Consider the following 56,634-nt stretch of genomic DNA (forward strand, 5'->3'; position numbering starts at 1 on the left):
GAATGTTACCGCCCCAACGCCTTTGCCCGCGTTCTGGACGACCAAGGACGGGTGGTGCGCATTGTCAACAACTATGAATTCTTGAGCTTTAACTTCGGCCCTACTCTCCTCTCTTGGCTAGAGGAGCATGACATTGAAGTTTACCAACGCATTTTGGCCGGCGACCGTCTCAGCGCCGAGCGGCTGGAGGGTCATGGCAATGCCATCGCCCAAGTCTACAACCACGTCATCCTGCCCCTGGCCAACGAGCGAGACAAGTACACCCAGATCCGCTGGGGAATTGCCGATTTTCAACACCGCTTTGGGCGCCATCCCCAGGGGATGTGGCTGGCCGAAACCGCCATTGATGCAGCAACGGTCACGGCCTTGGTCGAATGTGGGATCCGCTTCGTCATTTTGGCCCCCAGCCAAGCGCAGCGCATTCGCCCCTTGGGACAAACGGAGTGGATCGACGTTAGCCAAGGCCAGATCGATCCCCGTCGGCCCTACCGCTGCTTTACCCCCGATCGGGAGGGGTACTTGGATATTTTCTTTTTCGATGGCCCCATTTCCCGTGACTTGGGCTTTGGGGATATCGTCTACAGCACCCACTCTCTGGCGGAGCGGATCCGTTCCGCTCTGCGCCCGGACAAAGAGGGGGAAGCCTATCTGATCAACTGTGCCACCGATGGCGAGACTTTTGGCCACCACAAGCGGGGTGTAGAACGCACGCTGGCCTATGCCTTTTGCGAGGAATTTCCCCGCCGGGGCTGGCAGGTGGGCAACTACAGCCATTTTCTCAGCCAACATCCCCCCACTTGGGAGGTGCAACTGAAACCGGTCACCGCCTGGAGCTGTGCCCACGGGGTAGGACGGTGGTCGCGAGACTGTGGCTGCGGAGCGGTGGGAGGGTGGCACCAACGCTGGCGGCAACCGCTGCGGGAGGCCCTCAACTGGCTGCGGGATCAGCTGGCCGAGATCTACGAGACGGAGGCCAGAGCCTACCTGCGGGATCCCTGGCTGGCGCGGGATCGTTACATCGAGGTGATTTTGGATCGGGAGCGCTGTGATGCCTTTTTGCAGGAGCACCAAAGCCACCGCCTCACCGCCGAAGATCGGGTGCAGGTCTTGCGTCTGTTGGAGATGCAGCGCTACAGCCAGTTGATGTTCACCAGTTGTGGCTGGTTTTTCGAGGAGCTATCCCGTCCTGAAGGGGTGCAGATCCTGCGCTACGCGGCACGGGCTATCCAGTTGGCAGCAGCAGTGGCGGATGTCAACCTAGAAGAGGAGTTTTTGCAGCGCCTGAGCAAGGCCCCCAGCAACCTCGACCTCTACAGAGACGGCAAGGGGGTCTATTGCGCCTTGGTGCGCCCCAGCTTGATCAGCCCGCAACGGCTGGTGGCTCAGCACGCCATGTTTTCCCTGTTTAACGGGATCCCCCGTTCCCAAGGATATGTGCTGGATCAAGTGGATCAAGAGCGCCTGACGATAGGCGGGTCGACACTGGCTATCGGGCGGGTGAAGCTCACTTTTCCCACCACCCGCGAAGAGCACGATCTAATCTACGCCGTGCTCCACCTCGGCGGCTGGGACTTTCAATGTGGCGTCAAGCCGTTTGCTGGGCGGCGCATCTACGAGCAGATAAAAGCGCGGCTGCTGGCCGGATCCCACAGTCGGATCCAGATGATCCTGATCCTGCAAGATCTGTTTGGGCCGGAAACCTTCGACCTGAACGCCCTGAACGACGAAGACCGGCAGCAGATGATGCGCTGGCTCACTCAAGATACCCTAGACCGCCTGGCCCAGCTCTACCGCCAAACCTACCTGGACAATTACGGGGTCTTGATGGCCTTTCGGGCCGACGGCCTGCCGATCCCGGAAGAGTTGTTGGCTGCCGCTCAGATCACCCTCAACCAACGCCTGTTGACCAGTTTGCGGGCGATGGAAATGGAAGAGGGCAAGCGGGATCACCTGCTGGAATTGCGGGCAATTGTGCGCGAGGCCGAGCAGTTGGGGTGTCAGTTGCGGCGGGAAGAGGCAGCCCGGGTTCTGGATCGGCTCCTACAGCGGGGGATGTGGCACCTTGCCCACGCTTTTGAGCCGGAGACCTTCGGCGAACAGCTCTACAACCTGGAAGAATGGCTGCAATTGGCTGCAGACCTGCGCCTGCCCATCAACTTGGATCGCCTGCAAGAGCTCTATCTGACAGCGCTGGAGCGTCAAATTGGCCCGCGTTGCCCAGCTTGGCCCCAAGAAGACTGCCGAGACATTTCTGCCGAAAACCTGCACCGCCTCTTACAGATTGGGCAGCGAATTCGGGTCAACGTCAATGCCTGGCTGCGTCACTTACAACTCCAAGATTAGGGTCATTTCAATTCAAAATAGGACACTGCACCTACACCCAAAACGTTGGTCGCGTCGTCGCATCTTCGCGTCAGCATTGCGGAGCAATAATGCACAGGCTTGTAGGGCTTTTCTCAGCAGCCCAGGCGTCTCACCCTGACCCGAAAAACTACCAGTTGACAGCTAAGTGAACTTCAAGCCTATCGGGATGACAGGATTCGAACCTGCGACCCCTTCGTCCCGAACGAAGTGCGCTACCAAGCTGCGCTACATCCCGACTGACAGGCCCCTTTAACCGCCCGCCGAGGCTCAACAAGTATAGCACGCCGGCTACGAACAATGATGACAAGGGATCCCCGGCAGAGAAGGGGATCCGATCTGCGCTAAGCTGCAAAAAATCCCCCCTCTCGTCAGCCCAAGTATGAGTCAGTCTAAGGGTTTCCGCAAATCCAAGCCTGAGAAAAAACCGGCCAGCTCCAACACTGCCAAGCGCAAGGAAGCCGCCCAACGGTACGACGAGCTGAAAGCCAAGGGGATGCCGGAGTTCAACATCTTTGCCCGCCGTCGCCAGCCCGCGCCTGGCCAGCCCAACCCTTGGCTGCCGGTGGGATCCCTGGCAGTGGGGCGTTCCAGCGCCATTCACCAGGCCATTTTCCAAAACGAGGAAGAACTCAAAAAAGCAGCCGTCAGGCTGTTTCCCCGTCTCGGCAAGGTGAAAGATGACCTGGAGTTTGGGTTTCGCCTTAAGGACAAGGACTTCCAAGACGAGCCGATCCAGGTGGCGATCCGTCCCCAGCCTTCACCCCTTCAAGTCTGGATGGCCAAAATCCGAGGTTGGTTGGGCCTCTCCGGCAAAGGAACCTCTAAAAAAGGCTAGACTGCCGCAAAGGCTCTGGGCAGCCAGCTCAAAATCAGAGGGTTGACCACCTCTGGGCGCTCGTCGTGGGGGCAATGGCCTGTATTGGGAATGGGCAAGAACTGGTAGTCGATCCCTTGCACGTGGTTTTGAAAGCCGCGGCCCCGTTGAATGGGTGTCCAGGGATCCCCTTCTCCCCAGAGCACCAACAGCGGACAGCGCACCTGAGGCAATAGGGCTTCAGGAGTTGGGCCAGGGGGAGCGGTGAGAATCGAGGCAAACACCTGCTGAGCGCCCACATCACAGGAAGGGGCATAGAGAATCTCCACCAGCTCATCCGTAATGGCGGCGGGGTTGCGGTACACCTGCTCCAGAGTTGCGCGAATACGCTGCCGCTGCCGCACCCGATCGAACAAAAACGGCCCCGTCACCGGAGAAGCCGCCAGAGCGGTGAAAACACTCATGAAAAGGCGGAAAATCGGGCTGAGCTCATGGGAGCGATGGTTCAACCCCCCGGCGCAGTTGAGCAACACTGCTCCTGCCGTTAACTGGGGATGCCGGGCGGCCATGATCAAGCTGAGCAAGGCACCAATGGAATTGCCGATAAACACAGCAGGCTGCTGAATGTGCTGCTGCCAAAAATCCACCAGCAACTCCGCCCACAGATCCAAGGTGTAGGGGAGAGCAGGCTTGGCCGAGCCGCCAAACCCCAGCAAATCCAGGGCATAGACCCGGTATCCTGCCGCAGCCAGCACGGGGATGTTGTGCCGCCAATGGCCGATGGAAGCCCCGAATCCATGCACCAAAACCAGGGGGGATCCGGATCCCTGCACCACATAGCGAATGGCATGTCCGCGCCAGCTCCAGACTTGGGGAGCAAAAAGAGCAATGGCATCAACCGCAGAACCGGCAGAAGAAGCAGTCAGCACAGCCTGAAAACAGACCCAGTTAAAGATGTAGGCAGAAACTCAGAGCCATCCCTGTTCATCATAGCTTCGGAATGCCTTTGTCTCCCGTCTCTACTGCCCTGCCTGCTGCTGCAGTTGCGGGTTCAGGTGCCGCCGAGGTGGGGTTGGGCCGGTCAACATGGGACGAAAGCATGCTGGACTTCTTGGGATCCCCGCCCTTGGCTGGATGGCATAGCACCCGGGGATCAGCTTTCGACCTCATTTCGACCTCATTATTTTGTAGATTTTGTAGCTCGGCTGGGTTGAGCAGAAAGAGCGCTGGGAAGCGCAACCCGTCCAAGGAGGTCGGAGCCGGAAGCCAGTTGGACAGGTTAAGGTGAAGAGACTGTTAAGATTCTTATGGTTTTGCTGTTGCCAAGGCAACACCGCACCAACTAACATCTCGCTACACTGCGACCGCTCATGATTCATCCTCTGCTGCAACGGCTGCACCAATCCACCCTGACCCCGCTGCGGGATATCCACTGGACGCCGGAATTGTTCGGAATCCTCTTGGTGTACTTTGTGCAGGGGGCGGTGGGGCTGGCACGGCTGGCCACCAGCTTTTACCTGAAGGATAGCTTGGGCCTCAGCCCGTCTCAGGTGGCGGCGTTGATGGGCGTTGCCATGAGCCCCTGGATCCTCAAGCCCCTCTACGGCCTGCTGTCGGATACCGTACCGGTGGCGGGCTATCGGCGTCGTCCCTACCTCTTGTTGTCAGGGCTTCTGGGGTGTGGGGCTTGGCTGGGGATGGCCCTGTGGGCACCGACGGCTGGTCTGGCCACCCTGTGGATGGTTTTGGGATCCCTGGCGGTGGCGGTAGGGGATGTAATCGTAGATTCGCTGGTGGTGGAGCGGGTACACGGCAGTGACTGGGCGGGGACGGGCACGCTGCAATCTTTAACTTGGGGAGCAACGGCCTTGGGATCCCTGCTCACCGCCTATTTGGGAGGAGCGCTCTTAGCCCATTATCCGCCGCAGGTGGTGTTTGGGCTGACGGCCTTTTTGCCGTTGTTCATCGCTCTGGCAGCTTGGGTTATTGCCGATCAACCGGTGGTGTTGTCTCAGGGCTGGGATCCCTTGCAACAACAGGTGGGGCAGGTGTGGCGGGCGCTGCGGCAACCCAGCATTTTGCTGCCGGTGCTGTTTGTGTTCGTTTGGCAGGCCACTCCCAGCGCCGATGCGGCTCTTTTTTACTTTGTCACCAACGATCTCGGCTTTGGGCCGGAATTTTTGGGTCAGGTGCGCTTGGTTACCAGCATCGCCAGTTTGCTGGGGGTAGGGATCTTCCAGGTGTATCTGCGGCGGATCCCACTGCGGCCCCTGTTCGGCTGGATGACGGTGATCTCGGCGGCGTTGGGCCTGACCAGCCTTATCTTGGTCTATCACCTCAACCGGGATTGGGGTATCGACGATCATTGGTTTAGCTTGGGGGACAGCCTGGTGCTGACGGTGGCAGGACAAATTGCCTTTATGCCGGTGTTGGTCTTGGCCGCCCGCCTCTGCCCCCCTGGGATCGAGGCCACCCTCTTTGCTCTGCTGATGTCGGCCTTTAATTTGGCGGGGTTTCTCTCCCAAGAGCTGGGATCCCTGCTGATGCATGGGCTGGGGGTAACGGAGACCGATTTCAGCCGGCTGGGGCTGCTGCTGATCCTGACCAACCTTTCCACCCTCTTGCCCCTGCCGTTTTTGGGCTGGCTGCCGGAAGAGAGCATGACCCTTGGCGGAGCAGAACTGGAGGCGGAAGCCCATGCCTCTCTGGAATCCTTTTTGCGGGATGTGCAGGCAGAAGAAGCGGAGACAGCCTTGGCGATGGAAGGGGTCTCTCTGGCCGAAACCGACCCAACCTAAAGAGACTCTGTCTGGCCTCGGGAAAGGCATACAGCCTCGGTGTCCAGCCGCTAAGATGGAGGGATGAGCTGGGTAGCCCCCACAACTCACTCGGATCTTTCACTTCAGGAGGGGACCGTGCTTCATCGTAGGATCTATCAACTCAGCCGCGAAGGCAAGGATGTGTGGATCTATCTGCGGGATCAGGGACGCTGGCTGGAACGGGCCAAGATCCTCGATATCGAAGGGGACACCATCCTAGTTCGCTACGAGACAGAAGATGAGGAGGAGATCTGCTCCTGGGAGGAGATGATTCGCCTGGAAAGCATTGGAGCTGTTGCTCAGCGCCTTTCCACCATTCCCAAGGGGATGCTCAGCACGTCAGATTTGCTCACCTCAGAAGACTGCCCTCCGGCTGAATTGCTGCATCCGCCACTGTTGCCTACCGAAGGAGAAGATCATCCCAGCAGCGAGCGCCTCGTGGAGGATTACTACCTGGATCGGGAGGCTCCTGCCGAGCTGCCGGTGCGCTCCAGTGGGGAAGATCTCAAACGGGCGGATCGTGCCCGGCACGATGCTGAAGGCACGGATTGAGTTCTCCGTTTGCCAGAGCGGCGCAGAAGAGCGCTTGACATCCTCAGCTAGAAATCGCAGGAGCCCCGCACTGTACCCGTAGGGTCAGTGCCGGGAGGAATGCGGAAGTCACAATAGAACCATGACCCAAGTCCTGACCGTCTCCTGCAAGCTCAAGGTGTCCCAGTCGCAGGCCGCCAAATTGGACGCGACTTTGGAGGCTTTTGGCCAAGCCTTGAACTGGGTCAACCAGAACACGCCGGAGAAAGTCGCCAACGCCGTTAAGCTCCAGTCTCTGTGCTACCGCGAAATCCGTGCCCGGTTCGGCTTGTCCAGTAACTTGGCTCAACAGATATGCAGACGGCTGGCCGGCGCCCGTAAAGTTGCCCGACAGAAAAACCGTCCGGTCAAAGCGTTCAAGAGAGGCTTTGCGACCTACGATGCCCGTATCTTTTCGTTTCGCGAGAAAGACTGGACGGTGTCGCTGACCACGGTGGAGGGTCGGGAGCACTTTGAGCTGGCGATTGGCCGCTACCAGAGAGAACGGCTGGCGGGCTCCAATCCCAAATCCGCCACTCTGGTCAAGCGTAAAGACGGCTCCTACTCCATTCAAATCTGTGTGGAAACGGAACCGTGCCCACCGCAAGGCACGGATAGAGTGCTGGGCGTGGATTTGGGAAGGACGGATATTGCTCATACATCAGACGGGGACAATTGGAATGGACAGCAGTTGAACAAAGTCCGAGACCACTACTCCCGGTTGAGGGCGGCACTCCAACGCAAAGCCAGTAAGGGCACACGCAGTTCGCGGCGCAGATGCCGTCAACTGCTGCAACGGCTGTCTGGCAAGGAGAGACGCTTTCAGTCGCGTCAGCGTTGCGTAGCAAAAACGTGGGTCAATCATCGCATCTCCAAAGCTATTGTCTCCAGGGCAAAAGCTACCAACAGCGCTATCGCTCTGGAAGACCTGACAGGGATCCGGGAAAGAGTCAATCAACAACCCCGCAGCAAAACCGAAAGGCGCAGGGCCAACAGTTGGGCGTTCTACCAGCTACGCCAGTTTCTGGAATACAAGGCGAGAGTTGCAGGGGTTTCTCTGGTTCTTGTGCCGCCTGCCTACACGTCGCAGACCTGTCACCGGTGTTTGCACATCCATCCCGACCCTGCGCAATCCTATCGCAGTGGCAAGTCGTTCAAGTGTGGGCACTGTGGATGGGAAGGAGATGCGGACTTGAATGGTGCAAACGTAATTGCGCTCTTGGGGGCTGCCGTAAACCAGCCTAGAGGTTAAGCCTACGGCTCGCTTCGCGAACGGGCTTGTTTTGTTCTCTGGTAGAGCAGAGCAGGCTCAGGGCTACTGAAAGCCCGCTCCGTACCGCTTAGCGGTCGGAGCCGGGTAGTTTACTTGTGCAGGGTCGGATGGTCAGTGGGCCGTAGAACTCCTCTTGGCACAGCTCCACCTGAGAGCGGGCAGCCATTAGCAGCAATGACCAGAAGACTTGAATGGGGTGAATGGTCCCGCTGCTGCCGTTTTGATAGCTTTTTTGGCAAAAGTGTTGCTGGAGATCGACAAAGCTGATCTGGGTCAGACCCTGCTGCCAAAGCTGAGCCAGCAGAGATTCTAGCTCGGCGGTGGTTTCCAAAAGGTTTTCCGGGTGGGCTAGCTGAGTGATGGCCGACAGCGCTTGCTGGCGAGAAATCCGTTGGGCCAGCGGCTTTGGGGCAGCTTCGGGCTGGTGTTCCAGCAGGGTTTCCAGCTCTTGCAGGTGGGCGATGAGTTCTTTGAGGGTGATGGGCCGGGTACGTTGAAGACGGGGTGCTGCCCTGGGTTGCAACACGCGATCCAAGTGCGCCAAAGACCAGCTTGGCCAGGGATCCACTTCTACCTCCACCGGGCTGGGCTCACTTTCTTCTGCTTCTGGTTCTGCCAAAGCCATCGCCTTAAGATAGACCAACATGGCAGCGTGGAGCAGGGCTTGTCCCGACTCAGACAGGTCATGGCTGCTGCTGGTGGGAGCCATACGGGCCAGAAAGCGATCGATAACCTCGATGACCTGCACATCCCAGGGATCGATCTCGCCTCGTTCTGCCAAATCAATGAGCAGAGCAATTGCCTCTTCGGTCGGTGAGTAGGCCATAGCACCCCACAGCTCCCTGACCCTTACTGTAGCCCTCAGGCCGGATCCCGGCTATCTCTAGCCATCTCCCATGCCGATCCGAATCCTCTGGCTCAATCGCTGACGTGGTAATATAGAGATCCTGCTCTAGTCGATAGCTGCTAGAGTGGTATCTACGGGCGGTTAGCACAGTGGTAGCGCACTTCCTTCACACGGAAGGGGTCACAAGTTCGAATCTTGTACCGCCCATACCCGCAAACCTGCTCCTGCAGCGAGCTTCAACAGTCCAAGTCCTTCTCCTGGAGGAGAGATACAGGCGGCTAGAAACGACTTTTTCCGCCCCGGGGTCTCCCTGAAGCGCGCCTTAGGGAGAGGGCTAATGGCTGTTGAGAACAACTCCGCTTGAGCTTCCAGCGTCTTTGCTGCCAGGCCAGTGGAGAAAGGGAAGAATGGTAGCCTAATAAAGGGTAGGGTTGAGGCCATGCAAGAATTTCGTCCCGCTAACGCGATCAGAAACCTTCGCTTCATACTCCTGGGCTTGTGGATCTTGAGCCTGCTCGTTCTCCTCATCCAAAACTGGGGATCCCCGGCAAGGGTTGTGGTGGGTGGGCAATCGGGATCCCCGCTTCCTCTATCGTTGGTGCTATTGGCCTCTTATGGGGCAGGGATGGGGCTGGGATTTTTGTATGTAGGCTCCTGGCGATTGCACGACCGGGTGTTCCAGCGACAGGCAATCCGTAAGTTAACTCAGTTGAGCGACCGAGTTCGCTTTTTGGAAGCCCAGCTGATTCCCCCCGACCACTATTTGCCCCAAGATCTGCCGGAGTACGAGCCGGATCCCCAAGCAGGCCGCTATTCCTATTCCAATATCCCGCCGGAACGCATTCGCGATCCCGCTCCTGAGGACGACGATGCGGCAGCAGCTCCCAACTGGCGGATTGTCCAGCGGCCCTACGCCGACGAGGAGGAGGAAGGATGGGATTCCTAAACTGGTGGAAATCGTCTGCCGCTCCTGCGTCTGAGCCCGACCCCCGCCCTGAACCGCGGGGACAGAACAACTATCTGCTCATCGTCCTAGACAGTTGCCGCTTCGACAGCCTGCTGGCGGCCAACCCCAAGCACTTGCTGAAGTTGGGCCCTCTGGAAAAGCGCTGGAGCTACGCTTCCTGGACGGCCCCTGCCCATTACAACCTGCTCATGGGCCTGCTGCCCCACACCAGCCCCATCCACGTTTTTGCGTCCGAGCACTACAAGCAAGATTATCTGCGCTACAACGAGCGGCTCGGCACCCGGCAACCCATTGAGTTCAAGCATCTGCTGCCTCATCTCTATTTGCCGACGCTGCTGAAGCATCAACTGGGCTACACCACCCACGCCATGGTCTCCATGCCGGTGCTCAACCCCAGCACGCTGCTGAATCGGGATTTCGATTCCTACCGCCTCATGCCCCAGCACAACGATATGGCGGCCATGGTGGAACAGTTGCGCTTCGAGCCGGATCGCCCCAGCTTTTACCTGTTAAACGTGGGCGAAACTCACTATCCCTACGCGCTGCCCGATGAGGATCCCAGCTTGTGGCCCCGCATCTCGGGGGTGAATGGGGTGTTGAAGCGGCTGGATGAAGGAGAAGAGGACGGGATCCCCTTTTTCGATTCGGCCCAGTTGGAAGAGCTACGGCAGCGACAGATCCAGGCGGTGCGCTACCTGGATGGGATCTTTGAACAGCTGTTCGACCTGGTTCCCAAAAACACCTACATCACGGTTACAGCCGATCACGGCGAACTGTTTGGGGAGGGAGGCTACTTCGGCCACGGCCCTATCCACCACGAAAAAGTGCTGGAGGTGCCTTTTATCGAGGGCAAGATTCGCTAGGATGAGGCCCTCACCCCCAGCCCCTCTCCCTGAGGACAAGGGTGGCCATCGATAGCCCAGCAACTGGGCTTACCAGGATTAAGCCTCTGTTTGCCTGCCGGTTAACGCGATCGCCTGAATCGCATGGGCAGAGCCTCTTCCCTTTTGGAGCAGCTAGATCTGCTGGGTCTCCGGCTTGGGCAGGGTAGGATCCCGGCGGGGTTCGCCGTTGGCGCTACTCGGACGGAGCCCTTGCGGGGATCCTTTTACACCGGAACCCAACCCATCTTCGGCGGCCAGGTCGGCAGAGCGGGCGATCTCGTAAAGGCTTTTCACCACACTGCTGAGGGGAATGGCGACGATCACGCCCAGGATGCCCCCCAGTTGCGCCCCCACCAACAGGGCAATCAAGATCCACACTGGATTTAGCCCGATCAGCTCTCCCATCAGGCGGGGGGCGATGACCCGATCCTTCACCTGCTGCACGATCAGGGAAACCAGCACCACTTTAAGGCTGAGCCAAATGTCCTGAAAGGCCAGCAACACCGCCGCCGCCCCAATGCCAATCACCCCCCCCACCAGGGGGATGACCTCCAGCAGGCCGATCAGCAGGCCAAACAGGAGCCCGAAAGGTACCCGCAAAAACCCAAAAACCGGCACCAGCATCAGGGCCATGATGAACCCCAACACCAACTGGCTGATGAGGAAGTTCTGAAAGCTGAGGGCTAGGGCTTCGCCAATGCGCGGCCCCCAAGGTTTGGGGAAGAGGCTGAGCAACCCCTGCCAGAACTGGCCCCCGTAGAGCAGCATGTAGAGGGCCAACACCAGCACCAGCACCAAGTCGATCACCTGGTTGAACGTACCCAGAAGGAGATCCAGGGATTGGCCGGCAATTTTCTCGGCGCTGGCCTGCAGGCGGTTGAGAAGGGTATTGACCAGCTCCGTCTGGCCAAGGTTGATGTTGCGCTCGGCGGCCCAAAGGCTAATCTGGTCGAGCCAATTTTGTAAGGTGTCCACCCACTCTGGGATCCGCGCCCCCAGCTGCACCACTTGCTTGGCCAAGACCGGCACCACGGCGATCCCCACCAAGACCAGCAGCACCACCGAGAGAGCAAAGACCAGGGTGACCGCCAAACCTCGACTGACCCGATAGCGCCGCAGCACCTGCACCGGGTAGTTGAGCAAAAAGGCCAGCACCGCCGCTGTCAGGATGGTGGTGAGCAAATGCCCAAACAGCCGACCCACCTGTATGGCCAGCCAGCCGCTGATGACGATCAAGATCCAGGTGAGCAGCAACCGCTGCAAGGGTGAGAAGCGATTCATGCCGGAGCCATCCCCAAGGGATCCCAAAGCGCTTAAAAACCCAGGATGCTATACCCACTATCCACGTAGATCACCTGGCCGGTAATGCCGCTGGCCAGGTCGCTGGCCAGAAAAGCCGCCACATTGCCCACCTCTATTTGAGTGACATTGCGCCGTAGGGGAGCTTTCTCCTCCACAGCATGCAGCATGGCATGAAAATCGGAAATGGCCGATGAGGCCAAGGTGCGGATTGGGCCGGCAGAAATGGCGTTCACCCGGATCCCGGCAGGGCCCAGCTCGGCAGCCAGGTAGCGGACACAGGTTTCCAGGCCCGCTTTGGTGACGGCAGCCATGTTGTAGTTGGGCACCACTCGCACTCCTCCCAAGTAGGTCAAGGTGAGGACACTGCTGCCGGATCTCAGTAGGGGCTTGGCAGCCCGGCAGAGGGCAATCAGGGAGTAGGTGCTCACATCCATGGCCAGGGCAAACCCCTCCCGCGAGATATCGCTGAAGTTGCCGCTCAGCTCCTCTTTTTTGACATAGGCCAGGCAGTGAACCAGAATATCGACCTGACCCCATTTTTCGGTTACCCCCTGAAACAGATCGCTGATCTGCTGATCGCTTTGCACGTCGCAGGGGAGGAGAAAATCTGGCTGCAAGGGATCCGTGAGTTGCTGAACTTTGGTTTTGAAGCGATCCCGCTCGTCCGGCAGATAGGTAACCCCTAGGCTGGCCCCCGCTTTGTGCAGTTGCTGAGCAATGCCCCAGGCAATGGAGCGCTCGTTGGCAATGCCGGTTACCAAGGCTTTCTTTCCCGTCAGCTGTAGCATGGCAAAAAAAGTAGGGGTGTATTCCTTTCTATCCTCCCACAGGTGGGAGCTGGGGCTGGGAGAAGGGATCCCAGGCACTCCTGAACTCCCGTTAAAAAGGCCCGGCTTCCACAATGAAAGTCCTTTTGGTTGAAAAGGAATATTGTCTGCTGGATCTCCGCAGCCCTGTTACCCGTGCCGAAATCATCGAGCACCCGTGGTCGTTGGAAGATACCTCCCTCAACCGGGCTGATAGGTGGAAGCCACGTGCAGTTCCTTGAGCTGCTTCGCCTCAACGCTGGAAGGAGCGCCGGTGAGCAAACATCGCGCCTGCTGGGTTTTGGGAAAGGCGATGACATCCCGGATGGAATCTTCCCCGGCCAGCAACATCACCAGCCGATCCAGGCCGTAGGCAATGCCGCCGTGGGGCGGGGTGCCATACTCAAAGGCTTCCAACAAAAAGCCAAACTTGTCCCGCGCCTGTTCGGGGGTGAGGCCAATCGCTTGAAAAACCTGCTCCTGAATTTCCCGCTGGTAAATCCGCAGGGATCCCCCTCCTACTTCCACGCCGTTCCACACCAGGTCATAAGCCTGGGCCCGCGCCGTTTTCAGGTCGGCCAAGTCGTCGGGGTGGGGGGCGGTAAAGGGGTGGTGCAGGGCTTCCAGGCGATTTTCTTCGGTGTTGAACTCAAACATGGGAAAGTCGGTGATCCAGAGGAGATTCAAGGCGTTCTCTGGGATCAAACCCAGCTCCTGGCCCAGGTGCAGCCGCAGCCGTCCCAAAGATTCGTTCACCACCGCCGCCGGCCCTGCTCCAAACAGCAACAGATCCCCTGGCTTGGCCTGGGTGAGATCCAGCAACCGCTTCTCCTGGTCGGGGCTCAAGCTCTCTTTCAGGGCGCCGATGGTATCGAGGCTGTCGGGCCGCACCCGGATAAAGGCCAAGCCGCCCGCCCCATACTGGGTGACCAGCTTGAACAGATCCCCGCCTGGTTTGATGCGGGTGTTGGAGATCTTTTCATCGCCGCCGGGCACTGGCAGGATTTTGATCAAACCGCCCTCAGCCAGCACTTTGGCGAAGACTTTGAATCGGGATCCCTGAAACACCTCCGAAACATCCACCAACTCCATCCCAAAGCGGGTGTCAGGCTTGTCGGAGCCGTAGCGGGCCATGGCCTCGGCATAGGTCAGGCGCGGGAAGGGACGGGGCAGGTGGATCCCTTTGACAGTTTTGAAGATATGGCAGATCAGTCGCTCGTTGAGCTCCAGGATCCCTTCTTGATCCATGAAGCTCATCTCCATGTCCAACTGGGTGAACTCCGGCTGCCGATCCGCCCGCAGATCCTCATCCCGAAAGCAGCGGGCGATCTGGTAGTAGCGATCCACGCCAGCCACCATCAGCAGCTGCTTAAAGAGCTGGGGCGACTGCGGCAGGGCAAACCACTCGCCGGGGTTGACGCGGCTGGGCACCAGGTAGTCTCTGGCCCCTTCTGGGGTGGAGCGGGTGAGAATGGGAGTCTCCACCTCGACAAAGCCCTCCTCGTCTTCTAGGAAACGGCGGATGGCCTGGATGACCCGGTGGCGCAGTTGCAGGTTACGGGACATGCGCTCCCGCCGCAAATCCAGGTAGCGATAGCGCAGGCGGATCTCTTCTCGCACTTCCTCTGCTTCTTCTCCCGAGACGCTGAAGGGGAGCTGCTTGCCGACTGGACTGAGCACTTCCAACTGTTCGGCGTAGATCTCGACCTCGCCGGTGGCCAGGCGAGGGTTGAAGGAGTCGGGGGGCCGTTGCTGGACAGTTCCCGTTACCCGCACCACATATTCGTTGCGCACTTCCCCCGCCAGTGGATATGACTGCGGAGTTTTCTGCGGATCCGCCACCAGTTGCACAATGCCAGAGCGATCCCGCAAATCCAGAAAGATCACCCCCCCGTGGTCGCGGCGGCGGTCGATCCAGCCGTAGAGGGTGACGGTCTGGCCAATGTGGGCCGGGCGGACTTCGCCACAGTAGAGGGTGCGGGCCGGGCGATGGATGGCAGCAGGCATGGAAGAGGTGAGAGAACAAGGGTCTGAGCCCCTATCATACAAAACTCAGACCTCCTGCCTCGACTCAGCTTCTCAAGAGCATTCAGGGGATCCGCCCAGGGCTACCACAATCGTGCAGGTGTTGTGGCGCATCATGGCGATGTAGGTTTCAGCACCGCTGCCTGCTTCCCCCAAAGAATCGGAGTACAGCTCCTGTTCCGCTACCTTGACTCCCGCTTCAGCGGCCACCGTTTGGATCAGGGCCGGGTTGAGGGTGGTCTCGGCAAAGACAGCCGGCACCTGTAGAGCGCGGATCTCGGCCACCAACCGGGCCACAGTCTGGGCGCTGGGCTGTTCTTCGGTGCTGATCCCCAGAAGGGATCCCCCCATTTTTAGACCGTAGGCTTGGGTGTAGTAGGCAAAGGCATCGTGGGTGGTCACCAGAACCCGGTTGGGAGCGGGAATAGTTTGAATGTGCCGGTCAATCCAGGCGTGCAGTTCTGCCAGCTCCGCTTGATAGGCGGCAGCGTTGGCCCGAAAAAAAGTCGCCTCGCCAGGGGCCAATTCTGCTAGCTCTTGGGCAATGCGCTCCACCATGAGGATGACGTTTTCCACATTGCCCCACACGTGGGGGTCGGGAGTGGGGATCCCATCCTCCTCATTGGTGACGATGGGATCGAGGATCTCGGCCAAGGCAACCCGCCGCGCCTGTTGGGCTGTGGCCTCGATGAGGCGCATCAACCCCGGCTCCAGGTTGTAGCCGTTGTAAAACACCAAGTCTGCCCGCTCTAGGGCCATCCCATCCGCCGGTGCCGGCTCGTAGATGTGGGGATCCATCCCCGGCTGCAGCAGGCTGGTGAGCTGGATGCGATCTTGGCCCACCTGCTCTACCCAATCGGCGATCAACGTAGTGGTAGCCACAACGCGGGGACGCGCCCATCCCGAACCGGCCAAGGCCAGAAAACTGCCGTTCCCGTCAGCGAGACAGAGTCCTATTGCCAAGCCGAAGGCTGCTACCCAACGGCGCCGCCCCCAAAGGAAGACAAGACTTTTGATCATCGTTTCATGGTTTAGATGTCCCTTTAGGGTACACTGGACTTACCGAAAATGAAAACAAAATGAAAAAGCAACTTCCTCCTCTCCCTCTTGGTCCGGCCAGGGGATCCCTGGTGGTGCGGGATCTGACGGTGCGTTACGGCAGCCTGCAGGTGCTGCAAGGGATCCAAGCTGAAATCGCGCCGGGCCGCCTCACGGGCATCCTTGGGCCCAACGGAGCCGGCAAAAGTACGTTTCTCAGAGCGCTGCTGGGGTTGGTGCCGCTGGAACGGGGGGAAGTGCGCTACGGTGGGCAAGCGCTGTGGGGAGAGCAAGTGGCCTATGTACCCCAGCGCTCGGCCATCGACTGGTCGTTTCCCGCCACGGTGTGGGATGTGGTGTTGATGGGGCAGGTGAGAGCTGCTGGCTGGTTTCGCCGCATCGGGAAAAAGGGGCAGCAGCGGGCTGCTCAAGCCCTGGAGCGGGTGGGGATGGGGGCCTACCGGGATCGCCCCATTGGAAAGCTGTCGGGGGGACAACAGCAGCGGGTGTTCCTGGCGCGGGCCTTGGCGCAAGAAGCGGAGATCTACGCCCTTGACGAACCCTTTGCCGGGATCGACCAGCCCAGCGAAGCTATTTTGTTCCAGGTGTTGCGGGAGCTGGCAGATGCCGGCCACATCGTGATGGTGGTGCACCACGATTTGGGGCAGGCCCGGGCCTACTTCGACGAAGTGCTCCTCCTCAACCGTGTCTTAATTGCCCAGGGATCCCCGCGGGAGGTGTTGCAGCCAGCGGTGTTGCAGCGGGCCTATGGCCGAGCCCTGCTGCTGGACTCAGCTGCCTAGGGAGAGTTTGAGGTCAACAACGTTATGGAATGGCTCTGGCACAGCCTGGCGGATCCCTTGAGTTTTGCCTTCATGCAACGGGCTCTGCTGGTGGCGGTGGCCGTCGGCATTCTCTGTGCCGTGGTGGGCAGCTATCTGCTGGTGCAAAGCTTGGCCCTCCTGGGGGATGCCATCAGCCATTCGCTGCTGCCGGGCCTGGCCATTGCCTACATGCTGGGCCTCAACCTGTTTGTGGGAGCCTTTGTGGCCGGTCTCCTCAGCGCCCTGTTGATCCAATGGATCCGCTCCGCCAGCCCCCTCAAGCCGGATGCAGCCATGGGGATCGTCTTTTCGGCCTTTTTTGCCTTGGGGATCCTGTTGATCACTTTGATCCAACGGCGGGCTCGCATCGATCTCAACCACTTCCTCTTCGGCAACCTCCTGGGGGTGAATGCTGTCGATGTGCTGACAGTGGTGGGCATCACCCTTTTGGTGTTGGGGTTAGTGGCCCTCTTCTTCAAGGAATTGACCTTTTACAGCTTCGATCCCTTGGGGGCCAAAGCAGCCGGCCTGCCCACCGAGCGGCTGGGGTGGGGGCTGATGGTGCTCACTTCCCTGACGTTGGTGGCCAGCATGAAGGCAGTGGGCGTGCTCTTAGTGTTGGCCATGCTGATCACGCCAGCGGCAACCGCCTATCTGGTGGTGCCTCGATTGCACCAGGTGATGCTGTTGGGATCCCTATTTGGGGTGAGCGCCAGCCTGCTGGGGATGTACGCCAGCTACTACCTCAATGTGGCCTCCGGCCCGGCCATCGTCCTGGTGGCCTCCGCCTGGTTTAGCCTGGCCTTTCTGGGCAGAGTGTTCTCAGGAACGCGCTAGAAACCAGGGATCGCAGGTCGGGATCCCTGGTTCGAACCTCATCTGAGAGGGGGTAGAAAGCGGTAGGTAGTCAACTCAGAAGCGGGAAGAGCGGCCATCCCGACTGCCGCCTGCACCGGCCTGCCGAGGCAACGCCTTGTTGACCCTCAAATCCCGGCCCATCCAAGTAGCGCCATCCAGCTCGTCGATGGCTTTTTGCTCATCAGCTTCGTTTTCCAGCTCCACAAAGGCAAAGCCCCGTTTACGGCCAGTCTCCCGATCCACTGGCAGCTTAATTTGCTTAACGGTGCCGTATTCGGCAAACACAAGCCGCAGGTCTTCTTCGCTGGCCTTGAAGGACAAGTTACCCACAAAAATGGTCATGGTGTAGCAAACTCCGAACCTTACCCTTTAGCGTTCAGTTCGGAGGCTCACCTGGTTAAACCATTCGCTCAATCCGAACCTCATGCCAACCACATCTTAAGTCTTCCCAATGGCATTTGCAAAGCTATCCTTGCAGCTTTTTGTCCGAGAATTGGGAGAACTTTTGTAGCAAGATGGAAACTCAGTATCCTAACCTTCATGGGCGATTGCTTTGGCCCAACGGTTGGCGTTTGGGAGTGCCGGGAGAGCGGGGATAAGGAGGCGGCGTGGGGGCCACTTTCTCCAGCAATAGGCAGTGGCGCACCCCACGGCTGCGGGGTGTGGTGAAGGCTTCTACATGGATCAGTTTTCCGCCCAGGAGCTCAAGGGCCTGCTCCAAAGTTTGGGCTTCTGCCTCGGTCCAATGGCCGCGATAGAGGATGGCGCGTCCCCCCACCTTGAGCAGAGGCAGGCAATACTCGGCGCAGGTCTCCGCCGAGGCCAGGGCCCTGGCCAGAGCAATATCATAGCTGCCCCGTTCCTGCGGGTCTTGCCCCCAAATTTCGGCCCGCTGAGCCACTGCCCGCGCTTGGGTGAGGGAGAGCCTTTGCAAGGTGTCCTGTACAAAGGCAATCTTGCGTTGGGTGCTGTCCAGCAGGGTAAAGCGGGTTTGGGGCAGGGCAATTTGGGCCGGGATCCCTGGAAACCCTGCCCCGGTGCCGATGTCGATCCCCCGCCAGGGCTGAGCTTGGATTGCCTCCCAGGATCCCAGCAGGCGTAGGCCCCGCAGCGAATCCCACAGGTGTTTCTCCCAAAAGTCGATGGGATCGGTGATGCGGGTCAGGTTCTGGGTTCGGTTTCCGGCCATCACCAGCGGATAGAGCTGTTGCAGTTGTTGCTGCTGCTGTTCAGAAGGCTGCCAACCCAGCTCCGCCAGCCAGCTTTCCCACAGCGTCTTGAGCTGTGGGGGCTCAGAGGAAGAAGCGTCAGCCTTCTTCATCCCAGGGATCCCAGTTTCAATCCAGCGGGGATGGCTCTGTCGGCCCAGCCTTTCAGCTCTTGGGTCAAGCCCTGCAAAGAACGGTCGGTGCCCAGCAGCTCTTGGTTTAAGCAAACCAACTCCTGCAAATCCAGCTCCTGACAGCTGGCCCAATCTTCCGCCAGCAAGTTAATCGGCTGCGGCTGAGCCTGAAGCAACTGATGAGAGGCCAACTCCAGCTCTACATTCAAAAGCACCTGCTCCAACCGCTCTACCCGCTCCTGCATTTGCGCCAGCAGGGCTGCCAACTGCTGACAGCAATGGTGAACCCGCTGAGCATAGATCTTGAGCGGCAGGGTCAGCGGCAGCAACGACTCAGACAACAGTTGAATCAGGTGCTGGGCCTCCAGTTCTTCCAGTTGCAGGTCTTGCCAAATGGCGTGGTAAAGATGGAGCGAAAGACGACAGGTTTCCAGGCGCTGGTAGCAGGGCTGTAATACAGAACCGCGCAGCTCCTGCAGATAGTCGGCCCACAGTTGCCCAGCCTCTACTACCCAACCTGTCTGGAAAAAACTCCACCCCTGGGCCAACAGCCAACTGATCAACAGGCCCGCCAACAATTGGTTTTTTTGTCGCAACAGGAAAGGCGAAAGGTGCTCTCCCCAAACGGCTAACCCCAGCCAGATCAGGGCAGCCAAAGTCAAATGGGGCAAGCTGATCATCTCGGCCAACAGCTGGGCAGACCAGCGCTGGCGCAGCATCCAGATCACCCCGGCGCCCAAGCTGTACAGCCCTCCCCCCAACAGCGGGATCACCACCAGCCACAGGGGTTGTCCCCTCCACAGGTGCGATAGTGACCCCTCTTCGCCCAGCGCATCCCAACTGAGCAAGTACAAAGCCAGCAGAGCCAAAACCACGACCCAGCCCTGCTGTCGCTTGAGACGGCGGGCTAGAAGACGACGGCGGCGGCGCAGATAGGTTTGAAAGGACTCGGCAACAATCGACATAAAAAAATGGCACTGCGGATCCCTACCAATACCCCCACCGGCCTGGAGCGCTCCTTCACGATCATAAGTCTTAACTTTGCTAGGTCATCTGGCTTCTGTATTGCGTTGTTGGCGGGAGTCATGCCCAGCCGGTGGCCAGCTTTTTCAGGGGCTCATCAGGCGGTTTTTCGGCGAGACTCCTCCGAGAAGCGCTGTTTTCTCGGCAAGCCTGACAGAGGCTTTTTAGAGCAGGCAGCCGCGTGCAAGCTCTCCACCCCTGTTACCATGGAAGAGCCCTTAATGTTTCTTTCGTATCCATCGTATCCATAGCCAAGCTAGTCTCTTGGACCGGCTTTTTTATTGTGCACTGTGCCAGGTTTTGTGATCCCTTCTGCATCTCCTCCCAGTTCCGGCCTTTCCCCCCTCGAAGTGCAGCGCCAGATGATCGTCATTCTCGATTTTGGATCCCAGTACTCTGAGCTCATTGCCCGCCGCATTCGCGAAACCCACGTCTATTCGGAAATCCTTTCCTATCGCACCACTGCTGAGCAACTGCGGCAACTGCAACCGCAGGGCATCATCCTCTCCGGGGGCCCCAACTCGGTGTATGAGCCAGGCGCTCCGGTGTGTGACCCCGAGATTTGGAACCTGGGGATCCCGGTTCTGGGGGTGTGCTACGGCATGCAACTCATGGTGCAGCAGTTGGGGGGCAAGGTGGAAGCAGCCCAGAAGGGGGAATATGGCCGTGCCGCTCTGCACATTTTGGATCCCACCGACCTGCTCACCAACCTGCCGGAAAACAGCATCATGTGGATGAGCCACGGGGATTCGGTTACCGAACTGCCGCCGGGCTTTCACACCTTGGCCTCTACCGACAACACCCCCTGTGCCGCCATTGCCGATCCAAGGCGTCGTCTCTACGGGGTGCAATTTCATCCGGAGGTGGCCCACTCAGAGGCTGGCGCCTTTCTCATCCGCAACTTTGTCTATCACATCTGCGGTTGCGAGCCCACCTGGACAACGGCAGCTTTTCTGGAGGAAGCCATTCGAGAGGTACGTGCCCGTGTGGGCAATAAGAAGGTGCTGTTGGCCCTCTCGGGGGGGGTAGACAGCTCTACTTTGGCTTTTCTGCTGCACAAGGCCATCGGCGACCAGCTCACCTGCGTGTTCATCGACCAAGGGTTTATGCGCAAGGAAGAGCCCCAGCGGCTGCTGCGCCTTTTCCAAGAGCAATTTCACATTCCCGTCCACTACGTGGATGGCCAGGAGCGGTTTCTCCGGCAGTTGCAGGGGGTTACCGATCCCGAAGAAAAACGCAAACGAATTGGGGCAGAGTTTATTCGCGTGTTTGAGGAAGAATCCCAGCGGCTGGGTCCTTTTGAGTACTTAGCCCAAGGCACTCTCTACCCAGACGTGATCGAGTCTGCCAATACCCATGTGGATCCGGTTACTGGAGAACGCATTGCCGTCAAGATCAAAAGCCATCACAATGTCGGCGGCCTGCCCGAAAATCTGCGCTTTAAGCTGGTAGAGCCTTTGCGCAAGCTCTTCAAAGACGAGGTGCGGCAACTGGCCCGCTCTTTGGGTCTGCCGGAAGAGATTGTGGGCCGCCATCCTTTTCCGGGGCCGGGGCTGGCCATCCGCATTGTAGGCGAGGTTACCAAAGAACGGCTGGAAACCCTGCGAGAAGCGGACATGATCGTGCGGCAGGAGATCAACCGCTCCGGCTACTATCCCAAACTTTGGCAAGCCTTTGCCGTGCTGCTGCCAGAGGTGCGGTCGGTGGGGGTGATGGGGGATAAGCGCACCTATGCCTGCCCGGTGGTGGTGCGGCTGGTTACCAGCGAAGACGGTATGACCGCCGATTGGGCGCGAGTTCCCTACGACCTCTTGGCCACCATTTCCAACCGCATCGTCAACGAGGTGCCCGGCATCAACCGCGTGGTTTACGACATCACCTCCAAGCCCCCTGGCACCATCGAGTGGGAGTAGGCGGGATCCCTTGCGTCTGGCCTCGATTCCCGGCTGGATCGATGGCTACCTATGGCCAGCTTCCGGCAGGGAATAGGAAGGGCTTGAGCTGAAGGGCTGAGCGGCTTGGACTTCCATTCGGGCCAAAGTCGTAGCGGCATCCGCCAGTTGCAGAGCAAGGTTGGCACGGCTAATCGGATCCCGGGCATTCCAGAGATCCTGTCCCAAACAGAACACCCGATAGCGAAAGGCTTTGATCGAGCGCGATGGGATGACCTTGACAGTCATAGCTACAACCTCTTCTCCACAGAGACGTGAATAGTCAGCAGAACCCGCTCGGGCTCAAGGTAAACAAATGTTACCAAAACAACCTCGTCCTCAGAGGTAATGCTTACCGGGCAGGTGGCTTTCGGGGGTTCCACCCGTTCATGCCGTACCCCCACAGTGTATTCTCCAATTGGCAGGTCATCAAATCCAGCGTCCGCATAGATCAACTCAATGGTTTCTTCTGCAATCAACTGCCCCTCTCGCTCCAGGAAACTGAGAAAAGGGATCCCATCGATGGAGGTGAGCGCGTTGTTGGCCTGGTTGCGGATCATCACGAAGATGTCGGACATGGAGGGTGCGCCATCACCTCAGGGGTTTATGATCGAGGGTGCTGGAATGTAGCCCGACTTTCTTTAGCCTGGACTGCCGCCAAGTCCTGATTCAGCGACCAAACCCTCGACCCCGCGTGGCCGGACGGGCAATACAGGCCTGGAGTTTTTCCCGCAACCGGGCTGTATCGAGCCGCTGACCGATGAGCACCAACTGGTTTTTGGGCTGGCGAGGCCACTCATCGCTGCTGAGGGTATAGCGCCGACCGCTGAGGTGAAAGATATGTCGCTCTGGGCTTTCCTCGAACCACAACACCCCTTTGGCACGAAAGACTGCATCGGGCAACTCGTTGAGAAAATTTTGGAAAGCATCCAAAGAGAAGGGCTGATCGCTCTCAAAGGCTAGGGAGTTAAAGCCGTCAGCCTCGATGTGGCTGTGATGGGAGTGGTGGTGGTCATGATCGTGCTCATGGTCATGGTGGTCGTGACTGTCGTGATCATGGGCTTCTTCTTGGGGCAAGGAACTGGCCTGAAACAAATCGGTATCCAAGATTAGCTCCAGGGGAACTGCGCTGTTGACGGTGCGCAAAATGCGGGCATCTTCTTTGATCTCGCGGATGCGTTTTTCCAGACGCTCGATCTCGGCTTCCTCGACCAAATCGATTTTGTTGAGGAGAATCACATCTCCATAGGCAATTTGGCTATAGGCCACGTCGCTGTTGAACAGATCGGGGGCAAAGTTGGTGGCATCTACCAGGGTGATAATCGAGTCTAGCCGCGTCAGATCTCGCAATTCTGGCCCCAAAAAGGTGAGGGCCACCGGCAAGGGATCGGCCAATCCCGTAGTCTCCACCACCAGGTAGTCGATCTTGTCGGAACGTTCCATCAACCGCAACACGCTTTCGGCGATGTCGTCCCGGATGGTGCAGCAGATGCAGCCGTTGTTCAGCTCCACCAAGTCTTCTTCGCTGGAGACGATCAGCTCCGCATCGATGCTGATCTCGCCGAACTCGTTGACCAGCACCGCTGTGCGCATCCCTTTCTGGTTGTTGAGGATGTGGTTGAGAAGGGTGGTTTTCCCACTGCCCAAAAAACCTGTGATGATGGTGACAGGTAAGCCTCGCTTAGGCACTTCGATGGTTGCGGTCATAGAGTGGCAGCGATCCGATATAGAGGGAACTCTTCCACTTTATCCTCTTGTCCTCATTGCCCTAGCTGTCTGAAGCCGATTAAACCCTTCAGATGCGATCAGTAGAGCCTTTGCGCCTCGGCATTGGCGGCAGCCTTGGCTGTCTGAACTGGATGGTCTCTCTCTTTCCGGCTTAATCCTCCAGGGTCAGATCGCTTCCTCTAATCCCCTGGCCCTGAAAGTAGGGTTATTTCGATTCAAACTGGGACAATGCACCCAACACCTAAAACGTTGAACGCAGGGGGCCAGAGAGCTGTTCTCAGTGGCCCACGGGTCTCACCCTAACCTGAAGTGACTATCGATAACATCCCTAGGTAGACTATAGTGCTGACCCACCCCAGCTTGGCCTGTCGGGATGCCTACCTGTTCTGGGTTACTTCCACCTGGTTGCCCGGCTCTAGGCTGACGCGGAACTGTTGTGCGCCTGTTGGCAAGGGATCCGGTGTCAGATCGGGCAGGTTGGCAAAGGGGGTTTCGGCTCGGCGCTCCCGGGCCAGCGCATCCTCCGGCTCGGCGGCCAGGGGGGATCCCGTCCTATCCACCGTTACCCGGTAGACCAAGCTCTCTGGCCAATCGGGGGGAGACTGCCACTGCTCTGCCAAAATGTCTCGCAGACGGGAAAGGGGATCCGCCCCTGCTGCCTCTCTTCCCGCTGTTGGGTCAGATTCTTGGAGGGATGTGGCCAAAGGCTGCGATTGACCCGTCAAGGCAGGGATGGTGAGCTGCTCTTGCGGGGAAGGGGAAGCTGTGGGATCCCTAGGGGGGCGACTGGCCCAGATCCCAACACCGGCCACAACTGCGATCCCTCCCACCAGCAGGGCCGCGATCCCAGTGGGCTGTCGATACCAAGCCCGCGTCACCGGAGTTCCCAGATTGGCCAGTTGGGGAATGTCATCCGCCACCTGGGAGAGGTTCTCCAGCAGGTCGTACAACTGCGTCATCGACAAATCCACCTGCGCGATGCGATCTTCCCCTTGGCGCACCGTGAGACGATGAAAAATAAAATCAAGCGGACGGATGGCAACGGTACCGCTGAAGGTTCCCTTGGGTTCCCCACTCAAGTGGGATCCCACGTAGCGGTCGATTACGGTGATCAAATCGTTGAGCCAAACGTTATCGCCGTGTAAAGTTTTGACTGTCTCCCCCTGGCGGATTTCCAACTGACACTCGAAGCTGCGCTGGATGGCTTGCAGCGGCGGCGTTGCAGAGGAGTCTGAAGAATTGGAATCGGCAGGGGCTTCTCCCCGTACAGTCAGCGTAGAAGTGGGTTGTTGATAGGTGTGGCTAATCAGGGTGAGGCTGGGCATGGCAACTGCGGGCGAACAACACGGGTAGAGGGCTACAGAGGCGATAATTGACAAAACTGCCTCAAGAAGAGGGTGAGGTATCGGGGCCGGAGCTGTGGGCTACCCCCTCTTCTTCCAGATCGCTGCCGGCAGGCAAATCCATCTCAGGACGGCTGAGCAAGGCTTTCCACAGGCGCTGAGCGCCTTTCGGGCTACTGTAGAACATCAGCTCAATCAAGATGCGCAGGGCCAGCTCGGTGAGGCTATTCTCATCGCGCACGTCCCCATCCACCATGCGGCTGCGGTAGTGAGAGAGGAATTCATCCAAGTAATCTCCCACCAGCGGCTGACGGAAGGGGCTGAGCTCTTGATCGACAGCGGCTTCCAGTTGCTCCAAGGTGCTGCGGATACGGGCTTGTTGCTGAGCAGCCAGATAGGCAATCACCATCACCAGGGCGCGGGCCTCTTCGATATCGACCTTTTTGCGCCCACCGCTGCTGCGGCGCAAGGGGTTAGCATTGCGCAGTCGCCAGAGGGTCACCCGGTCGCCAATCTGCTCTTCCAAGTTGAGGGCTTTGGCTGCGGCCAGAACCGCTTCGGAACTTTCTCCGCTCAGGGACTCCAACCCCAGCAGTAGCAAGTCCAACTGGGCTTTGATGGTACCGGTGGCTGTGTTCAGGCCAACGGGCCGACTGTCTAACTGAATGTGCTTGTGTTCCACCGTCACGCTGTCAATGGGAGCTTTGGGTTTCGACGAAACTCTATGATCTCCTGTCCAAGCCAAACCTGCAACCTACCTCCCTGCGCTCTAGTCTAAAAGACTTTGGGCATGCTAGACTGCTCGCCAGCCTGCCGAGAGTTGAGCTCTCAGGGTTCTTCCCCAAAACGGGGTAACTCTGGATGCATCTTAGACCAATAAGAATGGGTTTTCTGGGCCGGTTTCTGTTTCGGCAACACCCCTACTCCTAGCTGAACTTGGGCTTTTGGACTCAGGGGGATGGCTACTTATAATGGGGAAAGCAGCTGCTGCTTTGGCCTTTAAGAGCTAAGTGACTACCCACCTTCATTGAGTTTCCCTTTTGTTGACACCAGCGACTCTAGGTGCAGCTTGATTCATCATGGCCTCTTCTGCTCGCTGCAGTACTCAGCCTGTCCCTGTTCACTGGGTCTTGATCTTCAGGGATCGATTGGGGCAGAGGGGGGTTGTTCTGGATAGTATCTATTACTCAGTGGGACGGTCTAAAGACAATCATATTCGCCTTTACGATCCCTGCGTCTCTCGGAAACACGCTTCCCTCATCCGCATCCCAGGTTCAGGGCCAACTGCACAGGGATCCCTGCAGTACAGCTACATGGTATTCGATGGCAGGCCGGGATCCAGGCCCAGCACCAATGGCCTATTCGTCAACGGAAAACGGGTTTTGTCCCATCGCCTTCAGCTCCTAGATAAGATAAGGTTTGGGCCGAACGTAACAGCAATTGTGGAGACAACGGATCGACTCAGCCCGGAAACCCTAGCCAAGTTATTGCAGCCTCTGGATGCTGCTAGCTCTACATCCCCATCCACCTTTGATTTTAATAAAGACACGGAGCCGAACCCGGAAAACCTGGCTCAGCCAGAGGAAGAGGATTTCACTGTTGCCTAAGCCAACCCAACCAGTCTTCTGAATCCTCCTGTGCCCCCCATCCCACCTGCTCTGAGCGGCTACTGGCAAAATGCCTTTGACCTAGAAGCCCATCTGGGATCCTTCCTGGGCCTTGGGGCTGCCGATCTGCGGGAGAAACTGCGGGCAGGGCAGCAGCAATTGGCGGAGTTGGGGCGGCGAGACTTTGGCTGGGATCGGGCAGATGCGTTTTATCGGGATCAGGTGAGATCCGCCTATCTGCTGGATTTGGCGGCTTGGCACCTGAGCAGCACCGACTACATCGGCGATACCTTACGCCTGGTGGCGGATCATGCCCGCGGGTTGGTGTTGGATTTTGGCGGCGGCATCGGCACCCATGCTATCGGGGCGGCCCTCTGCGCAGCGGTGGATCAGGTGATCTTCTGGGATATCAACCCCATCCATCGGCAGTTTGTGCAATGGCGGGCGGAAAAGCTGGGCTTAACCGAGCGCATCCACTGTCCAGAAAACTTCCCAGAAGAGATCTTTTTTGACACGGTCATCTGCTTCGATGTGGTGGAACATCTGGCGGATCCGGCAGCGCAGTTGCGGCAGTTTTACGACTGGCTCAAGCCGTCAGGTAAGCTTTTGATCAACTGGTACTTTTTCAAGGGGTTTAACGGCGAGTTTCCTTTTCACCTGGACGACCCGCAAAAGGTAGAGCAATTCTTTCAGGTGCTGCAAAGCTGTTTTTTGGAGGTGTTTCACCCCTATTTCATTACCGCCCGCTGTTACCGCAAGTGGGATAAAAGCTGAGATTGGAGAAAACCAAGGTGCTGCGCTATTTGCGGATATTGTGGCTGTTTTGGAGCACCTCAATCGCGGCAGAAATGGAGTACCGTGCCAATTTTTTCTTTGCCAGCCTCAGCAGTCTGGGTGGCTTGGGATCCGCTCTGTTTGGGCTGTCGTTGTTTTACCAGCAGGGGCACCGGCTGGGCGGTTGGAGTTGGCCGGAAGCCCTCATCGTGTTGGGGGTGTTCACCATTCTGCAGGGGGTGTCGGCCAGTCTCTTTAACGTCAACCTCAATCGCATTGTGCAGCAGGTGCAGGAAGGCACCTTGGATTTTGTTTTGCTAAAGCCAATAAGCAGCCAGTTTTGGCTGTCGGCCAGGGTGTTTTCCCCCTGGGGCCTGGTGGATATCGGCTTTGGCCTGTTGCTGATTCTCTACGCCGGGATCCAGCTCCATTTGCCTGCTTGGGCCTATGCTCTGGGGCTGCTGCCTCTGCTGCTGGGGCTGATCATCCTCTACAGCCTCTGGTTTATGTTGGGAGCCACCAGCATTTGGTTTGTCAAAATCTACAACGTCACCGAGGTGCTGCGGGGCCTAGTAGAGGCAGGACGATTTCCGATAGTGGCCTATCCGGTGGCCTACCGCGTGTTTTTCACCTTCGTCGTGCCGGTGGCTTTCCTGACCACCATCCCGGCGGAGACCCTGCTGGGGCGAGCCCAATGGCCGTGGCTGCTGGGATCCGCTCTGCTGGCGGCGGGGCTGTTGTGGGGATCCCATCTCTTCTGGCGCTTTGCCCTGCGCTTTTACACCAGCGCTTCCAGTTAAAGTCTGGGCCAAAAAGCTTGGATCCCAGGCATCCGAGTTTCCAGGAGTTGAGTAATTTCTACAGACGCGCCCCACGCGCTGACATCGCGGAGAACAACTGCCTTCAGTACAAGGCAGAGGGAATCGCAGAGTTCTCTGGGTTGAGGGCAAAAAAGTTTTCACTGCAGCGCTTTGCAGCCACAGGCTCTGTGGTTTAGGGGGGCTTGTCTGTCAGTGGTTTTGATGGTTTGTCGATCTTTTGAGGAGCCTGTTCAATGCACAAACACACAAGCTTTGTAGCAGCATCTGTGATAGCCGGCAGTTTTGCTCTCTTGGGCTGTGGCAGCAGCACTTCGTCTTCGATGATGCCTTCCCAAGCGGATTTGGTGGCTTTGAGCAGCGGCAACCGCCTCACTTTCATCCGCTCTGCCGATGCCTTTGTGCAGGGATCCCTGACGGTAACAGGAGTGAACGGCAGCCTTATTGGTATCGATGTGCGTCCTGCCAACCGACTGCTCTATGGAGTCACCGACACCAGCATCCTTTACACCATCAACTTGCAGACCGGTGCCGCTACCGTAGCCAGTACCCTGTCAGCGCCCTTTACGGCGGGCATGCTTTCTGGCATGGACTTCAACCGTTCCGCAACTCATGGTCGTTTATTTCACCGCCCAGGATGAACTAAACAACCGGTTGCTTCCTGCTTCTACGACCCTTACCTAGCTGAGCTTTTGACCCAACCCCGGCAGAGGAATCTCCACAGGCGCGACTTCCCCCAGAACTTGAGGTAGAGCTAGCAAAGCTAACTAGATCGGTGGTAACAAAAACCGTAGCTGCCGTCAACTTGCCGTGAACCTAGAACCGCTCAAATAAACGATGATAAAAACAGCAGCTGCTGTTAACCCCCCAACGATGGGGTTCAGGTGCCCATTGGCCCTCTGGGGGTGAACTTCGGCCCTATGGGTGGGTTTGACATCCGTACTGCTGATGGAGTGGATACCGGCTTTGCCATCGGCGGCTCCACCTTGTATCGAATTGACCTAAACACCGGTCGGGCCACATCCCTGGGCACCCTGCCGGGTGGGCCGTTCTTTGGCTTGGCCGCCCTCTAGGAAAGCCGATTCCCATTTGCCTATCTAAATCAAGGTTAATCAACATTAATCAATGTTTTGGATTCATTGATTTGGAACCAATTGTTGGAATCGTTTTGAGATCGTTGCTGCTGTTGATCCTTGACCCGGCCCGATCCCAGCTCAGGATTGGGTCTTCTATCTCCCCTTAGCTCGGGGTTGACCTCCGCCTATGCAGACGATAAATTATGAGAGCCGCTGCCCTGCTTGGATTACTCTGGGCGATGCTTGTGCCTCTGCAGTTTCTCTCTCTCTTCCATCCCGTTTCCTCTTCCCGCTCATGAAGATCGAGGGCGACAAAGCTGAGGGATCCCTGCAGGAAAAAACCGATGCAGAGGTGTTTGCGGCTCTAAAAGCAGGCCGGTCACAAGCTCTGGCCATTCTCTACGACCGACATGCCGGCTTGGTGTACGGAATTGCCTGCAAAATGCTGGGCAGTACTGCCGAAGCCGAAGATCTCACCCAGGATATTTTTTTGAACTTGGCTCGTTCCTCCTTTGATCCCAGACGGGGATCCCTGCGCACCTACCTGAGCATCTTGGCTCGCTCTCGCTGTTTGGATCGGCTGCGCTCTTGGCGGAATCGACAGCGCTCCCTGGAACAGGGCAGAGTGGAATTGCAGGGTAGTCCTGCTGCGGATCCCACCTTGGAGCAGTTGGCCCAAGCGGAACGGGTGGCCGAGGTGCAAACGGCCTTGGCCGAGTTGTCCGAAAGTCAACGGCAAGTCTTAAAGATGGCCTATTACGAAGGCATGAGCCAAACGGAAATTGCCAAGCAACTGGATCTGCCTTTGGGAACGGTCAAAGCCAGAGCCCGGCGGGGTTTGCTGCGGCTGCGCGAGTTGTTGGGAGGCCCCTCATGAAAGCCGAATCTGTGTCTCCCGAAGAACTGCAACTGTGGCTGGCAGGCTATGTGCTGGGGGATCTCTCCCCGGAAGAGGCCGACCGGCTGGAGGCATTGCTCAAGCTGCGCCCGGAGCTGCACCGAGAACTGCAGGCTTTGCAACGGGCGTTGGAGACAGCCTACGGCGTGGAGGAAAAGCAACCTCCCCCCGCCCTGCGGGCTTCTCTGTTGCAGGCACATGCGGAGCAGGCAGCCCAACCAATGCGCACCCCCGCCTGGATTGCCAAGGGATCCCGTCTCTGGCAACGGGGCTTGGGGGCGGTGGCCGCAGGCTTGATCGTCGCTTTGGGGCTGGGGAACCTCTACCTGTGGCGCAGGCTGCAGCTAGCCCAGACGCAAGGGATCCCTGGCGAGGTGTTGACCTATGAATTGCAGCCGACTGCGGAGAACCTGGCCGGCTCGGTCAAGCTTGAGGTGGATCCCCAGCGCCTGCAAGGGCGATTGGTGGCCCAAGGGTTGCCGCCTTTGCCGGAAGGCCGGGTCTATGCCCTGTGGGTGGTGCTGGAACCGGAGGCGCCCTTTACCACCGATAGGGCGGGGGCCGTTCTCGTGGCAGCTTTTCCGGTGGATGAAACAGGAAATCGCCAACAGGAGCTGCGCCTACCGCCGGTGTTTGAATCTACAGAATGGGTGCGGGCTGTGGCCATTACCGAAGAGGATGGCAATCGTCCCCAAGAGCACCAGGGATCCCCTTTGTGGATTTCCGGCTAGGGATGGATTGGCGTGGTCTGATGGCGTAAATAGGCGATTATTATGCAGATTGATATCCACCCAGTCTTGTGACCCAGACAGAAAACCTTAAGATAAAAGTCGCCACCCCAGCGAAGAACTTGGAGGCCACCCCATGGGCGAAGCGAAGCGCCGTAAAACCCGCATCAGCCAAGATCCCGACCAAGAGCTGGTGTTTCCCAACCTCAAGGATATTCCCCTCACCAAAGGGCAAGCTCGCGCCATCTACAATTGGACAACCCGTGGCGCTTGGGCAGGCATCATTCTCCTGGCCATCATTTGGGTGGTGATCCGATTTGTAGGGCCTGCCTTCGGCTGGTGGCATCTGGTCGGCTAGCCGGCCGGATCCCCTTTAGCATCCTTTGGAGTTTCCGTCTATGCGCTCTTATCTGGCAGCCGCCATTCAAATGACCAGCATTCCCGATCTGGCCAGCAACTTGCAGCAGGCGGAAGAGTGGATCGACTTTGCAGTGCGCCAGGGATGCGAGCTGGTGACGCTACCAGAAAACTTTGCCTTCATGGGGCCGGAAGCCGAGAAAGCCCGCCTTGCTCCTGAGATTGCGGAGCGGGCGGAGGAGTTTTTGGCCAAGATGGCCCAGCGTTACCAAGTATTTATTTTGGGAGGAGGGTATCCTGTGCCGGACGGGCAGGGCAAAGTTTACAATACCGCTGCCCTCTACAGCCCTGACGGCAAAGAGCTGGCCCGCTATCGCAAAATCCACCTGTTCGATGTCAATCTGCCCGACGGCAATACCTACCGCGAGTCGAACACGGTGGTCAGCGGAGATGAGGTGGTCACCTGCGAGCAAGAGCAACTGGGGAACCTCGGTTTGTCGGTCTGCTACGACGTACGCTTTCCAGAGCTGTACCGATCCCTGGTGGATCGCGGCGCCCAGATTTTGCTCATCCCTGCCGCCTTCACGGCCTACACGGGTCGGGATCACTGGCAGGTTTTGCTGCAATGCCGGGCCATTGAGAACACCTGTTACGTGATAGCCCCCGCCCAGGTGGGCACCCACTACGAGCGGCGACAGTGTCACGGCCATGCCATGATCGTGGACCCCTGGGGGACTATCTTGGCGGATGCGGGTGGCGAAAAACCGGGGGTGGCCATTGCTGAAATTAACCCAGAGCGTTTCCAGTTGGTCAGGCGGCAGATGCCTTCCCTACAACACCGTCGGCTGGCCTGCACCGTCACCCGCTAGGGATCCGCTGTGCCTTGGCCCCCCCTGATTCTCTACAGCAAACCCGGCTGCCACCTCTGCGAGAGCTTGGTGGAGAAGTTGCGGCAGATCCCCGAAATCCGTGATCTGGAAGTCCGCGACATCACCTCCAACCCGAGTTGGTGGGAGCAATACCAACTGGAAGTTCCCGTGCTCACCCTGGCAGGGGATCCCGAGCGACCTTTGCCACGTCCTTCCCCTCGGCTGACGGTGAGCCAGTTGCGGGCTTGGCTTGAGAAACAGCTCCGTTGAATTTCTCCTGCTGCTGCCGGAGCTTTCTCTGCCATGCCTATGGAGAGAGCAGCGATTCGCTGCGGGCGGTGTAGCCGGCTTGACGCAGGGCTTCAACGGCGGCTTGGGCATTGTTAACCCAAAATTGGGATCCCATTCTCACCCAAAGGGTATGGGGATGGGCGGTGATGGCAGCCACGACAGGAATGCGATTTTCTTCTTTAATTTCCGAGCGTTGGCGAGCGATTAGCGTCTGTAAACGGTATCGATCCTCCAGTGTCCCAGCAGAGTCGAGAGGGATCTCCACCGTTACCCAACTAACAGATTCAATCGGTTGTAAATCTTCCACAATCAGTTGCACCTGTTCATCCCGCTGATCCACTTTGGCCCAAACCAATAGCCGTTGATCCACCTCCAGGCAACCGCGCAAACGTTCATAGGTTTTGGGGAAGATCACCGCTTCACAACTGCCGGTGAGATCTTCCAGTTGCAAAATGGCCATGCGATCCCCTTTCTTGGTTGTGACATTTTTAATGGCAGTCACCAGGGCGAGAACGCCCACAGAGGCATCGGCTGCACAGCCGCCCAGGTCAGCTAGGTTGACGGGGGCCAGTAGCCGCGCTTGTTCCTGAATGCGCCGCAGCGGATGATCCGAGACATAAAACCCCAACAGTTCCCGTTCCAGCCTCAACTTTTCCTGGGGTGGAAAATCCTCGGTAACCGGCCCACGCGGAGCCTCCACAAATCCATTGCCGGCGCTGCCACTGCTCCCCAGTAGATCGAACAAGCTGGCTTGGCCAATGGCTTTGGACTTGGCTCGCTGCGCTGCCCAACTGAGGATGGGATCCAAATCGGCAATTAGTTGTTTACGATTTCCAGAAATACAATCAAAAGCGCCCGCACAAATCAGGGCCTCCAGGGCACGACGGTTAACAATGCGCAGATCCACCCGCTGGCAAAAATCCGCCAGAGAGGTGAAGGGGCCATCAGCTTGACGGGCAGCCAAAATGTTTTGAATGGCCCCCTCACCTACATTCTTCACTGCCCCCAGACCAAACAAAATGCTGGATCCCTGGGGAGTAAAGTCCATTCCAGAACGGTTGATATCCGGCGGCTGAATTTGGATCCCAATTGACAAGCAATAGGTAATGTAGCGCTGTACCTTGTCCTGATCTCCCCCCACAGAAGAGAGCAAGGCTGCCATATATTCCGTTGGGTAATTGGCCTTGAGGTAAGCTGTTTGAAAAGTAATCAACCCATAGGCAGTAGAATGCGATTTATTGAAGCAATACTCGGCAAAAGCAACCATTTGATCAAACAATTCTGTGGCAACTTCTTGGCTTACACCCCGCTTGGCTGCCCCCTGCACAAATTGCTCGCGGTGTTTCTCCATCTCGGAGACTTTCTTTTTCCCCATCGCTCGCCGCAGCAGATCGGCTTGGCCTAAGGTGTATCCGGCCATGTCTTGGGCAATGCGCATGATCTGTTCCTGGTAGAGGATGGCTCCGTAGGTATCCTGAAGAATGGGCTTGAGGAGTTCGTGGGCATAGGTTACCGGTTTGCGACCGTGCTTGCGATCGATAAAGTCGGGGATCATTCCCGTATCCAATGGGCCTGGCCGGTACAAGGCCAATACTGAAGAAATATCTTCCAGGTTGGAAGGTTTGAGCTCCCGCACCACCTGCTTCATGCCAGAAGATTCCAGTTGGAAGATCCCTTCCAGCTCTCCCTTTTCCAAAAGCTGGTAGGTTTTCTTGTCGTCTAGGGGTAGGTTATCCAGATCTATATTGACGCCATTGTGTTCTCGGATCAGTTCCACTGCCCGCTGAATCATCGTCAGGTTGCGCAGACCCAAAAAGTCCATCTTCAGCAAGCCCAAAGACTCGATATCTTCCATCGAGTACTGGGTGATAATTTGGCCTTCATTGTTGTACTGCAGAGGCACGATCTCATCCAAGGGATCCTTAGCAATCACCACACCGGCAGCGTGAACCCCGAAGGTTTTGTTGGTGCCCTCCAACAAACGTGCCAGCTCGATCCAGCGGTGGGTGTTTGGGTCTTTCTCGTATTTTTCTTTGAACTCTGGAGCGGGAGTATTCTCGCCAATCATCTCTTCCAATTTTGCGGGCTTGCCTCGGGATACCGGGATCAATTTCGCCATTTTGTCGGCTTCTGAGTAGGGAATGTCTAAGACTCGACCGACATCTTTGAGAATGGCTTTAGAGGTCATGCGGTTAAAGGTGATGATCTGGGCGACTCGCTCTTGGCCGTATTTGCGGGTCACATAGTCGATCAGCTCTCCCCGCCGCTCGATGCAAAAATCCGTATCGATATCCGGCATCGATTGACGTTCTGGATTGAGAAATCGCTCAAACAGTAGGCCGTATTTAACCGGGTCAATGTTGGTAATTTGTAGGGCATAGGCCACCAGGGATCCTGCTGCCGAGCCTCGCCCCGGCCCCACCGGGATCCCCTGCTCGCGGGCATAGCGAACGTAGTCCCAGACCACCAGGAAATAGCTGGAGAAGCCCTTTTGTTGGATGATGTTCAGCTCAAAGCGCAGGCGCTCCTGGTAGTTTTGGGGGATCTGATCCGGCTGAGCAACACCGCAGCGCTTCGCCAGCCCCTGCCAGGCCAATTCTGTGAGATAGCTATCGGCAGAATGGCCCGGTGGAACCGGGTAGTCGGGCATGCGCATTTCCCCAAATAGGTCATAGCCCTCGATCTTTTCCAGCACCTTCAGGGTGTTGGCGATGGCCTCGTCAATCACCTCCTGTTCCAAATGGTCACGGCAGAGACGGCGCATCTCTTCTGGGCTTTTCAGGTATTCGGTTCCAGTGTAGCGAAGGCGATTTTTTTCAGTAAGGGATTTGCCTGTTTGAATGCAGAGCAGCGCATCGTGGGCCTCTACATCCCAGCAGGAAATAAAATGGCTATCGTTGGTGAGGATGATCGGGATCCCCAATTCGCGGGCGATGCGCACCAACTGCACATTGACAAAGCGATCTTCTTGATAACCGTGATCCTGAATCTCGATGTAATAATCATCCCCAAACTGCTCTTGGTACCAAGCGGCAACTTCACGGGCAATTTCTGGCCGCCGCTGCAAAATAGCTTGAGGCACTTCTCCTGCCAGGCAGCCGCTGGTGACGATCAGCCCTTCTTTGTATTGCACCAAATACTCTTTGTTGATGCAGGGGCGAGAGAAAATCCCTTTCCCTTGAATGCCATGTAGATGGGAAATGGTGGTTAGCTTCACTAAGTTTTTGTAGCCCTGGGTATTTTTGGCCAGAACCACTTGGTGATACTTGGGGTACTTGCGGCTTTTGTCGCGGATATCGCCGTTGATTACATACATTTCATTGCCGATGATTGGAGTGATCCCTTTGCTTTTACACAGTTTCACCAGCTCTAACGCCCCATACATGACACCGTGATCCGTCAGGGCCAGCCCCGGCAAACCCATAGCCACCACCTGCTCGATCAGACGCGGCAATTGGCTGGCACCATCCAAGAGGCTGTATTCGCTGTGGAGATGCAAAGGAACAAAAGACATGGCAACGCTATGGATAGTGGGATCCCTTTAACCTTAACTCAGCGTGTCCATTTCTCGACTGCCTGCAGATGCCGCTACAGTAAAGTCAGCTGATGTTTTTTCCCTTTTCTTGAATCTATGGATGCTCCCATTCGCCTCACCCAGTACTCCCACGGCGGTGGCTGCGGCTGTAAAATTGCCCCGGCCCTGCTGCAACAAATTCTTAAGGATGTGCCCCTGCTCTCCCCAAATCCGGCTTTGTTGGTGGGAGCTGAAACCAGCGATGATGCGGCTGTCTATCAACTAAACGACCACCAAGCCCTAATTTTGACCACCGATTTCTTCATGCCGATTGTGGATGAGCCGGTGGATTTTGGTCGGATCGCGGCGACCAATGCCCTTTCCGATGTCTACGCGATGGGGGGCACTCCCATTCTGGCTTTGGCAGTTTTGGGCATGCCGGTCAATACCCTGCCGATGCAGGCCATCCAAGGGATCATGGCCGGAGGGATCCAGGTTTGCCAAGAAGCCGGGATCCCTTTGGCAGGGGGGCACTCCATCGATTCGCCGGAGCCCATCTTCGGCTTGGTGGCAGCAGGTTTGGCCCATCCACACCACATTCGCCGCAATGCCACGGCCCAAGCCGGGGACGATCTGATCCTGACCAAGCCGCTGGGGATCGGGGTGATGACCACCGCTCTGAAAAAGGGTCAGCTCAGTGCGGCAGGCTACGCGGAAGTTTTGCAGGTGATGACCCAGCTGAATCGCATCGGCTCGCAACTGGCTCGGCGACCGCAAGTTCACGCCATGACGGATGTAACAGGGTTTGGCCTGGTGGGACACTTGCTGGAAGTCTGTCGCGGCTCGGGGGTGGGGGCCAGTTTGGATCTGGCTTCCATTCCGTTTTTGGCAGAAGCGCTCTCGCTGGCAGAGGCGGGGATCTTTCCAGGGGCGGCTCGTCGCAATTGGCAGGGCTATGAGGGGGTACAGGCAGAATCCCTGCCCGAGTGGCAGCAACTGCTGCTGGCAGATCCCCAAACCAGCGGGGGCTTGCTGGTGGCGGTGGATCCCGGCTACACCTCAGACCTCTTGCAAGAGCTGCACAGTGCCGGCTACCCCTACGCCCGTCGCATTGGCCGATGCCAAGCTGGAGACACCAGAATCCATGTTACCGGCAAGATCAGCCTCAGCCCAGCGGCAGCCTGAAGAAGACCCTCTGGCAATACTCACCATGCAAAGTCTCATGCAAAGTCTCGATAGAGGGCTCAGTATGAAGATTGCGTCAAGCAACTCTGAGAAAGTTAAAGATACCATGTAAGGCAAGGGAAGGTTAGGATATCCTGAGATCTATGAGCGAGCTTCCCCCCAGCCGTAGTCTGGTTCAGCGAGTTGAGCCTGGCCAGCTGATTCGAACCCTCAGCAGTGGGCAATTGCTGATGGTGGATCCCCAGCGGCACAACGCCCTGATCATCTGCAAGACGTTTCATGCTGAGTTTGCCGGGCCAGGCGCTGCGGTGGGGGGGCCCTTGGATGTGGAGTCCGGCGGCGTTGTCCCGATTGGGGATGTGGTTTTGCTGCATCCGCAAGACCACCAAGAGCGGCAAAGTGCCTATGCCAAGCGGCTGCACTGGATGCGTTGGCTACAGCAAATCACCGACAATCCTTTGCCGGCCCAGCGGGCGCGGATTTTGCTCTTCAGCCTAGAGGAGTTCTTCTCTGCGGATTTGGTTAGCCAATTGCCCGATGACATTTTGGCACGGCTGGTGGGGGTGCTGCCCCAGACGATTGCTGCGGTGCGGATGGAGATGACGGCCCTCTACAGCCCCAGCTATTCCTTGGCAGGCTGAGCTTGTCTTGGACTGGGGAAGGGACTCGTCCTGCCAGCATGAATCGGTGACACCTTGCAGCCCTCTCTGCAACTGGAACAAGACACGATCAGCTACACTGCTGGCATTTGGTTCAACTGGACTCGACTGGAATCTCTGCCTTATGCAGTGGTGGAAACGGCTTCGCCGCAATCGATGGGCCCAAGCAGGAGCCTACATTCTTCTTGTTTTCTACGCCTGCGCCATTTTTGCCGAGTTCGTTGCCCCCTACAGCCCACTGGAATCTCAACCGGGGGGATCCCTTCTGCCGCCCACCGCCATTCACTTTTGGGATGAATCGGGCGCTTGGATTGGGCCCCACGTTTATCCAACCCGCCAGGGGCCAGTGGATCTGGAAACGGGAGAACGCCCGCTCTTGGTGGATACCAGCCGTCCAGCCGGGATCCGCTTGTTTGTGGCCGGTACTCCCTACCGTTGGTTGGGGTTGATCCCCTCCAATCGGCATCTGTTCGGCACCGTCCCGCTGCGGCCTGTTGCAGAAGCAGGACAAGTGGGATCGCAAATCAGCGAAGAGCCACCTGTGGCACGGCTGCACCTGCTGGGCACCGATGATCAAGGTCGGGACTATTTCAGTCGCTTGGTCTATGGCGGGCGCGTCAGCCTGTTTATCGGCTTGGTGGGCATTGGCATCTCTTTCCCCATTGGCCTGCTGGTGGGGGCCATATCCGGCTACCTTGGGGGCTGGGTGGATACGCTCCTGATGCGCTTGGCAGAGGTGTTGATGTCGATTCCGACGCTGTATCTGCTGGTGTCGCTGGCAGCGGTGTTGCAGGTGAATCCGCTGACCGGGGTGCCCTTCAGCAATGCCGAGCGCTTCTTGGTGATTGTGGTGATCCTCTCTTTTGTGGGTTGGGCGGGCCTAGCCAGGGTGATTCGTGGGCAGGTGCTGTCCTTGCGAGAGCGGGACTTTGTGCAGGCAGCGCGGGTAGCCGGGGCGGGATCCCTGTACCTGCTGGTGCGCCATATTTTGCCCCAGACAGCCACTTATGTGGTGATCTCGGCAACCTTGGCGGTGCCCGGCTACATTGCGGCAGAGTCGGTGCTGAGCCTCATCGGGTTGGGGATCCAACAGCCGGATGCCTCTTGGGGCAACATGCTCTCGCTGGCCACCAACGCTTCGGTGATCATCCTACAGCCCTGGCTGGTGCTGGCCCCCACTTTGATGGTGGTGCTGACCTCTCTATCCTTTAACCTGCTGGGGGATGGTTTGCGGGACGCCCTCGATCCTCGGGAAGGGTGAGCTGCTTCCCCATTGCGCCGAGTGAGGGGAATGGAGTGGCCTGCAAATCACCGCTTTCCGTCGGGATAGAGCCGGTTTAGACCCTTGCGAGCCTTAGCATGGACATCCAGGGTGGCATCCATTTTCAGGATCTGCCGGTAAACTTGCTCGGCACGAGCCACTTCCCCTTCCCGTTCCAACTTTTCTCCTAGCTTGAGCAAGTTTTGGGCTGAGAGATCTGCCCAAGGATTCTGTTCGGCTGTTGGCTCCTGCAGTTGCCGCAGCTCTTCTAGGCGCTCTTGCACCATCGGTCGTAACAGCCAAGAGTCATCCAGATCCAAAACCTCTCGGTAGTAGCGCTGGGCCTCTTTAAAGTTCTTTTGCTCGTCGTAGGCTTCCGCCAGTTGTAGCGCCAGTTCCGCTGTGGGCTGATCCTTAAACTGGCGATGCAGTTGGTTCAGTCGCCGCACAAAGGGGGATCCCTGCTGCGGGTTTTTCAAATCCGGGGCGTGCTGAACCGGCAGATAGTCGTCCCTCTCCGCCGATGGTTGAGGGGAAGGGGCAGGCTCTGCAGCTTGAGGTCGAAGGGGCGCTTGGCGGCTGATGCTTTTGGGATCGATGGGGGTGGGCTTGTAAACCCAAATTGGCTGATCCGGAGGAGATGCGGGTGGGGTTGGGCGTGGGATCGGCTGCGGCAAGGGAATGGTCTTGCGATCCGGCGGTTCAGGAGATGGCTGCTTCAGCTCCTCAAGGGTGCTGGGAGGTTTGGGGGCCTGAAATTGAATCGCTTTGGGAGTCTCCCTGCCCTCTTGGGCCAATTCTCGGTACAGAGCGGCCAATTGAAGGTAACCCGCCTCCTCGTAGGCAGTGGCCAGCCAACGGGCATTCTCTGGGCTGGGATCCGCACGATAAGCTCGCCGGAGCAACTGCAAAGCAGTGCCGTAGTTGCGCTCTCGAATGGCTGCCCGTCCCAAACTCGCTGAGCTGACCCCGATGGTATCGCTGGCCATAGTCCCCCATCTGTCTTGGCGCCGACAATAGAGCTAAGAGTCAAGGCTGAGCTGCTGATAATTCAGGTTTTCCAAGCCAGCCACGTGGGTTGACGCTTGCTTAATATAACTGGATTCCTTGGCCATAGCATACCCTCACCAGCCGGGATGTTATCTGCTCGGACAGCTCCCTCTTGTTGAGATCTCTCGCTTTATATCAATTCAATGTCGATATTGAGGGTGGGATTGGATTGAGATCTGGATGCCAAGTTAACTTTCGGGCTAGCTTGTAGTCAGAGCTTCAGCAGCAACAGGTTCTGACGCCAACATGATCCAAGACTTTCGAGAGCGGTACCCCATGGGCAGCTTGCTCACCGATCTGTTGCGGGTGGAAGAAGGGATCTACATCGTCAGAGCCCAGGTGGTGGTGAACAACACGGTTTTGGGCAGTGGCATGGCTGGCTCGAACACCGTCGAAGAGGCGGAAGATGCTGCCTTGAAGCGCGCCCTCCACCACGCAGGATTTGGTCGCCCCACTTCCTCTTTGAGTTTGGGCATGGATTCTGCTGCCGCCAGGGTGCCTTATCTGCCAACTCCTGAGTTGGCCAACGGACACGCTCAGTCTTCCCCTGCTTCTCCAGCCCCCGAGTCGATAGGGATCCCTGCAAAGCCAAGTTCCCCAGAGCTGCCCGGTCTAAGTGAGCCGGCGGCCTATGGGGATGACCTATCGGACATCATTGCCCAAACGGATGTGGAGATGCAGCGCATTGGCTGGGGCCGCAAGGAAGGACAAGAGTTTTTGGAACGTCGCTTTCAGAAGAAATCTCGCCACCAACTAAGCGACGCCGAGCTGCGGGAGTTTTTGCGTTATCTCAAACAGCAGCCCTCCCGCCTCAGCAGCGAACCCCGCTTTTGAAGTCTTCTCGGCCTTGCCGCCAAGATCTCGGGATCTGGAGATCTGGCAACTCCTATCTTCCAACTAGGGTTGTTCCGAGCCCGTTCAAGTAGCCTCTGACCCTTGCCCCCGGCCCCTCTGGAAGGGGGAGTTGGGAATCAAGCCAGCCAACTGTTTTACTGCTAGTTGGCTGCTACTTGGAATAAGCCCGTTCTACCGTCGGTGTCTTGCTGCTGCTGAAGCTAGGGCGCACCTACAATCACGCTGGTGTCTTCCATTTGCTTCACGACCGTTTCTCCCCCTTCCGAGAGCACAACCCGTCGCTCTGGCACCGATACTCCGGCCACCTTGGCGGTTTGGTAGTTTTGCCCGGCCTGCACCACAGCGGGAATGACACCTGGGCCAGAAACCAGAGCAAAGGACTCGCCGCCAATCTGTATCATCCCGGAAACCTGTACACTGCGGGCAAACGCAGCTGGGTCAGGGGTAGGCGTTGGGATCGGGGTAGCCACGGCTACAGGGGCGCCATTGCCGCTGCCAGGAGGGGGCAAAACCGGAGGTGGAGGCAGGGGCGGCAGGACAATCTGCGGTTCAGGAGCACGCACGTTTTGAGGCACAAAGGGATCCACACGGCCAGCCCCACTCAAGGCCCGCTGGGTTTCCTGCTCTCGATCCACTGGCGGGATCAGGCTAGAGGCAGCTTGGGTAGCCTGCAGAAGGGAGGGCACCGGCGGCGGGGGTTGATCGGGGGCGGTCTGGCCAAAGCCGGCAGGCAAGTTCACCGTTTGTTGCCGGGCGAGAGCTTGCATCTGGCTGGCTCCGCGGGCCAAGGTGGCGCTCATATCCTGTTCCCAAGTCCCTGCAGCATTCAGCCGCATGATCACAGGGCTGGTTCCCCCCCGAGACTCCACCCAAATTTCCGCTTCTGTGTCGCTCAATTGCCGCGAGCTGAGGATCCGGGATCCCGGAGGCAAGAGGGGCCGAAGCGCCAGTTCGGCCTCAGGAACAGCCTGTTCGTTGGCCAGAGCCGGGAACCAACGGGGGGCCAAAAACGCAACGCCCCCTGCCAACAGCAGGCCGGCTACAAGAAAGCAGGACAATGGGCGAGCAGGCAGCGATTTCAGCATAGAGACCACCGGGAGAGAGCCTCGTATCCTCTCCACCAAAATATCCAAAATCTTCGTGATGGGGCCAAGTCAACCTGCTTTTCTCGACAACAGTGCTAGGATTTGTCGATCGAAACAGTGGCACCATGTCCCCAGAGATCCCGACCGGGCCAGACAAAGACGGCCTCTGTCCAAGCGCAGCCTCGTTTGCCATACTGAAGAAAGATTGTAAATATTTGTTAACGCCATGACTGTCTCTGCTTTGGATCCCGCCAACCCCGCCCGTTTACAGGAGATCGCTCAACGCTTGCGCAGCCCGCGTTCTGCGGACCGGATGGTGGCCTTGGCCCAGTTGCGAGATGTGCCGGCAGAGCAGGCGGTGCCGCTGATTTTGCAGGTCATCGACGATGAGAACCTGCAGGTGCGCTCTTTTGCCGTCTTCGCCCTGGGGATCAAGCAAACGGACGCCTGTCTGCCCAAGTTGCTGGAAATCCTCACCCAAGACCCGGACTACGGCATTCGCGCCGACGCGGCAGGTGCCCTGGGCTATTTGGAAGATCCGCGGGCTTTTGAGGCCCTGGTGCGCGCCTTTTACGAAGATGTGGAGTGGCTGGTGCGCTTCAGCGCGGCGGTGGCCTTGGGGAACTTGAAGGATCCGCGGGCTTACGAGGTGCTTCTGCGAGCCTTGGATGGGCCGGAGGTGTTGCTGCAGCAAGCGGCCATTGCGGCTTTGGGGGAATTGGGGGATCTGCGGGCGTTGGATCGGATTCTGGAGTTTGCCCAATCGGAAGATTGGCTGGTGCGGCAGCGGCTGGCCCAGGCCTTGGGCAATTTGCCCTCTCCCAAGAGCGTTTCTGCCCTCAACTACTTGGCCAGGGATCCCCACGATAGCGTTGTGGCGGCTGCTTTGGATTCGCTGCGGCGCTTGCGGCAAAGGGGCATCTCAGAAACCACCCCTGAGAAGGGATCCGGGCCAGCCAATTCTGAGGAAGGCTAAAGTAAAGATCCCGGCTCAGCTTGTTCCGGGTTCCCCAATCCCCAGAGAGAGGCCTCCTCTGTTTCCGGCTGAGCCTTTCTTTTCCTAGGATCCCTTGTCTCAATGGTTATCAGCCCCCACTCATCGGTTTCACCTGTTGCATCCCCGTCGCGGCCCCGCATTGTGGCGGCCCTTTCTGGGGGTGTGGATAGCTCTACGGTGGCGGCCCTTTTGCAGGAACAGGGCTACGCCGTGGAGGGGGTCACCCTCTGGCTCATGAGGGGGAAGGGGCAGTGCTGTACCGAAGGCTTGGTGGATGCGGCAGCTGTTTGTGAGCAGCTGGGGATCCCGCACCATGTGGTGGATAGCCGCGAGCTGTTCCAGGCCAACATTGTCGATTACCTGGTAGCCGGCTACGCGGAGGGCATTACTCCCCTGCCCTGCTCCCAATGCAACAAGCTGGTGAAATTCGGCCCGTTGCTGGCCTATGCCCGCGAAAAGCTGGGCATCTCCCAGATGGCCACTGGCCACTACGCACGGGTGCGCTTTAACGCCGGGCTAGGACGTTACCAACTCCTGCGGGCGGTAGATCGGCAGAAGGATCAGTCCTATTTTCTCTACGACCTCAGCCAAGAGCACCTAGCCCATAGCCTCTTCCCCTTGGGCGAGTACACCAAGGCCCAAACCCGTCAGTTGGCTGCCCGCTACGGGCTGGTTACAGCCGACAAGCCCGAAAGCCAGGATCTCTGCTTGATTGAAACCTATGGCTCGATGCGGAGCTTTTTGGATCAGTACCTTGGGCAAAGGCCAGGGGAAATCGTCGATACCCAGGGGCGAGTGCTGGGATCCCATGAGGGCATCCACCACTACACGGTGGGCCAGCGCAAGGGGTTGGGGATTGCCTCTTCCCGTCCGCTTTACGTGGTGCGCATCGATGCGGCCATGAACCGCGTTGTCGTGGGGGAACGGGAGGAGGCTACCCAGGCTGAAGCGTGGGTAAGCCAAGTCAACTGGGTCTCTATCCCGGCGCCGACGGCATCCTTGGCTGTTGAGGTTCAGGTGCGCTACCGTACCCCCCCAGTGCCCGCCATGGTGATCCCGGAATCGCCAGAGCGGGTAAAGCTGCAGTTTGCCGAGCCGCAGTTTGGGGTCACTCCTGGCCAAGCCGCCGTCTGGTACCACGGGGATCTCCTGCTGGGGGGAGGGATCCTGGAGCGCCCTTCTCCCTAGGCCAACTGCAACTTCCCTCTCGCCAGGGGGGAAGGATTGGGGGTGAGGGCAAGCCAAACTACGCTGCTTGCGCTTGCAGCTGCTGCAGGGATCGGAACAGGAGCACTGTATAGATATCGAGGATAGGCGCAACTGCCGTGGCGGCAGCATTCCCAACCACAGCCGCACCTAGGGTATCTCCCAGGATCCCCCCAACAAAAAACGAAATCAGGATCGCGATGCCGAAGATCAAGGCCACAGCCAGAAATGCCCAAAACACCCCCCACCAACGGCCCCTGACGAGGTTCCAACTGTAGCCCAACCCTTCTGTGGCCCCTTTGTCTTCCAGGGCAATCGCGTAGAGCGTGAAAGCCAGCCTTATCCCCCAGTAGATGCCGGGAAGTACAAGCAGCAGCATCCCCAGCGAGACAATCAGCACCAGCAGGATGCTGCCGAATACCAGAGGCACTGCCCTAGAGACAGCCCGAGCCAGGCTGTTGCCCAGCGGGGGAGTTCGCTGCTTCAAGTGCTGATCCACCAACCAGAAGGCTGCCCCGGCCAGGATGGGCGCACCAATCAGGCCATAGGCCAAGTTGAGGATCCCCCCGGCAAGCGGGATCAGCTCCGCGACGATGGGAATGATAAAGCCAGGAGAGGCCAGGATCAGCAGCGGCCCATAGATGGGGCCCGCCATCTCGAATGACCGCTGCAGGAGCGGGATGGGGCTGAGGGTAGCGTTTTGCATGACAGAGGGATCCTCGTGGGCGACCAAGTTCACCCCCTTCATACCACGGGATCCCAGCTTTGTTGCTGGGAATAGGCTTAAGAAAGTCTGTATTGCCTTGTACAGATTTACGCCGATTTTTGGAGAATCCACGCCGCTGCCTGTTCGCCGCTGCGCAGGGATCCCTCGAGGCTGCTCTGGTGGGTGTATTCCCCGGCCCAAAGGAGGCCCGGCAGGCCGCTAAAGGTGGGAACCAGATGCTGCTGAAAGCCGGGGGGTTGTACAAACTGGGCAAAAGGGATCCGGTACACCCGCAGCAGGCGCAGTTGCTCCAAGGGGGCTTTATCGCTACGCGACGCTGCCGCGACGGGGAAGTAAGTTTGCAGCTCGGCCCGGCAGGCTTGGGCCAGTTCCTCGTCACCTAAGGGGGGATCCCCTAGCACCACCACCGAATACAGGTGTTGGCCAGGAGGAGCCAGCGCCGGGCTGATGCGGGTAAGTTGGACCCAATGGTTGATCCAGCCCTGGCCGGTGGCGTTGAGGTACAAGTAGGCGCCGCGGCTGAGGGAAAAGGGGGCGCAGAAGTAGAGACAGGTCACCGCTCGCCCCTGGGTGGGAATGGGGGTGGGGGCTTGAGGGCACAGCTCCGCCTGCCAGGCCCGTGCCTGAGGGGCATCAGTAGCACAAACTACCCACTCGGCAGGGATCTCTTCACCCTTGGCGGTGCGGATCCCGCGCACTTTCCCATCTTCTGCCAGAATGCGCTCCACCTGGGTTTGGTAGCGGATCTGTTCGGGGGACAGGTGACCGGCCAGTTGTCGGGCCAGCTCTCCCATGCCCAAGGCCGGGGTGACGATGGAGCCCTCAGCCATCATCTTGAAATAAAAGGCAAAGAGGCGGGCGCTACTGCCCAGATCCGGATCTAGAAGGATCCCGCGGAAAAAGGGGTAGAAAAAGTGCTGGCAGATCTGTTGGGAAAAGCCGTACTGCTCCAGAAACTCCCGCAGCGAGCAATCGGATCCCCCTAGCCCTTCTTGAAAAACCTGCTCCGGGCTGCGGCGCGCCAGCTCGGATCGCAATTGCAGCACCTTGAGCTTGTCCCCAAAGCTGGCCAAGGGGTTGAGCAAAGAGGGGAGAAGGCTGGACAGATCCCGTAGGGGATCCCCCAACAGCCAGCAGCGACCGGGTTGAGCCAAAATAGCGCCGGGCCGGTAGGGACGGGGATCGAGCTTGCCCAGATCCAAATGCTGTCGCACTTTGGGATAGGCGGTGAACAGCACCTGAAAACCGCGATCCAGGCGAAAGCCATCCACCTTGTCGGTACGCACCCGCCCCCCAGGGCCGTCGCTTTTTTCCAGAACCAGGACATCCCTCCACCCCGCCTGGCTCAGCACTTTGGCGCAAGCCAAGCCGGCCAGCCCCGCCCCAATGATGACAACTTTGCCCATGCTCTGCCGGGATCCCTTCTTCGTCGAGTATTTTATCTGCTTGGATCCCACTAGGGCTGAGCTGGGTCGGCTGGCCCCCAAATGCGAATTGAGCCATCGGCGCCACCACTGAGAAGGGTCTGCCCATATCGCTGCGCGACGCTTCCGCGACCGGGGCCAAACAGCAAGACGCTCACCATCCAAGTCTGGCCGCCCAGGGTGCGCAACTGTTCTCCGCTGCGCAGATCCCAGAGCTTGATCTGGTGAGCGCGGTAATCGGTGCCGCTGGCGAGCAAGCGGCCATCAGGGCTGAGGGCAAGGGCGGCCAAGCCGGACAAAGTCTGGGGCAAGGTGCGCTCCAAGGATCCCGTGCCCAAGTTCCAGACCAAGATGCCACCGGTACTGCCAGCGAGCAAATAGCGGCCATCTGGGCTCAGAAGCACCTGCTCGATGGGGTAGTCGGCCTTTAGGGTTTCCAGCAAGGCCCCGCTGCCAGGATCCCAAAGGTGAACGGTGGGATCTCCATTGGCGGCCACCAAGATCCAAGGGGGGATCCCTTCAGATTGGTGGGAAGTATTCATACGGGTAGGTCTTGGGCCAAAGGCCACTGCTGTAATGCCAGCCCTCTGAGGGGTCTCCTGGGCGGCGGCAGCAGTGTGAGGCGATAGGGTGCGGATCAACTGGCCGTTGTCGGCCTGCCAAAGGCGGATGGTGCGGTCGGCGCTGCCACTGGCAATCCAACGACCATCGGGGCTAATGGCGACGCTGTTGATCAGCTCCGTGTGTCCCTGCAACTGCAACCGTGGCACCCCATCCCCCGGCGGGAGAGCCGGAAAATCCCAGACGCGCACTGTTTTGTCGGCCCCCCCACTGACCAGAAAAGTGCCATCCGGGCTGATGGCCAACGCTTCGATGGATCCCTTGTGGCCTGCTAAGGTTTGGAGAAGTTCACCAGCCTGGGGATCCCAAAGCCGGATCACGCCGTCGTCTCCCCCGGCAGCAAGGAGATTTCCATCCGGGCTGATGGCCAGAGCAGTGACGGCGACAGGGCCTTCCAGCGTAGCCTTGAGCTGCAAAGACTTGGCCCAGTCTGCCGGGTCGTTATCGCTACGCGACGCTTCCGCGACCGTGACGGCGGTGGGAACGGAGGCATGAGAACCGTTCTCGCGAGTAGGACGGAGTCCCAGGCCGTTGCGCTTTGCCGGGCCAGAGGATCCCGTTCTCGTGAGGGGGACAGAATCCTTGGGCTCCCCCCGCAGGCCAAGGTTCGCCCTCATCTGCCATACCCCTGCCACCGTCAACGCCAGCAAAGCCGCCAAGCTGCCTCCTGCCCAAACCGGTGGGATCCGGGGACGCGCCCGCAGCGATACCGGAGAACGCGGTGGGGTGGTTGGCTCCTGTAAGGGCTCGGCGGCGACAGGGCTGGGCTGGGACAGGAGTTCGGCGGCAGGGGGGCTCTCGGCGGGGGGCAAAGCCTGCAAAGCGGCCAGAGCTGCTGTTGCTGAAGGAAAGCACTGTTGTGGGTTGCAGCTCACCAAACGATCCAGAAAAGCAGCAAAAGGAGCGCTAGTAGAGGCCAGATCGTGCCAGCGCAACTCCCCCGTCAACGGGTCGCGAAACAGCTTCTGGGGCGGGATCCCGCAGAGGGCCTGCAGGGCAATCAGCCCAAGAGCATAGAGGTCGCTGCAATGCCTGGGGCCATAGGGGTTCCCGAAGCCAGAGCCGGAAAAAGCCAGACCCTGTTCCTCACCCCCCCACTTCAACAACACCCATCGGCCATCCGCCTGACGGTAGATCAAGCGAGAGGGCTGCAGGTTGCAGCAGCTCACCCCTTCCCCATTCAGGAAGGCCAAGGTTTGCAGCACATCCTGCAACAAGGCTCGTACCTCAGCCTCTGTCCAGTCGTGCCCCCAATGGCAGTGCATTTGGCGGGACGGAGTCGTTAGCTGGCCCCTCTCGGTTGCGTTACCTAGCAATAGAGCTTGTTCCAGGGTGGGCCCTTCAACCCATTCTTCCACCCAATAAAACTCCCCCTCTTGCTCAAAGCAGGCCAACAGGCGGGGGATACCCTCGTGGGATCCCAAGTGTTCCCGCAGGGCCGCTTCTTGTTGAAAGAGATGCCGCAGCGAGGCGGAGTCCTCACCCCGTTCGCGGTGCAGAGCACTTTGGCCGGGCTGCCAGCGCCTGATCACCACCCGAAGCCGCTCAGGGTGATGGCCATCTTGTGCCAAGTAGGTCTGTCCGCTGGATCCCAGTGCTCCTAGGATCCGATAGCGGCCACCCAGGGTCTGCCCTACCATGGGGAAAGTACGAACCTTTGCTTTCCGACCCATCATGCCATAGCGACGTGAGACTCAGGCTAACCGTTCGCGGTGCGGAGCACTTTGGGCCGCTTTCGGTCAACTTTCTCCCTGCAGCAGGCTGAGTTGCTCAGCGACCTGGGGGATGTTGTTGCAAAACCTGCTTCAAATAGCGCCCTGTATGGGATCCGGGGTGCTCAGCCACCTGTTCTGGAGTGCCAACGGCGATGATCTGGCCGCCGCGGTCGCCGCCCTCTGGCCCCAAGTCAATAATCCAATCAGCACAGCGGAGAATGTCCAGGTTGTGCTCGATCACCAGCACGGTGTTGCCTGTATCCACCAGCCGTTGCAGGACGTTCAAGAGTTTGTGGACATCGTAAAAGGACAAGCCGGTGGAAGGCTCATCCAACAGATAGAGGGTTTTGCCGGTGGAGCGGCGGGCCAGTTCTGCGGCCAACTTGACCCGTTGCGCTTCCCCACCGGAGAGGGTCGGGGCTGGCTGGCCCAGCTTGATGTAATCGAGGCCCACATCGGCCAGAGTCTGCAGGATCTTGGCGGCAGGAGGCAGGGCAGCGAAAAACTCCAGCGCCTCCCCCACCGTCATATCCAGGACTTCGGCGATGTTCTTGCCCTTGTACCTGACCTGCAGGGTTTCGCGGCTGTAACGGCTGCCCCCGCAGACTTCGCAGGTGACGTACACATCGGGCAGGAAGTTCATTTCAATCACGTTCACCCCCTGCCCTTTGCAGGCTTCACAGCGCCCCCCCTTGACATTGAAGGAAAAGTGGCCGGATGGGTAGCCTCTGGCCTTGGCATCCAAGGTTTGGGCAAAGGTTTGGCGGATGGGATCAAACAAACCCGTGTAGGTGGCAGGGTTGGAGCGGGGGGTACGGCCAATGGGAGATTGGTCGATGACGATCACCTTGTCGATGTGTTCGATGCCCTCAAGTTCTCCCATCTCCGCGGGTTGGGGCACCTTGTGTCCAAGATGGTGCTGCAGGGCAGGGTAGAGCAATTCGTTGACCAAGGTGGATTTGCCGGAGCCGGAGACGCCTGTAACACAGACCAACTTGCCCAGAGGGATCTCCACATCGATGTGCTTGAGGTTGTTTTTGTGGGCATTGGTGAGCCTGAGGGAAACCGCTTTGCCGGCCCGCCGCTGCGCAGGGGTAGGGATCCGCAGCCGCCCCGAAAGATAAGCTCCGGTGATGGAGCGCTCGCAGGCCATGATGTCCGCCAGGGATCCCTGGGCCACCACTTCCCCCCCGTGGATGCCGGCCCCAGGGCCGATATCGACGATGTGGTCGGCGGCACGGATGGTTTCTTCGTCGTGTTCCACCACGATCAGGGTGTTGCCCAGATCTCGCAGGCGAAACAGGGTTTGCAACAGGCGCTCGTTGTCCCGCTGGTGGAGGCCAATCGAGGGTTCGTCCAACACGTAGAGCACCCCCGTCAAGCCGGAGCCCATCTGGCTGGCCAGCCGGATCCGCTGCGCCTCGCCCCCGGAGAGGGTCATGGCCGGGCGGGCCAGCGTTAGGTAGTCCAGGCCCACATCCACCAAAAACTGCAGCCGGGTTTTGATCTCCCGCAGCACCAGCTCGCCGATCTGCACTTGTCGCGGGGTAAGTTTCAACTGCTCCAGGCGGCGCAGGCAGTCGCGGATGGAGATCTCGGTGAGATCGGTAATGCGGTAGCCGCCGATGCGCACGGCCAGAGCTTCCGGCTTGAGACGGGATCCCCCACAGGCGGAACAGGGACGGTAGGTGAGGTAGGCTTCCAGCTTTTGCCGATAGATTTCGGAAGTGGTTTCCTGGTAGTGCCGCTGCAATTGGGGAATCACCCCCTCATAGCGGCGATAGTACCCCCGGCCTCGGTACTGAGATTCTACCTCGGCGATGTAGACCTCCTGGTCGGCGCCGTAGAGGATGATCTGCTGTTGCTGGGGGGTGAGATCACACCAGCGGCTGCTGAGGTCAAAGCCAAAAGCCTTGGCGGCTCCCGCCAACAAAGCCAGATAGTAGGGGTTCTCCCGCTCTGCCCAAGGGGCGATGGCCGCGTACAAGGGGAGCTTGGGATCGGGCACGATCCGCTCGGGGTCGAAGATGGGCTCAAAACCCAGCCCGTGGCAGACAGGACAGGCCCCAATCGGCGAGTTGAAGGAAAACAGGCGCGGCGACAGCTCGCCCATCACCGAACCGTGCTCCGGGCAGGCAAATTGCTCAGAAAAAATCAGCTCCGTTGGCTTGCTGTTCAGGTATTGCCCCGCCGACTCGGCCACCTTTTGCAGCAGCTGTTCTCGCTCCTCTTCCCGCGGCAGCAGCTCCACCACCGCAATTCCTCCCGACTGGCGCAGGCAGGTTGCCAGAGAATCGGCCAGTCGCTCCGCTATGTCGGGGCTCTTGACCAGCCGATCCACCACAACCTCAAGGGTGTGGGTTTTGTTTTTGGCTAACTCGATCTCCTCGCTCAGATCCCGCACCTGGCCGTCGATGCGCACGCGCACAAACCCTTGCTGGCGCAAGCTTTGCAACAGGTTGGCATGGGTGCCCTTTTTCCCCTTCACCACCGGCGAGAGCAACTGAAACCGCGTCCGATCCGGCAGGGCCAGGATCTGATCCACAATTTGATCCACCGTCTGGGGGGCGATCACCCGGTTGCAATGGGGGCAGTGCGGGATCCCAGCTCTTCCGTACAGAAGCCGCAGGTAGTCGTAGATTTCGGTAACGGTGCCAACCGTCGAGCGGGGGTTGTGGCTGGTGGACTTTTGATCGATGGAGATGGCCGGACTCAGCCCTTCGATGCGATCCACATCCGGCTTGTCCAGTTGCCCCAAAAACTGCCGCGCATAGGCACTGAGGGATTCCACATAGCGCCGCTGCCCTTCGGCAAAAATGGTGTCAAAGGCCAAAGAAGATTTGCCAGAGCCGGAGACGCCGGTGAACACCACCAGGCGATCGCGCGGGATCCGCAGCTCGACATTCTTGAGGTTGTGCTGCCGCGCCCCCACCACGTGAATTTCGTTTTGGCTGGACATCTCACCACCTTTTCGCGCAGCGTGTCACAGGTATCCCGTCGAGACCGGCGAGTAACAAAATCTTAACGATTCTTAGCTAACGATTCTAATGCCCTTCGCTTTGTCCAAAAGGGGATCCCAGGGAGGGCAAACCGGTAGCAAAAAAGACTTGGCTATGCTGGAAAGGATTGAATCCCAAGGGCCATGACCTGGACACTGCCATCCGTTCAAAAGGTGTTTGTTTACCTGTTGGTGGGGATCGCCTTCACAGCCCTTTGTCTGGGGGATCAGGCTCTGTCGCCACCGGTCATTGCCGTTTGCTTGGCCGCAGGGGCCTGCAGTTGGTTTTGGGAGCCGCCAAGGATTGCTTTTGCCCGCTATGCCCCCCTGTGGATGCCCCTGACGGTGGCGGTGTTGCTCAGCCTGCTGGCTTTGGTTATCTTTGGGATCCTTCCCTTTTCCGATGGGGCCATTGGCTTGGTGCTTTACCTAACGGGGGCCAAGCTGTTTCAGCGGGAACGGGCAGCCGATCACATCCAGTTGGCGGTGCTGTCTCTGCTGCTGATGGCCATTGCCACCCTGTTCAACGAAGACATCAGCTTTGGGCTGCTGTTTTTGCTGTACGTGGGGGTAGGGCTAATCAACCTCACCCTTTACCACCTGCGCCTGCAAGCAGAGCAGCACCCGCAGGCAGCCAGCCAAACCCGTGGCATCGACCTCAACTTCTTGGGCTTTCTCGGATCCCTGGCCTTGCTGGCGGTGATCCTGTCGGTGGCTTTGTTCTTCCTGTTCCCGCGAGTTAGTTTAGGAATCCTGGGCCGCCAGGCCCGCTCCCCGGTGATGACCACCGGCTTTGCCGAGGAAGTCAGCCTGGGAGCATTCGGCACCCTCAAAACCGATAACACCGTTGTCATGCGGGTGGAATTTCCGGCAGGGGTGCCGCCCCGTGTGGAGTCCCTCTACTGGCGCGGGATCAGCTTCGATCGCTACGATGGACGGGCCTGGTCGCGAACGCTAGACCGCTTCATCCCCATTTTCCCCAACGCAGCAGGGGTATTTGATCTCTCTGCCTCCAGCTTGATCCCCACTGCTCCCGACCTGCTGCTTCTCCCCTTGGAGCAGCTTATCTATCTGGAGCCGCTGGTCACCAACACCGTTTTTGGGGTGGCCCCGCTGGTGGAGATGGAATGGCTGGAGCGGGGCGGAGCAGCGACGGTGCAACAAGCTTGGCAACGGCAGAATCGCCGCCTCATCCTGAGCGAGACCGGAGATGTTGGCCATTCTCTGCCTCGGCAGGTGCCCCATCTTTACCGCGCCCGGAGCCGGATCTCAAGGGAGTTAAGCCCGCGCTTGCGCCGGCTGAGCCACGCAGAGCTGTTCAGTGCTCTCGACCCAGTCCAACAGGCAGCCTATCTGCAGTTGCCAGCAGACCTGGATCCGCGCATTCCCGCCTTGGCTGAAGACGTTACCGCTGGGATCCCCGATGTCTTTGGCAAGGTGACGGCTTTGCAGAACTACCTGCTGGAGAACTACGCCTATACCACCGATCTGCCGGATCCCGGCCCTGAACCGCCTTTGGAAGCCTTTCTGTTCACCCATCGGCGGGGCCACTGCGAATATTTCGCCACAGCCCTGACGATACTGGCCCGCAGCATTGGCATCCCGGCCCGGATGGTGAATGGCTTTTTGGGCGGGCGCTGGGTGGCGCAGGAAAATTATCTGGCAGTACGCAATGCCGACGCCCATTCCTGGACGGAGATCCCCTTTGGCCCCTACGGGTGGATCATTTTCGATGCCACACCGGCAGAGGCCAATGTCAGCCGGCGGGAAACCTGGTGGGATCCCCTTCAAGATTTCTACGACAGCTTGCGCTTCCGCTGGTTTAAGTACGTCATCCAGTACGACCTATCCACCCAGCAGCAGATCTGGCGGCAGATTCAGGAGATGGCCAGCGCTGTAGCCGCCTCTCCGGATCGAGAGGATGCCGGTGCTGGCTTCCGTTGCAGCCTGGTTGCCTTGGGGCAAACGTTGCAGCAGAATGGCCTGCCGGTGTTGGGGGTGGTTTTGATCACCGGATCCATGGCCTATTGGGGTCGCCGCCGCCGCTATCGGGCTTTGCGCTGGCAGGATGGGGGGTGGATTCTGTTGGCCACTGCCGGCAATGGGGTTTTGCTGGGATCCCTGTGGCAGCCTCCGCCCCCCTGGCCCACCTGGATGGTTGGCCTCTTGCTACCGAGTCTGGCCTTTGCTGGGATGCGCTGGATCCCGGCGGCTCTACCCAAGTCGCAGCAGCGCCGCCAGCTTATCTCAAGGCTTTATCTGCAACTGCGGGATCTGGCGACGGCGGTGGGGATCCCGGAGCACTTGGGGCCAGCGCAACGGGTTGAGCACCTGCGCCACTCCGATTTGCCACAAGCCCAGTTGGCCATCCGGTTCTTGGAGCGCTACATGGAGGTGCGCTTCGGTGGGATCCCGTTGGAGGCGGGCGAATTGCAGCGCTGGCAGCAGCAACTCAGACAGCTTAGGCAAGCATGGCAGCCACTGGCCAAAAACCCCGCCATCACCTCCAGAAGAGCCACTTGACGAGAGGGACGGCTGCGCCTTAGAACAGGTACCCCAAAAGCCCTGCGAGAAGCCTTGACAGTTATGAGACAGTTAAGAGATAGTTAACGTTAGTTATAGACCCCGTAAGCTGCACTGTCAGACGGGGAAATCGCTCAGTGGCGCACTCGCTTCAGGCACGTTTCGCGCTGCTGCATTGCTATGCCCTTGCAAACTCATCTGAAGCTGTGTTACGTTTTTAACGTTCAGCTTCGAACGAGCAAGGGCGTGTTAGCTATGCGTAGCTACTCTTTGAGGGCGGCTTTGGCTGCAACTTTGTGTCTGCTGTCCTCGTCAGTTTTTTCCTCTAGTGTGGCTCAAGCGGCGCCTAAGCCAACCGGCAACGGTGCAATCTTCTTTCACCCAGATGGAACCTCAGCTTCCCACTGGGACATCACGCGCATTCTCTACTACGGCCCCGATGGCTTTCTGAACTGGGATCGTCTTCCCGTGATTACCACCTATCGCGGGCACCATTTCGACCAGCTTGGGGGAACTTCCAACGCCGGAGCGGTGACCCATGCCACAGGAACTCGTGTCCACGCCAAGAGCTTTGGGTTGGATCCGGACGGCAAAGAGTACCCCTCTGCCAACGGCACCCTGAACACGATCATGGAAGAGGCTGTGGCGGCAGGCTTGGGTACGGCTCTGGTGCAAACGGGATCCATCATTGAGCCGGGGACGGCTGCCTTCGTTGCCAAAGCTGCCAAGCGCAGCGACTATGAGGAGATTGCCCTGCAGGTGGTGGAGTCAGGGGTAGACATCATCCTCGGCGCTGGCGAGGAATGGCTGCTGCCGGAAGGTGTCCAGGGCCGCTTTGGCAAAGGGAAGCGCAAGGATGGCCGCAACCTGATTGAGGAGGCCAAGAAAAAGGGGTACGCCGTTGTCTACACCCGCGACGAGCTGCTCAAGCTGCCGGCAGATGTCTCCAAGGTTTTGGGGGTGTTCAACGTCGAGGACACCTTCTACGACAAGCCTGAAGAAGAGTTGCGGAAAGAAAACTTGCCCAACTACATCGCCAGCGCCCCCACCATTGCCGAGATGACCGAATTTGCCCTGGCGCGGATCTCCCGCAATCCTAAGGGCTTCTTCGCCGTCATCGAAGAAGAGGGCACTGATAACATGTGCAACAACCTCAATGCCTCTGGCTGCCTGGAGGCCATGAAGCGGGCCGACGATGCCATCGGGGTGATTCTCAACTTTATCGAGAAGAATCCCAAGACCTTCATGATCACCACCAGCGACAGCAACGCCGGCGGGATGCAGTTGGTGGATGTCGAGTCCGCCGAGGAGCCGCTGCCCCCTACTGACCCCGAAGGCAGTGGTGCCCCCATTGACGGAGTTGACGGCACCGGTAGCAAGCCGTTCATTTCCGCTCCCGACAAAAATGGCAAGCGCTTTCCCTTTGCCGTGGCTTGGGCTAGCGGAGATGACGTCGGCAGTGGAGTCATTGCTCGCGCTGCGGGCCTGAACGCTCGAGAGCTAGTGCCGGTCACTGGAATCCTGAACACAGACATCTACCGCATTCTCTACTTCGTGCTCTTCGGGGAGCGCATCCCCAGCGAGCTGAAGCCCTAGTGTCTGCTGTGGTCACCTGCCTTGGGCGGGTGTTTGCCCCACAAGCTCTGTCCGTCACGGGGGATCCATCCAGTGGATCCCCTTTTTTTATGAGAACCACATAACGGCGAAGGGGCTAGCTCAGCAAAGCAGATAGACGTAGTTCATTTTGCGTTAGAACTGTACTACAGTGGGCTATCATGGAGCCGAGACTGTCCTTTGGGTTTGAGTTTGTTCCACCAACGCGAACTGCGATCTTCAACCATGCCCACTCCCGCTGACTCCTCTCCATCCCCCCTTCTCCAAAGCGACGAGGTTCTCAAGCCTGAGGACTCTGTTCCGCTGAGGGGGACGGTATTGGCGGCCCGTGAGCCTTTTTTGGGGCTGTTGCGGGATCTGGCGCGGGCCTACCAAGCTTTTGAAAATTACGCCGGGGTTCACATTCGGCAAATGGGGCTGACGGCCCCCCAATTCGATGTGTTGGTTACCCTTGGCAATACCCCTGGGATGACCATGAATGTCTTGGCCCAAAAAACGCTGGTGACCAAAGGGACACTGACCGGCATTGTGGATCGCCTGGAACAAAAAGGGCTGGTGCGCCGGGAAGTGCCCCCGGAAAACCGACGCTGCTTTAAGGTCGTGCTGACAGAAGCGGGGGAAAAACTGTTTGAGGAAATTTTCCCGGCCCACGTCGCCTACTTGAAAGAGCGCTTCCAAAAGCTGGATCCCTCGGAGATGGCGCAGATCCAGGCTTGCCTTAAAAAACTGCAGGCTATTTTCTAGCGCTTTCAGATTCCCCTCTCCGATCTGGCTGATCAGCGACCCCCAAGCCGCAGTGCCGGAAGCAACCTCTAGCCCGGTTCAAACGGCTGCCCCAGAGCTGCCGGCGGCGTGGCCTTCACCGCCTGCTGGATCCAGCGCCGCAGCCGAGGTGGGATCCCGCGCAAGCAGCACTCCCACCATTCCCCAGAAGTGAGCACCAACACCAAAATCATCAACACAAAGGGGGCCACCGTGAAAACTTGGGTGGGCACGGCGCGGATGGTAGTCTGGGCAACCCCAG

At 58.6% G+C, this 56,634-nt stretch carries 49 protein-coding genes, 2 tRNA genes and 2 pseudogenes (2 of these 53 running past the window's edge); 30 read left to right on the forward strand and 23 right to left on the reverse strand.

The genetic code is table 11. The features are described from left to right. Positions 1 to 2,343: the 3' portion of a DUF3536 domain-containing protein gene (locus tag ACVWZG_RS01685; RefSeq protein WP_457406856.1), read on the forward strand. Its footprint begins 249 nt before the window's first position; only the last 2,343 of its 2,592 coding nucleotides appear in the window; the start codon falls outside the window, past its left edge; the stop codon is at positions 2,341 to 2,343. Between the two features lie 182 nt (positions 2,344 to 2,525). Here the strand turns inward: ACVWZG_RS01685 and ACVWZG_RS01690 are convergent. Further along, a tRNA-Pro gene (locus ACVWZG_RS01690) sits at positions 2,526 to 2,599 on the reverse strand. A gap of 144 nt (positions 2,600 to 2,743) precedes the next feature. Here ACVWZG_RS01690 and ACVWZG_RS01695 point away from each other — a divergent pair. Beyond that, positions 2,744 to 3,199, forward strand: coding sequence for an HHL1-like protein (locus ACVWZG_RS01695; RefSeq protein ID WP_457387989.1), 456 nt, complete (start codon positions 2,744 to 2,746; stop codon positions 3,197 to 3,199). Here ACVWZG_RS01695 and ACVWZG_RS01700 read toward each other — a convergent pair. After that, on the reverse strand, positions 3,196 to 4,107 hold the full coding sequence (locus ACVWZG_RS01700; protein ID WP_457406853.1) for an alpha/beta fold hydrolase: 912 nt from the start codon (positions 4,105 to 4,107) through the stop codon (positions 3,196 to 3,198). The genes ACVWZG_RS01695 and ACVWZG_RS01700 overlap by 4 nt on opposite strands. A 441-nt stretch (positions 4,108 to 4,548) precedes the next feature. Between ACVWZG_RS01700 and ACVWZG_RS01705 the strand changes: the two genes are divergently transcribed. The 3 genes and pseudogenes from ACVWZG_RS01705 (at position 4,549) to ACVWZG_RS01715 (ending at position 7,911) form a co-directional block, all read left to right on the forward strand. Then, positions 4,549 to 5,976 carry a folate/biopterin family MFS transporter gene (locus tag ACVWZG_RS01705; protein WP_457406850.1) on the forward strand — a complete coding sequence of 476 codons (1,428 nt, stop codon included), beginning with the start codon at positions 4,549 to 4,551 and terminating at the stop codon, positions 5,974 to 5,976. Between the two features lie 117 nt (positions 5,977 to 6,093). Beyond that, on the forward strand, positions 6,094 to 6,549 hold the full coding sequence (locus tag ACVWZG_RS01710) for a DUF6679 family protein (protein WP_011432782.1): 456 nt from the start codon (positions 6,094 to 6,096) through the stop codon (positions 6,547 to 6,549). 121 nt (positions 6,550 to 6,670) lie between these two features. Then, a pseudogene (locus ACVWZG_RS01715) lies at positions 6,671 to 7,911 on the forward strand (RNA-guided endonuclease InsQ/TnpB family protein). On the opposite strand, the gene ACVWZG_RS01720 reads toward ACVWZG_RS01715, so the two are convergent. Continuing rightward, a complete protein-coding gene (locus tag ACVWZG_RS01720; protein ID WP_457392234.1) occupies positions 7,908 to 8,666 on the reverse strand; it encodes a segregation/condensation protein A in 759 nt (252 codons plus the stop codon). The pseudogene ACVWZG_RS01715 and the gene ACVWZG_RS01720 sit on opposite strands and share 4 nt — an antisense overlap. 156 nt (positions 8,667 to 8,822) lie before the next feature. Here ACVWZG_RS01720 and ACVWZG_RS01725 point away from each other — a divergent pair. The 3 genes from ACVWZG_RS01725 (at position 8,823) to ACVWZG_RS01735 (ending at position 10,517) form a co-directional block, all read left to right on the forward strand. Beyond that, positions 8,823 to 8,894, forward strand: a tRNA-Val gene (locus tag ACVWZG_RS01725). 298 nt (positions 8,895 to 9,192) lie between these two features. Next, entirely contained in the window at positions 9,193 to 9,633 is a 441-nt protein-coding gene (locus ACVWZG_RS01730) for a hypothetical protein (protein WP_238376922.1), read from the forward strand. Beyond that, entirely contained in the window at positions 9,621 to 10,517 is an 897-nt protein-coding gene (locus tag ACVWZG_RS01735) for a sulfatase-like hydrolase/transferase (RefSeq protein WP_011432786.1), read from the forward strand. Before ACVWZG_RS01730 ends, ACVWZG_RS01735 begins: the two co-directional genes overlap by 13 nt. 153 nt (positions 10,518 to 10,670) lie before the next feature. Here the strand turns inward: ACVWZG_RS01735 and ACVWZG_RS01740 are convergent, their stop codons facing one another. The 4 genes from ACVWZG_RS01740 to ACVWZG_RS01755 form a co-directional block, all read right to left on the reverse strand. Further along, a complete protein-coding gene (locus tag ACVWZG_RS01740; protein ID WP_414341734.1) occupies positions 10,671 to 11,819 on the reverse strand; it encodes an AI-2E family transporter in 1,149 nt (382 codons plus the stop codon). A 32-nt stretch (positions 11,820 to 11,851) separates the two neighbouring features. Further along, positions 11,852 to 12,628 (reverse strand): enoyl-ACP reductase FabI, encoded by a 777-nt coding sequence (gene fabI, locus ACVWZG_RS01745; protein ID WP_011432788.1) that lies wholly within the window; start codon positions 12,626 to 12,628, stop codon positions 11,852 to 11,854. Between the two features lie 219 nt (positions 12,629 to 12,847). Beyond that, positions 12,848 to 14,653 carry an aspartate--tRNA ligase gene (gene aspS, locus ACVWZG_RS01750; protein WP_457405395.1) on the reverse strand — a complete coding sequence of 602 codons (1,806 nt, stop codon included), beginning with the start codon at positions 14,651 to 14,653 and terminating at the stop codon, positions 12,848 to 12,850. Positions 14,654 to 14,725: 72 nt separating this feature from the next. Beyond that, positions 14,726 to 15,691: a metal ABC transporter solute-binding protein, Zn/Mn family gene (locus ACVWZG_RS01755; RefSeq protein WP_457405397.1), complete on the reverse strand. Its 966-nt coding sequence runs from the start codon at positions 15,689 to 15,691 to the stop codon at positions 14,726 to 14,728. Between the two features lie 59 nt (positions 15,692 to 15,750). Here ACVWZG_RS01755 and ACVWZG_RS01760 point away from each other — a divergent pair, with 59 nt between their 5' ends. Beyond that, complete coding sequence (locus ACVWZG_RS01760) at positions 15,751 to 16,512, forward strand: metal ABC transporter ATP-binding protein (RefSeq protein WP_414329141.1); 762 nt, start codon at positions 15,751 to 15,753, stop codon at positions 16,510 to 16,512. Between the two features lie 24 nt (positions 16,513 to 16,536). Beyond that, positions 16,537 to 17,370, forward strand: coding sequence for a metal ABC transporter permease (locus tag ACVWZG_RS01765; protein ID WP_011432792.1), 834 nt, complete (start codon positions 16,537 to 16,539; stop codon positions 17,368 to 17,370). A 75-nt stretch (positions 17,371 to 17,445) separates the two neighbouring features. On the opposite strand, the gene ACVWZG_RS01770 is transcribed toward ACVWZG_RS01765, so the two are convergent. The 3 genes from ACVWZG_RS01770 to ACVWZG_RS01780 all read right to left on the reverse strand — a co-directional run bounded on the left by ACVWZG_RS01770 (position 17,446) and on the right by ACVWZG_RS01780 (position 19,698). Next, complete coding sequence (locus tag ACVWZG_RS01770; protein WP_414329140.1) at positions 17,446 to 17,733, reverse strand: RNA recognition motif domain-containing protein; 288 nt, start codon at positions 17,731 to 17,733, stop codon at positions 17,446 to 17,448. 196 nt (positions 17,734 to 17,929) lie between these two features. Then, complete coding sequence (rsmG, locus tag ACVWZG_RS01775) at positions 17,930 to 18,712, reverse strand: 16S rRNA (guanine(527)-N(7))-methyltransferase RsmG (RefSeq protein WP_414341738.1); 783 nt, start codon at positions 18,710 to 18,712, stop codon at positions 17,930 to 17,932. Then, positions 18,709 to 19,698, reverse strand: a complete 990-nt coding sequence (locus tag ACVWZG_RS01780) for a hypothetical protein (protein WP_457405401.1) — start codon at positions 19,696 to 19,698, stop codon at positions 18,709 to 18,711. Before ACVWZG_RS01780 ends, rsmG begins: the two co-directional genes overlap by 4 nt. A gap of 420 nt (positions 19,699 to 20,118) precedes the next feature. Here ACVWZG_RS01780 and guaA point away from each other — a divergent pair, with 420 nt between their 5' ends. Further along, the gene (gene guaA, locus ACVWZG_RS01785) at positions 20,119 to 21,669 is read left to right on the forward strand and encodes a glutamine-hydrolyzing GMP synthase (RefSeq protein ID WP_457387995.1); all 1,551 of its coding nucleotides are present in this window, start codon (positions 20,119 to 20,121) and stop codon (positions 21,667 to 21,669) included. Between the two features lie 45 nt (positions 21,670 to 21,714). Here guaA and ACVWZG_RS01790 read toward each other — a convergent pair whose 3' ends face one another. From ACVWZG_RS01790 to ACVWZG_RS01810, 5 genes are all read right to left on the reverse strand, one after another. After that, entirely contained in the window at positions 21,715 to 21,936 is a 222-nt protein-coding gene (locus ACVWZG_RS01790) for a hypothetical protein (RefSeq protein ID WP_011432797.1), read from the reverse strand. A 2-nt stretch (positions 21,937 to 21,938) separates the two neighbouring features. After that, positions 21,939 to 22,265, reverse strand: a complete 327-nt coding sequence (locus tag ACVWZG_RS01795; protein ID WP_414329244.1) for a hypothetical protein — start codon at positions 22,263 to 22,265, stop codon at positions 21,939 to 21,941. Positions 22,266 to 22,356: 91 nt separating this feature from the next. After that, positions 22,357 to 23,394 carry a CobW family GTP-binding protein gene (locus ACVWZG_RS01800; protein ID WP_457405402.1) on the reverse strand — a complete coding sequence of 346 codons (1,038 nt, stop codon included), beginning with the start codon at positions 23,392 to 23,394 and terminating at the stop codon, positions 22,357 to 22,359. 398 nt (positions 23,395 to 23,792) lie between these two features. After that, the gene (locus ACVWZG_RS01805; RefSeq protein WP_457415165.1) at positions 23,793 to 24,740 is read right to left on the reverse strand and encodes a DUF4335 domain-containing protein; all 948 of its coding nucleotides are present in this window, start codon (positions 24,738 to 24,740) and stop codon (positions 23,793 to 23,795) included. A 61-nt stretch (positions 24,741 to 24,801) separates the two neighbouring features. Next, positions 24,802 to 25,446, reverse strand: a complete 645-nt coding sequence (locus tag ACVWZG_RS01810; RefSeq protein WP_414341745.1) for a DUF3038 domain-containing protein — start codon at positions 25,444 to 25,446, stop codon at positions 24,802 to 24,804. A 502-nt stretch (positions 25,447 to 25,948) separates the two neighbouring features. Between ACVWZG_RS01810 and ACVWZG_RS01815 the strand changes: the two genes are divergently transcribed. The 10 genes and pseudogenes from ACVWZG_RS01815 (at position 25,949) to ACVWZG_RS01860 (ending at position 32,155) form a co-directional block, all read left to right on the forward strand. Further along, positions 25,949 to 26,365 carry an FHA domain-containing protein gene (locus tag ACVWZG_RS01815; RefSeq protein WP_457405406.1) on the forward strand — a complete coding sequence of 139 codons (417 nt, stop codon included), beginning with the start codon at positions 25,949 to 25,951 and terminating at the stop codon, positions 26,363 to 26,365. Positions 26,366 to 26,395: 30 nt separating this feature from the next. Beyond that, complete coding sequence (locus ACVWZG_RS01820) at positions 26,396 to 27,139, forward strand: class I SAM-dependent methyltransferase (RefSeq protein WP_011432803.1); 744 nt, start codon at positions 26,396 to 26,398, stop codon at positions 27,137 to 27,139. 17 nt (positions 27,140 to 27,156) lie between these two features. After that, on the forward strand, positions 27,157 to 27,939 hold the full coding sequence (locus ACVWZG_RS01825; RefSeq protein WP_414349888.1) for an ABC transporter permease: 783 nt from the start codon (positions 27,157 to 27,159) through the stop codon (positions 27,937 to 27,939). Positions 27,940 to 28,280: 341 nt separating this feature from the next. After that, on the forward strand, positions 28,281 to 28,598 hold the full coding sequence (locus tag ACVWZG_RS01830) for a DUF4394 domain-containing protein (protein WP_457405408.1): 318 nt from the start codon (positions 28,281 to 28,283) through the stop codon (positions 28,596 to 28,598). A gap of 234 nt (positions 28,599 to 28,832) precedes the next feature. Further along, positions 28,833 to 29,030: pseudogene (locus ACVWZG_RS01835) on the forward strand (DUF4394 domain-containing protein); the annotation flags it as partial. Positions 29,031 to 29,328: 298 nt separating this feature from the next. Continuing rightward, positions 29,329 to 29,910, forward strand: coding sequence for a sigma-70 family RNA polymerase sigma factor (locus ACVWZG_RS01840; RefSeq protein ID WP_414357714.1), 582 nt, complete (start codon positions 29,329 to 29,331; stop codon positions 29,908 to 29,910). Next, entirely contained in the window at positions 29,907 to 30,662 is a 756-nt protein-coding gene (locus ACVWZG_RS01845; protein ID WP_414381903.1) for an anti-sigma factor domain-containing protein, read from the forward strand. Before ACVWZG_RS01840 ends, ACVWZG_RS01845 begins: the two co-directional genes overlap by 4 nt. Before the next feature lie 133 nt (positions 30,663 to 30,795). Then, positions 30,796 to 31,017 carry a DUF2839 domain-containing protein gene (locus tag ACVWZG_RS01850; RefSeq protein ID WP_414329235.1) on the forward strand — a complete coding sequence of 74 codons (222 nt, stop codon included), beginning with the start codon at positions 30,796 to 30,798 and terminating at the stop codon, positions 31,015 to 31,017. Between the two features lie 40 nt (positions 31,018 to 31,057). Then, positions 31,058 to 31,885: a carbon-nitrogen hydrolase family protein gene (locus ACVWZG_RS01855; RefSeq protein WP_011432809.1), complete on the forward strand. Its 828-nt coding sequence runs from the start codon at positions 31,058 to 31,060 to the stop codon at positions 31,883 to 31,885. A 9-nt stretch (positions 31,886 to 31,894) separates the two neighbouring features. Then, positions 31,895 to 32,155 (forward strand): glutaredoxin family protein, encoded by a 261-nt coding sequence (locus tag ACVWZG_RS01860; protein ID WP_011432810.1) that lies wholly within the window; start codon positions 31,895 to 31,897, stop codon positions 32,153 to 32,155. A 37-nt stretch (positions 32,156 to 32,192) separates the two neighbouring features. Here the strand turns inward: ACVWZG_RS01860 and ACVWZG_RS01865 are convergent, their stop codons facing one another. Continuing rightward, complete coding sequence (locus ACVWZG_RS01865) at positions 32,193 to 35,690, reverse strand: DNA polymerase III subunit alpha (RefSeq protein ID WP_457405411.1); 3,498 nt, start codon at positions 35,688 to 35,690, stop codon at positions 32,193 to 32,195. A gap of 117 nt (positions 35,691 to 35,807) precedes the next feature. Here ACVWZG_RS01865 and selD point away from each other — a divergent pair, with 117 nt between their 5' ends. The 3 genes from selD to ACVWZG_RS01880 all read left to right on the forward strand — a co-directional run bounded on the left by selD (position 35,808) and on the right by ACVWZG_RS01880 (position 38,795). Next, on the forward strand, positions 35,808 to 36,875 hold the full coding sequence (selD, locus tag ACVWZG_RS01870; protein WP_414406871.1) for a selenide, water dikinase SelD: 1,068 nt from the start codon (positions 35,808 to 35,810) through the stop codon (positions 36,873 to 36,875). A gap of 143 nt (positions 36,876 to 37,018) precedes the next feature. Next, positions 37,019 to 37,516, forward strand: coding sequence for a hypothetical protein (locus ACVWZG_RS01875; RefSeq protein ID WP_414341756.1), 498 nt, complete (start codon positions 37,019 to 37,021; stop codon positions 37,514 to 37,516). A 142-nt stretch (positions 37,517 to 37,658) separates the two neighbouring features. Continuing rightward, on the forward strand, positions 37,659 to 38,795 hold the full coding sequence (locus tag ACVWZG_RS01880) for an ABC transporter permease (RefSeq protein WP_457385892.1): 1,137 nt from the start codon (positions 37,659 to 37,661) through the stop codon (positions 38,793 to 38,795). A 47-nt stretch (positions 38,796 to 38,842) separates the two neighbouring features. Here the strand turns inward: ACVWZG_RS01880 and ACVWZG_RS01885 are convergent, their stop codons facing one another. Then, positions 38,843 to 39,784 carry a hypothetical protein gene (locus ACVWZG_RS01885; protein ID WP_414424613.1) on the reverse strand — a complete coding sequence of 314 codons (942 nt, stop codon included), beginning with the start codon at positions 39,782 to 39,784 and terminating at the stop codon, positions 38,843 to 38,845. Between the two features lie 307 nt (positions 39,785 to 40,091). Between ACVWZG_RS01885 and ACVWZG_RS01890 the strand changes: the two genes are divergently transcribed. Further along, a complete protein-coding gene (locus ACVWZG_RS01890) occupies positions 40,092 to 40,679 on the forward strand; it encodes a hypothetical protein (RefSeq protein WP_414329849.1) in 588 nt (195 codons plus the stop codon). Between the two features lie 221 nt (positions 40,680 to 40,900). On the opposite strand, the gene ACVWZG_RS01895 is transcribed toward ACVWZG_RS01890, so the two are convergent. Continuing rightward, positions 40,901 to 41,785 (reverse strand): hypothetical protein, encoded by an 885-nt coding sequence (locus tag ACVWZG_RS01895; RefSeq protein WP_457405413.1) that lies wholly within the window; start codon positions 41,783 to 41,785, stop codon positions 40,901 to 40,903. Positions 41,786 to 42,011: 226 nt separating this feature from the next. Between ACVWZG_RS01895 and ACVWZG_RS01900 the strand changes: the two genes are divergently transcribed. Further along, on the forward strand, positions 42,012 to 42,761 hold the full coding sequence (locus ACVWZG_RS01900) for a HEAT repeat domain-containing protein (RefSeq protein ID WP_414373963.1): 750 nt from the start codon (positions 42,012 to 42,014) through the stop codon (positions 42,759 to 42,761). A 102-nt stretch (positions 42,762 to 42,863) separates the two neighbouring features. Beyond that, complete coding sequence (gene mnmA / locus ACVWZG_RS01905) at positions 42,864 to 43,970, forward strand: tRNA 2-thiouridine(34) synthase MnmA (protein WP_414416032.1); 1,107 nt, start codon at positions 42,864 to 42,866, stop codon at positions 43,968 to 43,970. 58 nt (positions 43,971 to 44,028) lie between these two features. Here the strand turns inward: mnmA and ACVWZG_RS01910 are convergent, their stop codons facing one another. From ACVWZG_RS01910 to uvrA, 4 genes are all read right to left on the reverse strand, one after another. Further along, positions 44,029 to 44,736: a glycerophosphoryl diester phosphodiesterase membrane domain-containing protein gene (locus ACVWZG_RS01910; RefSeq protein ID WP_457405415.1), complete on the reverse strand. Its 708-nt coding sequence runs from the start codon at positions 44,734 to 44,736 to the stop codon at positions 44,029 to 44,031. Between the two features lie 65 nt (positions 44,737 to 44,801). Then, complete coding sequence (locus tag ACVWZG_RS01915; RefSeq protein ID WP_457405417.1) at positions 44,802 to 46,121, reverse strand: FAD-dependent oxidoreductase; 1,320 nt, start codon at positions 46,119 to 46,121, stop codon at positions 44,802 to 44,804. Positions 46,122 to 46,171: 50 nt separating this feature from the next. Continuing rightward, positions 46,172 to 48,400, reverse strand: coding sequence for a WD40 repeat domain-containing serine/threonine-protein kinase (locus tag ACVWZG_RS01920; RefSeq protein WP_457405420.1), 2,229 nt, complete (start codon positions 48,398 to 48,400; stop codon positions 46,172 to 46,174). 130 nt (positions 48,401 to 48,530) lie between these two features. Beyond that, complete coding sequence (gene uvrA, locus ACVWZG_RS01925) at positions 48,531 to 51,434, reverse strand: excinuclease ABC subunit UvrA (RefSeq protein WP_457405423.1); 2,904 nt, start codon at positions 51,432 to 51,434, stop codon at positions 48,531 to 48,533. Between the two features lie 183 nt (positions 51,435 to 51,617). Here uvrA and ACVWZG_RS01930 point away from each other — a divergent pair, with 183 nt between their 5' ends. From ACVWZG_RS01930 to ACVWZG_RS01940, 3 genes are all read left to right on the forward strand, one after another. After that, positions 51,618 to 53,996 carry a transglutaminase family protein gene (locus ACVWZG_RS01930; protein WP_457405424.1) on the forward strand — a complete coding sequence of 793 codons (2,379 nt, stop codon included), beginning with the start codon at positions 51,618 to 51,620 and terminating at the stop codon, positions 53,994 to 53,996. 246 nt (positions 53,997 to 54,242) lie between these two features. Further along, positions 54,243 to 55,592 (forward strand): alkaline phosphatase, encoded by a 1,350-nt coding sequence (locus tag ACVWZG_RS01935; protein ID WP_457392187.1) that lies wholly within the window; start codon positions 54,243 to 54,245, stop codon positions 55,590 to 55,592. 336 nt (positions 55,593 to 55,928) lie between these two features. Continuing rightward, positions 55,929 to 56,354, forward strand: a complete 426-nt coding sequence (locus ACVWZG_RS01940; RefSeq protein WP_011432828.1) for a MarR family winged helix-turn-helix transcriptional regulator — start codon at positions 55,929 to 55,931, stop codon at positions 56,352 to 56,354. Between the two features lie 68 nt (positions 56,355 to 56,422). Here ACVWZG_RS01940 and ACVWZG_RS01945 read toward each other — a convergent pair whose 3' ends face one another. Then, positions 56,423 to 56,634 carry the 3' portion of an ABC transporter permease gene (locus tag ACVWZG_RS01945; protein WP_457392184.1) on the reverse strand. It continues 763 nt past the right edge of the window, so only the last 212 of its 975 coding nucleotides appear in the window; its start codon lies beyond the right edge, outside the window; the stop codon is at positions 56,423 to 56,425.

It is taken from the genome of Thermostichus sp. OS-CIW-33, assembly GCF_054059615.1.

Excerpts from the sequence above, each read along its gene's own strand:
- ACVWZG_RS01850 (WP_414329235.1), top strand. The coding sequence starts at position 30,796 with ATGGGCGAAGCGAAGCGCCGTAAAACCCGCATCAGCCAAGATCCCGAC.
- ACVWZG_RS01800 (WP_457405402.1), bottom strand. The coding sequence starts at position 23,394 with ATGACCGCAACCATCGAAGTGCCTAAGCGAGGCTTACCTGTCACCATC.
- ACVWZG_RS01910 (WP_457405415.1), bottom strand. The coding sequence starts at position 44,736 with ATGAAGGGGGTGAACTTGGTCGCCCACGAGGATCCCTCTGTCATGCAA.
- ACVWZG_RS01915 (WP_457405417.1), bottom strand. The coding sequence starts at position 46,121 with ATGGGCAAAGTTGTCATCATTGGGGCGGGGCTGGCCGGCTTGGCTTGC.
- ACVWZG_RS01695 (WP_457387989.1), top strand. The coding sequence starts at position 2,744 with ATGAGTCAGTCTAAGGGTTTCCGCAAATCCAAGCCTGAGAAAAAACCG.
- ACVWZG_RS01865 (WP_457405411.1), bottom strand. The coding sequence starts at position 35,690 with ATGTCTTTTGTTCCTTTGCATCTCCACAGCGAATACAGCCTCTTGGAT.
- ACVWZG_RS01705 (WP_457406850.1), top strand. The coding sequence starts at position 4,549 with ATGATTCATCCTCTGCTGCAACGGCTGCACCAATCCACCCTGACCCCG.
- ACVWZG_RS01795 (WP_414329244.1), bottom strand. The coding sequence starts at position 22,265 with ATGTCCGACATCTTCGTGATGATCCGCAACCAGGCCAACAACGCGCTC.
- ACVWZG_RS01720 (WP_457392234.1), bottom strand. The coding sequence starts at position 8,666 with ATGGCCTACTCACCGACCGAAGAGGCAATTGCTCTGCTCATTGATTTG.
- ACVWZG_RS01930 (WP_457405424.1), top strand. The coding sequence starts at position 51,618 with ATGACCTGGACACTGCCATCCGTTCAAAAGGTGTTTGTTTACCTGTTG.
- ACVWZG_RS01765 (WP_011432792.1), top strand. The coding sequence starts at position 16,537 with ATGGAATGGCTCTGGCACAGCCTGGCGGATCCCTTGAGTTTTGCCTTC.
- ACVWZG_RS01780 (WP_457405401.1), bottom strand. The coding sequence starts at position 19,698 with ATGTCGATTGTTGCCGAGTCCTTTCAAACCTATCTGCGCCGCCGCCGT.
- ACVWZG_RS01830 (WP_457405408.1), top strand. The coding sequence starts at position 28,281 with ATGATGCCTTCCCAAGCGGATTTGGTGGCTTTGAGCAGCGGCAACCGC.
- ACVWZG_RS01805 (WP_457415165.1), bottom strand. The coding sequence starts at position 24,740 with ATGCCCAGCCTCACCCTGATTAGCCACACCTATCAACAACCCACTTCT.
- guaA (WP_457387995.1), top strand. The coding sequence starts at position 20,119 with ATGATCGTCATTCTCGATTTTGGATCCCAGTACTCTGAGCTCATTGCC.
- aspS (WP_457405395.1), bottom strand. The coding sequence starts at position 14,653 with ATGCCTGCTGCCATCCATCGCCCGGCCCGCACCCTCTACTGTGGCGAA.
- ACVWZG_RS01790 (WP_011432797.1), bottom strand. The coding sequence starts at position 21,936 with ATGACTGTCAAGGTCATCCCATCGCGCTCGATCAAAGCCTTTCGCTAT.
- ACVWZG_RS01770 (WP_414329140.1), bottom strand. The coding sequence starts at position 17,733 with ATGACCATTTTTGTGGGTAACTTGTCCTTCAAGGCCAGCGAAGAAGAC.
- ACVWZG_RS01735 (WP_011432786.1), top strand. The coding sequence starts at position 9,621 with ATGGGATTCCTAAACTGGTGGAAATCGTCTGCCGCTCCTGCGTCTGAG.
- ACVWZG_RS01840 (WP_414357714.1), top strand. The coding sequence starts at position 29,329 with ATGAAGATCGAGGGCGACAAAGCTGAGGGATCCCTGCAGGAAAAAACC.
- fabI (WP_011432788.1), bottom strand. The coding sequence starts at position 12,628 with ATGCTACAGCTGACGGGAAAGAAAGCCTTGGTAACCGGCATTGCCAAC.
- ACVWZG_RS01890 (WP_414329849.1), top strand. The coding sequence starts at position 40,092 with ATGATCCAAGACTTTCGAGAGCGGTACCCCATGGGCAGCTTGCTCACC.
- ACVWZG_RS01900 (WP_414373963.1), top strand. The coding sequence starts at position 42,012 with ATGACTGTCTCTGCTTTGGATCCCGCCAACCCCGCCCGTTTACAGGAG.
- ACVWZG_RS01740 (WP_414341734.1), bottom strand. The coding sequence starts at position 11,819 with ATGAATCGCTTCTCACCCTTGCAGCGGTTGCTGCTCACCTGGATCTTG.
- selD (WP_414406871.1), top strand. The coding sequence starts at position 35,808 with ATGGATGCTCCCATTCGCCTCACCCAGTACTCCCACGGCGGTGGCTGC.
- ACVWZG_RS01755 (WP_457405397.1), bottom strand. The coding sequence starts at position 15,691 with ATGATCAAAAGTCTTGTCTTCCTTTGGGGGCGGCGCCGTTGGGTAGCA.
- ACVWZG_RS01895 (WP_457405413.1), bottom strand. The coding sequence starts at position 41,785 with ATGCTGAAATCGCTGCCTGCTCGCCCATTGTCCTGCTTTCTTGTAGCC.
- ACVWZG_RS01845 (WP_414381903.1), top strand. The coding sequence starts at position 29,907 with ATGAAAGCCGAATCTGTGTCTCCCGAAGAACTGCAACTGTGGCTGGCA.
- ACVWZG_RS01880 (WP_457385892.1), top strand. The coding sequence starts at position 37,659 with ATGCAGTGGTGGAAACGGCTTCGCCGCAATCGATGGGCCCAAGCAGGA.
- ACVWZG_RS01875 (WP_414341756.1), top strand. The coding sequence starts at position 37,019 with ATGAGCGAGCTTCCCCCCAGCCGTAGTCTGGTTCAGCGAGTTGAGCCT.
- rsmG (WP_414341738.1), bottom strand. The coding sequence starts at position 18,712 with ATGAAGAAGGCTGACGCTTCTTCCTCTGAGCCCCCACAGCTCAAGACG.
- ACVWZG_RS01855 (WP_011432809.1), top strand. The coding sequence starts at position 31,058 with ATGCGCTCTTATCTGGCAGCCGCCATTCAAATGACCAGCATTCCCGAT.
- ACVWZG_RS01760 (WP_414329141.1), top strand. The coding sequence starts at position 15,751 with ATGAAAAAGCAACTTCCTCCTCTCCCTCTTGGTCCGGCCAGGGGATCC.
- uvrA (WP_457405423.1), bottom strand. The coding sequence starts at position 51,434 with ATGTCCAGCCAAAACGAAATTCACGTGGTGGGGGCGCGGCAGCACAAC.
- ACVWZG_RS01885 (WP_414424613.1), bottom strand. The coding sequence starts at position 39,784 with ATGGCCAGCGATACCATCGGGGTCAGCTCAGCGAGTTTGGGACGGGCA.
- ACVWZG_RS01920 (WP_457405420.1), bottom strand. The coding sequence starts at position 48,400 with ATGGTAGGGCAGACCCTGGGTGGCCGCTATCGGATCCTAGGAGCACTG.
- mnmA (WP_414416032.1), top strand. The coding sequence starts at position 42,864 with ATGGTTATCAGCCCCCACTCATCGGTTTCACCTGTTGCATCCCCGTCG.